At 65.2% G+C, this 57671-nt stretch carries 49 protein-coding genes and 1 tRNA gene (2 of these 50 only partly in view); 22 read left to right on the forward strand and 28 right to left on the reverse strand.

The features are described from left to right. On the forward strand, window position 1 holds a 1-nt sliver of the coding sequence (gene cheB, locus MUN73_RS00575) for a chemotaxis-specific protein-glutamate methyltransferase CheB (RefSeq protein ID WP_250138509.1). Its footprint begins 1223 nt before the window's first position; only 1 of the gene's 1224 nt is visible here; its start codon lies off the left edge, out of view; the stop codon is cut by the window's left edge — 1 of its three bases falls inside, at window position 1. Continuing rightward, window positions 1-3578: the 3' portion of an Hpt domain-containing protein gene (locus MUN73_RS00580; protein WP_250138510.1), read on the forward strand. It extends 7 nt beyond the left edge of the window; only the last 3578 of its 3585 coding nucleotides appear in the window; the start codon falls outside the window, past its left edge; the stop codon is at window positions 3576-3578. The genes cheB and MUN73_RS00580 overlap by 8 nt, the downstream gene beginning before the upstream one ends. 28 nt (window positions 3579-3606) lie before the next feature. Beyond that, on the forward strand, window positions 3607-4212 hold the full coding sequence (locus MUN73_RS00585; protein WP_250138511.1) for a chemotaxis protein CheC: 606 nt from the start codon (window positions 3607-3609) through the stop codon (window positions 4210-4212). After that, on the forward strand, window positions 4209-5444 hold the full coding sequence (locus tag MUN73_RS00590) for a chemotaxis protein CheC (protein ID WP_250138512.1): 1236 nt from the start codon (window positions 4209-4211) through the stop codon (window positions 5442-5444). The genes MUN73_RS00585 and MUN73_RS00590 overlap by 4 nt, the downstream gene beginning before the upstream one ends. Further along, window positions 5441-5959, forward strand: a complete 519-nt coding sequence (locus tag MUN73_RS00595; RefSeq protein ID WP_250138513.1) for a chemotaxis protein CheD — start codon at window positions 5441-5443, stop codon at window positions 5957-5959. Before MUN73_RS00590 ends, MUN73_RS00595 begins: the two co-directional genes overlap by 4 nt. Further along, complete coding sequence (locus MUN73_RS00600) at window positions 5956-6822, forward strand: CheR family methyltransferase (protein WP_250138514.1); 867 nt, start codon at window positions 5956-5958, stop codon at window positions 6820-6822. Before MUN73_RS00595 ends, MUN73_RS00600 begins: the two co-directional genes overlap by 4 nt. Before the next feature lie 203 nt (window positions 6823-7025). Here the strand turns inward: MUN73_RS00600 and MUN73_RS00605 are convergent, their stop codons facing one another. After that, window positions 7026-9503 carry a methyl-accepting chemotaxis protein gene (locus tag MUN73_RS00605; protein ID WP_250138515.1) on the reverse strand — a complete coding sequence of 826 codons (2478 nt, stop codon included), beginning with the start codon at window positions 9501-9503 and terminating at the stop codon, window positions 7026-7028. A gap of 227 nt (window positions 9504-9730) precedes the next feature. Here MUN73_RS00605 and MUN73_RS00610 point away from each other — a divergent pair, with 227 nt between their 5' ends. After that, window positions 9731-10975: a hypothetical protein gene (locus MUN73_RS00610; protein WP_250138516.1), complete on the forward strand. Its 1245-nt coding sequence runs from the start codon at window positions 9731-9733 to the stop codon at window positions 10973-10975. Window positions 10976-11028: 53 nt separating this feature from the next. Here MUN73_RS00610 and MUN73_RS00615 read toward each other — a convergent pair whose 3' ends face one another. From MUN73_RS00615 to MUN73_RS00645, 7 genes are read right to left on the reverse strand one after another with little or no spacing between them, the layout of a single operon-like run. Next, window positions 11029-11778, reverse strand: coding sequence for a DUF7289 family protein (locus MUN73_RS00615; protein WP_250138517.1), 750 nt, complete (start codon window positions 11776-11778; stop codon window positions 11029-11031). After that, entirely contained in the window at window positions 11775-12305 is a 531-nt protein-coding gene (locus tag MUN73_RS00620) for a DUF7266 family protein (RefSeq protein WP_250138518.1), read from the reverse strand. Before MUN73_RS00620 ends, MUN73_RS00615 begins: the two co-directional genes overlap by 4 nt. Before the next feature lie 7 nt (window positions 12306-12312). Continuing rightward, window positions 12313-12798: a DUF7261 family protein gene (locus tag MUN73_RS00625; RefSeq protein WP_250138519.1), complete on the reverse strand. Its 486-nt coding sequence runs from the start codon at window positions 12796-12798 to the stop codon at window positions 12313-12315. Beyond that, window positions 12792-13424, reverse strand: a complete 633-nt coding sequence (locus MUN73_RS00630) for a DUF7288 family protein (protein WP_250138520.1) — start codon at window positions 13422-13424, stop codon at window positions 12792-12794. Before MUN73_RS00630 ends, MUN73_RS00625 begins: the two co-directional genes overlap by 7 nt. 4 nt (window positions 13425-13428) lie before the next feature. Further along, complete coding sequence (locus tag MUN73_RS00635) at window positions 13429-13962, reverse strand: DUF7287 family protein (RefSeq protein WP_250138521.1); 534 nt, start codon at window positions 13960-13962, stop codon at window positions 13429-13431. A 1-nt stretch (window position 13963) separates the two neighbouring features. Then, the gene (locus MUN73_RS00640; RefSeq protein WP_250138522.1) at window positions 13964-16024 is read right to left on the reverse strand and encodes a type II secretion system F family protein; all 2061 of its coding nucleotides are present in this window, start codon (window positions 16022-16024) and stop codon (window positions 13964-13966) included. Then, window positions 16021-19914 carry an ATPase, T2SS/T4P/T4SS family gene (locus MUN73_RS00645; protein WP_250138523.1) on the reverse strand — a complete coding sequence of 1298 codons (3894 nt, stop codon included), beginning with the start codon at window positions 19912-19914 and terminating at the stop codon, window positions 16021-16023. The genes MUN73_RS00640 and MUN73_RS00645 overlap by 4 nt, the downstream gene beginning before the upstream one ends. 301 nt (window positions 19915-20215) lie before the next feature. On the opposite strand from MUN73_RS00645, the gene MUN73_RS00650 reads away from it, so the two are divergent. Continuing rightward, window positions 20216-20983, forward strand: coding sequence for an SDR family NAD(P)-dependent oxidoreductase (locus tag MUN73_RS00650; RefSeq protein ID WP_250138524.1), 768 nt, complete (start codon window positions 20216-20218; stop codon window positions 20981-20983). Between the two features lie 189 nt (window positions 20984-21172). Next, the gene (locus MUN73_RS00655) at window positions 21173-22414 is read left to right on the forward strand and encodes an acyl-CoA dehydrogenase family protein (RefSeq protein ID WP_250138525.1); all 1242 of its coding nucleotides are present in this window, start codon (window positions 21173-21175) and stop codon (window positions 22412-22414) included. Between the two features lie 53 nt (window positions 22415-22467). Here the strand turns inward: MUN73_RS00655 and MUN73_RS00660 are convergent, their stop codons facing one another. The 4 genes from MUN73_RS00660 to MUN73_RS00675 form a co-directional block, all read right to left on the reverse strand. Then, window positions 22468-23697 carry a polysaccharide deacetylase family protein gene (locus MUN73_RS00660; RefSeq protein WP_250138526.1) on the reverse strand — a complete coding sequence of 410 codons (1230 nt, stop codon included), beginning with the start codon at window positions 23695-23697 and terminating at the stop codon, window positions 22468-22470. Between the two features lie 253 nt (window positions 23698-23950). Beyond that, a tRNA-Arg gene (locus tag MUN73_RS00665) sits at window positions 23951-24023 on the reverse strand. Between the two features lie 9 nt (window positions 24024-24032). Continuing rightward, window positions 24033-24323 carry a twin-arginine translocase TatA/TatE family subunit gene (gene tatA, locus MUN73_RS00670; RefSeq protein ID WP_250138527.1) on the reverse strand — a complete coding sequence of 97 codons (291 nt, stop codon included), beginning with the start codon at window positions 24321-24323 and terminating at the stop codon, window positions 24033-24035. A gap of 230 nt (window positions 24324-24553) precedes the next feature. Continuing rightward, window positions 24554-24709 carry a hypothetical protein gene (locus MUN73_RS00675; RefSeq protein WP_250138528.1) on the reverse strand — a complete coding sequence of 52 codons (156 nt, stop codon included), beginning with the start codon at window positions 24707-24709 and terminating at the stop codon, window positions 24554-24556. Window positions 24710-24913: 204 nt separating this feature from the next. Here MUN73_RS00675 and MUN73_RS00680 point away from each other — a divergent pair, with 204 nt between their 5' ends. Continuing rightward, complete coding sequence (locus tag MUN73_RS00680) at window positions 24914-25390, forward strand: redoxin domain-containing protein (RefSeq protein ID WP_250138529.1); 477 nt, start codon at window positions 24914-24916, stop codon at window positions 25388-25390. Window positions 25391-25436: 46 nt separating this feature from the next. Next, a complete protein-coding gene (locus tag MUN73_RS00685) occupies window positions 25437-26252 on the forward strand; it encodes an HD domain-containing protein (protein WP_250138530.1) in 816 nt (271 codons plus the stop codon). Window positions 26253-26511: 259 nt separating this feature from the next. Here the strand turns inward: MUN73_RS00685 and MUN73_RS00690 are convergent, their stop codons facing one another. Then, window positions 26512-26736 (reverse strand): helix-turn-helix domain-containing protein, encoded by a 225-nt coding sequence (locus MUN73_RS00690; protein WP_250138531.1) that lies wholly within the window; start codon window positions 26734-26736, stop codon window positions 26512-26514. 150 nt (window positions 26737-26886) lie between these two features. Between MUN73_RS00690 and MUN73_RS00695 the strand changes: the two genes are divergently transcribed. Further along, window positions 26887-27081, forward strand: a complete 195-nt coding sequence (locus tag MUN73_RS00695; protein WP_250138532.1) for a XapX domain-containing protein — start codon at window positions 26887-26889, stop codon at window positions 27079-27081. A gap of 18 nt (window positions 27082-27099) precedes the next feature. Here the strand turns inward: MUN73_RS00695 and MUN73_RS00700 are convergent, their stop codons facing one another. The 6 genes from MUN73_RS00700 to MUN73_RS00725 all read right to left on the reverse strand — a co-directional run bounded on the left by MUN73_RS00700 (window position 27100) and on the right by MUN73_RS00725 (window position 32251). Continuing rightward, window positions 27100-27291 carry a hypothetical protein gene (locus MUN73_RS00700; protein ID WP_250138533.1) on the reverse strand — a complete coding sequence of 64 codons (192 nt, stop codon included), beginning with the start codon at window positions 27289-27291 and terminating at the stop codon, window positions 27100-27102. A 90-nt stretch (window positions 27292-27381) separates the two neighbouring features. Further along, a complete protein-coding gene (locus tag MUN73_RS00705; protein ID WP_250138534.1) occupies window positions 27382-29220 on the reverse strand; it encodes an FAD-binding protein in 1839 nt (612 codons plus the stop codon). 3 nt (window positions 29221-29223) lie between these two features. Then, window positions 29224-30096 carry a succinate dehydrogenase/fumarate reductase iron-sulfur subunit gene (locus MUN73_RS00710; protein WP_250138535.1) on the reverse strand — a complete coding sequence of 291 codons (873 nt, stop codon included), beginning with the start codon at window positions 30094-30096 and terminating at the stop codon, window positions 29224-29226. A gap of 1 nt (window position 30097) precedes the next feature. Beyond that, window positions 30098-30460 carry a succinate dehydrogenase/fumarate reductase transmembrane subunit gene (locus tag MUN73_RS00715; RefSeq protein ID WP_250138536.1) on the reverse strand — a complete coding sequence of 121 codons (363 nt, stop codon included), beginning with the start codon at window positions 30458-30460 and terminating at the stop codon, window positions 30098-30100. 2 nt (window positions 30461-30462) lie between these two features. Then, window positions 30463-30882: a succinate dehydrogenase, cytochrome b556 subunit gene (gene sdhC / locus MUN73_RS00720; RefSeq protein ID WP_250138537.1), complete on the reverse strand. Its 420-nt coding sequence runs from the start codon at window positions 30880-30882 to the stop codon at window positions 30463-30465. A gap of 286 nt (window positions 30883-31168) precedes the next feature. Beyond that, window positions 31169-32251, reverse strand: coding sequence for a succinylglutamate desuccinylase/aspartoacylase family protein (locus tag MUN73_RS00725; RefSeq protein WP_250138538.1), 1083 nt, complete (start codon window positions 32249-32251; stop codon window positions 31169-31171). A gap of 148 nt (window positions 32252-32399) precedes the next feature. On the opposite strand from MUN73_RS00725, the gene MUN73_RS00730 reads away from it, so the two are divergent. The 5 genes from MUN73_RS00730 to MUN73_RS00750 all read left to right on the forward strand — a co-directional run bounded on the left by MUN73_RS00730 (window position 32400) and on the right by MUN73_RS00750 (window position 39613). After that, window positions 32400-33155, forward strand: coding sequence for a GNAT family N-acetyltransferase (locus MUN73_RS00730; RefSeq protein ID WP_250138539.1), 756 nt, complete (start codon window positions 32400-32402; stop codon window positions 33153-33155). A gap of 433 nt (window positions 33156-33588) precedes the next feature. Continuing rightward, complete coding sequence (locus tag MUN73_RS00735; protein ID WP_250138540.1) at window positions 33589-35058, forward strand: oligosaccharide flippase family protein; 1470 nt, start codon at window positions 33589-33591, stop codon at window positions 35056-35058. A gap of 86 nt (window positions 35059-35144) precedes the next feature. Further along, window positions 35145-36485 (forward strand): RimK family alpha-L-glutamate ligase, encoded by a 1341-nt coding sequence (locus tag MUN73_RS00740; protein ID WP_250138541.1) that lies wholly within the window; start codon window positions 35145-35147, stop codon window positions 36483-36485. A gap of 332 nt (window positions 36486-36817) precedes the next feature. Next, complete coding sequence (gene katG / locus MUN73_RS00745) at window positions 36818-38959, forward strand: catalase/peroxidase HPI (protein WP_250138542.1); 2142 nt, start codon at window positions 36818-36820, stop codon at window positions 38957-38959. Window positions 38960-39025: 66 nt separating this feature from the next. Beyond that, window positions 39026-39613: a DNA-3-methyladenine glycosylase family protein gene (locus MUN73_RS00750; RefSeq protein WP_250138543.1), complete on the forward strand. Its 588-nt coding sequence runs from the start codon at window positions 39026-39028 to the stop codon at window positions 39611-39613. 131 nt (window positions 39614-39744) lie between these two features. Here the strand turns inward: MUN73_RS00750 and MUN73_RS00755 are convergent, their stop codons facing one another. Further along, complete coding sequence (locus MUN73_RS00755) at window positions 39745-41607, reverse strand: L-aspartate oxidase (protein WP_250138544.1); 1863 nt, start codon at window positions 41605-41607, stop codon at window positions 39745-39747. Between the two features lie 123 nt (window positions 41608-41730). Here MUN73_RS00755 and MUN73_RS00760 point away from each other — a divergent pair, with 123 nt between their 5' ends. After that, window positions 41731-42261 carry a metal-dependent hydrolase gene (locus MUN73_RS00760; RefSeq protein ID WP_250138545.1) on the forward strand — a complete coding sequence of 177 codons (531 nt, stop codon included), beginning with the start codon at window positions 41731-41733 and terminating at the stop codon, window positions 42259-42261. 15 nt (window positions 42262-42276) lie between these two features. On the opposite strand, the gene MUN73_RS00765 is transcribed toward MUN73_RS00760, so the two are convergent. Next, window positions 42277-44826, reverse strand: coding sequence for a heavy metal translocating P-type ATPase (locus tag MUN73_RS00765; RefSeq protein WP_250138546.1), 2550 nt, complete (start codon window positions 44824-44826; stop codon window positions 42277-42279). Window positions 44827-44983: 157 nt separating this feature from the next. After that, complete coding sequence (locus MUN73_RS00770) at window positions 44984-45730, reverse strand: helix-turn-helix domain-containing protein (RefSeq protein WP_250138547.1); 747 nt, start codon at window positions 45728-45730, stop codon at window positions 44984-44986. Between the two features lie 205 nt (window positions 45731-45935). Between MUN73_RS00770 and ggt the strand changes: the two genes are divergently transcribed. Together ggt and MUN73_RS00780 are read left to right on the forward strand one after the other, a co-directional pair. Next, entirely contained in the window at window positions 45936-47792 is a 1857-nt protein-coding gene (gene ggt / locus MUN73_RS00775; protein WP_250138548.1) for a gamma-glutamyltransferase, read from the forward strand. Between the two features lie 90 nt (window positions 47793-47882). Further along, the gene (locus MUN73_RS00780; RefSeq protein WP_250138549.1) at window positions 47883-48374 is read left to right on the forward strand and encodes a hypothetical protein; all 492 of its coding nucleotides are present in this window, start codon (window positions 47883-47885) and stop codon (window positions 48372-48374) included. 274 nt (window positions 48375-48648) lie between these two features. On the opposite strand, the gene MUN73_RS00785 is transcribed toward MUN73_RS00780, so the two are convergent. Continuing rightward, entirely contained in the window at window positions 48649-49800 is a 1152-nt protein-coding gene (locus tag MUN73_RS00785) for an acyl-CoA dehydrogenase family protein (RefSeq protein WP_250138550.1), read from the reverse strand. Between the two features lie 115 nt (window positions 49801-49915). Here MUN73_RS00785 and MUN73_RS00790 point away from each other — a divergent pair, with 115 nt between their 5' ends. Continuing rightward, window positions 49916-51895, forward strand: coding sequence for a 3-hydroxyacyl-CoA dehydrogenase/enoyl-CoA hydratase family protein (locus tag MUN73_RS00790; protein ID WP_250138551.1), 1980 nt, complete (start codon window positions 49916-49918; stop codon window positions 51893-51895). A 324-nt stretch (window positions 51896-52219) separates the two neighbouring features. Then, complete coding sequence (locus tag MUN73_RS00795) at window positions 52220-52792, forward strand: HalX domain-containing protein (RefSeq protein ID WP_250138552.1); 573 nt, start codon at window positions 52220-52222, stop codon at window positions 52790-52792. Here MUN73_RS00795 and MUN73_RS00800 read toward each other — a convergent pair. The 5 genes from MUN73_RS00800 to nikR form a co-directional block, all read right to left on the reverse strand. Continuing rightward, the gene (locus MUN73_RS00800; RefSeq protein ID WP_250138553.1) at window positions 52789-54738 is read right to left on the reverse strand and encodes a PAS domain S-box protein; all 1950 of its coding nucleotides are present in this window, start codon (window positions 54736-54738) and stop codon (window positions 52789-52791) included. The genes MUN73_RS00795 and MUN73_RS00800 overlap by 4 nt on opposite strands. Before the next feature lie 220 nt (window positions 54739-54958). Next, window positions 54959-56110, reverse strand: coding sequence for an acyl-CoA dehydrogenase family protein (locus tag MUN73_RS00805; RefSeq protein WP_250138554.1), 1152 nt, complete (start codon window positions 56108-56110; stop codon window positions 54959-54961). 93 nt (window positions 56111-56203) lie between these two features. Further along, window positions 56204-56668: a hypothetical protein gene (locus MUN73_RS00810; RefSeq protein WP_250138555.1), complete on the reverse strand. Its 465-nt coding sequence runs from the start codon at window positions 56666-56668 to the stop codon at window positions 56204-56206. A gap of 90 nt (window positions 56669-56758) precedes the next feature. Further along, window positions 56759-57136, reverse strand: coding sequence for a cupin domain-containing protein (locus tag MUN73_RS00815; protein WP_250138556.1), 378 nt, complete (start codon window positions 57134-57136; stop codon window positions 56759-56761). 78 nt (window positions 57137-57214) lie between these two features. Then, window positions 57215-57643 (reverse strand): nickel-responsive transcriptional regulator NikR, encoded by a 429-nt coding sequence (nikR, locus tag MUN73_RS00820; protein WP_250138557.1) that lies wholly within the window; start codon window positions 57641-57643, stop codon window positions 57215-57217. Window positions 57644-57671 lie beyond the last annotated feature (28 nt).

Below are 57671 nucleotides of genomic sequence, written 5' to 3' on the forward strand. Positions count from 1 at the left end.
ATTACGTGACCGATTTCGTTCAGGAGAGCGACGAACAAATCACGGAGTTGAACAACGCCTTGCTCACGCTGGAGCGAGACCCCGACGACGACGAGGCGATGGAGAACATCTTCCGTATCGCCCACACGCTCAAGGGGAACTGCGGTGCGATGGGCCTCGAGTCGGCGAGCGATCTCGCCCACGCGATCGAAGATCTCCTCGACGCAGTCCGGGCCGGCGACCTCGACGTCACGTCGGAGTTGATGGACGTCGTCTTCGACGCCGTCGACGAACTCGAGACGATGATCGACGAGGTCGAGGCGACCGGCGAGATCGAGACCGATCCATCGGCGACGATCGAGGCCCTCCGGGGCCAACTCGGGGAGCCGTCCAGGCCACCGTCGATCGACCCGCCGAGCGAGAGCGAGATCGACGATGTCCTCTCGCGGTTCGAACCGCCGGCCGACGACGAACACGACGCGTATCTCGCACGGCTCGCGATCACCCCGGACGACGAGATCAACAACGGCCCGCTGGTCGTCGAGGCGCTGATCGACGCGTTCGACCTGATCGGAACCGTGCCCGGGCGAGAGCGGATCGACGCCGACGAGTACGGCGGGTGCTTCGACGCGGTCTTCGGCAGCGCCGTCGGCGAGACCGCGATCCGGTCCGGGCTGGAACCGGTCGACGAGGTCACCGACTTCGAGATCGTCGACGTGACCGATCGGTTCGACGCGATCGGCGCAGTCGGATCCGATGGTGCGACCGACGAAACCGCGGACGGGACCGAACCCGTCGCCGACGAGGACCTCCCGGACGAACTCTCCAACGAGGAGGCCCAGGAGCTCGAGGTCGACGAACTGCTCGACGAGTTCGACGAGTTCGACGACCTGGACGAGAAAGTCGAGGAACTCGAGGACGATGACCTGGACGCGTTCGACGAGATGGGTGACGCGGGATCCTTCGACGACCTCCTCGACGAGGAGGACATCGAAGCGGAGCCCGCCACCCCGTCGGACGACGCCGGGATTCAGGACGCCGGATCGGCCGACGTCGCGGCCGGGGAAGCCGCGTCGACTGGCGACGCGCCGGCCGACGACGAGGAAGTCGACGACGCCGGTGCGGTCTTCGAGGAACTCAAAGACGAGGTCGAGATGGTCGGCTTCGACGAACTCCAGGACGAACTCGAGAAACTCGAGTTCGACGAGTTCGACGACGAAGACGAGGTCGACATGGACGAACTGCTCGGCGAGGACGTCGACCTCGACGACGACTCGTTCCTCGGAGACGAGCCCTCGGACGAGGCGATCGACGAGATGCTGGTCGACGACTCGCCAGCCGACGCGGACGACGTGCTGGTCGACGACTCGCCAGCCGACGCGGACGACGTGCTGGTCGACGACTCGCCAGCCGACGCGGACGACGTGCTGGTCGACGACTCGCCGGCCGACACCTCGGTCGATCCCGACGACGCGTTCGTCGAGGACGACTCGGCGAGCGACGCTCGCGCCGACGCGACGACCGACGAGGCGGCTTCGACCGAGTCTGGGGATAGTGCAACTGCGACGGCCGAACCGGTCGGCGCGGTCGAGGAACCCGACGCGGACGAGGCAGTGCCGATCGACGCCGGGGAAGACGGTTCCGAGCCGATCGAGGGAACCGACGCCGGGGAAGACGGTTCCGAGCCGGCCAGCGCCGACCAGGACGACGACCTCGCCGACGTCGTCACGGAGGAGACGATCGGCGCGAACTCCGTGACCGACGAGTCGGACGCCGACGCGTTCGGTGACGAGTCGGCGACGGCGGCGGACGACGCCGGCACGTCGCCGATCGAACCCGAGAGCGACGGTGCATCGGGTGACGCCGCGGACGACGCAGTCGAGGCGGAACCGGCAGACGAGGCGGAACCGGCAGACGAGGAAATCGACGACGTCCCTGCTGCCGACTCGGACGACGACGCCTTTGACGACACGGCGGCCGTCGCGGACGACGTCGCTGGTGCCGACTTCGACGACGACGCGGAACCCGACGACTCCGTCGGGACCGGGTTCGAGTCGGACGACCTCGCGGTCGACGAGGCCGAATCATTCGCGGACGGGTTCGACGATCAGTTCGAAGACGAGGACACGTTCGACGCTGACGTGATCGAGGACGATGGGTTCGAGGACGACGCGTTCGACGACGATGATGGGTTCGAGGACGACGCGTTCGACGACGATCCGTTCGACGGTGTGCTCGACGACGATGGGTTCGAGGACGATGCGATCGCGGGTGGCGAGTTCGACACCCCGGACACAGAGTTCGACGCGTCGGACGACCCCGTCGACTCCTTCGGAGACGACGCGGTCGACACGACCGACGAGGACGACGTCGTCCGGGTGGTCGACGAACCGGAGTTCGAGATTCCGGACGTTACGATCCCGGAGCAATCCGATCGGCCGGACGCCGAGCAACAGACCGACGAAATCCAGTCGGTCCGCGTCGACGTCGAACAGATCGACTCGTTGCTGACCCTGGTCGAGGGACTGGTTACGAGTCGCGTTCGTCTCCGGCACGCGATCGAGACCGGGCAGGACTTGCAGGCGATCGCGACCGAACTCGACGACCTGGAGGACCTGACGACGGACCTCCAGGAGACGGTGATGGACGTCCGTCTCGTGCCGCTCGAGACGGTCGCGAACCGCCTGCCACGCGTGGTGCGTGACATCGCGCGCGAACAGGACAAGGAGGTCGCGTTCGAGATGACCGGGGAGAGCGTCGAACTCGATCGGAGCATCCTCGATCGGATCGGCGACCCGCTCATCCACCTGGTTCGCAACGCGGTCGACCACGGGATCGAGCCGCCCGAAGAACGGGCGGCCGCCGACAAGCCCCGGGAGGGGACCGTGGCCGTGACCGCCGATCGATCGCGCGACCGGGTCCGGATCACGGTCTCCGACGACGGGAGCGGCCTCGATCCGGATCGCCTGCGATCCGAGGCCGTGGATGCCGACATCCTCACCGAGGACGAGGTGGCCGACCTGCCGGACGACGAGGCGTACGACCTCATCTTCCACCCCGGTCTCTCGACGGCCGACGAGGTGACCGACGTCAGCGGCCGCGGCGTCGGGATGGACGTCGTCAAACGGACGATCAAGGACCTGGACGGCTCCGTCGAGATCGACAGCGAGGCCGGTGCCGGAACGACGGTGACGATGACGTTGCCGGTGTCGGTCGCGATCGACGACATCCTGTTCGTCGAGTGTGGCGGCGAGGAGTTCGGCGTCCCGACCAAGGCGGTCGCCGACATCGAGGACGCGTCCGTGGTCGAGGCCCGGGACGGCGAGCCCGTTCTCTCCGACGAGGAGGGAGAGTGGTCGGTCGTCCAGCTCGACGAGGTGCTCGACACGCCACGAGCCGGCGCCAACGGTAACGGGATGATCGTTCGCATCCGCGACGAGGTCAGGCCGATCGCGCTTCGATGCGATCACGTGCACGGCCAGCAGGAGGTCGTCGTCAAGCCCTTCGAAGGCTTCATGCGTGGCATCCCCGGACTCAGTGGGGCAACGGTTCGGGGTCGGGGAGAGGTAGTCAACATCCTGGACGTGACGACACTATGAACGAACACGAACACCTACAGAGGAACCTATGACGATGAAAGTCGACATTCGGAAGCTGAGTTTCATCAACGAAATGGCAAAGGTCGGCACGAACGGCGTCGCCGACAACATGAGCAAACTGACGGGCGAGGACGCCCAGATGGAGGTCACGAAGACGAACTTCATCGACGTCGACGACATCGAGAGTCAACTCGAGCCCGGGAAACGGGTCGGCGTCCGCGTCCGGCTCCTCGATCCCCCGCACGGACACATCCTGATCCTGTTCCCGGAGGCGAGCGCGAAGAAGATCACGGCGATCATGCTTCGCGACGTCGTCGACGACATGTCCGACGTCTCCGGCAAGATGGCCAGAAGCGCCGTCGAGGAGATGGGGAACATGATGGCGAGTGGCTTCATCGACGGCTGGGCCGACGTGCTCGGGCGTGCGATCGATATCGCGGCGCCACAGCTGGTGTACGCGCCGGCAGGCGACATCGTCACCCGGACGGCAAGCCTCGGCGGCGACGACCTCGCGCTGTTCTTCGACTCCGATCTGACCGTGCCGAGCTACCAGATCGAGGCGGAGATCTACGCGTTCCCGGACCTCGCAGAGTTCGTCGAGATGGTCAACGGAATCGAAGTCCAGCCCGCATGAAACTCGACGTCAACGCGCTCGGAACGTTCTATCGCATGGCTCGCGAGGGCGCGGGCCTCGCTGCCGGCCGGCTGACACACATGACCGACGTCGAGACGCAGGTCGGGGTCACGAAACTCAACTTCATGCGTGGACGGGAGATCCGCCGTGACTTCGACGACTCGAGCGAGAAGGTCGGCATTCGCGTCAAACTCACGGGGGCCATCGAGGGCTACTCGGTGGTGATCTTCGAACGCGAGAACGCCCTCCGACTCGTCGAAACCCTCCTCTCGGAGGCCGACGGCGAGGAGTTCGACGAGATGACCCGGAGCGCCGCCACCGAGGTCGGCCACATCATGAACAGCGGGTTCATCGACGGCTGGGCCGACGTCCTGGAGGCCGTGATCGACGTCTCGACCCCCGAGTTCGTCGAGGGCCAGTCGGCGGACGCGTTCTTCGGCGACATCGCGGAAGCACCCGACGACGACGACCTCGCCCTGCTCTTCCAGAGCCGGATCGAGACGGTCGGCACCGAGGTCGGGTTCAGCCACTATCTCTTCCCGAAGCGGGAGTCGATGTCCCAGCTCCTGGACCAGCTCCGGACGAGCGACGGGATCGAGTACGACAAACTCGACGGCTTCGATCGGATGGCCGAACGCGGTGCCGAGGAGGTGGCCAAGACGGCGACGACCCTGACCGGGATCGACACCAGCGTCGAGATCCGCCGGTTGAACTTCGTCTCGCTCGAGGCGATTCCCGAGCAGGTCGCAGACGAGACACTCGTCGGCGTCGCCTTCGAGTTCGACGGGATGCCGAGCGGCTATCTCCTCTTCCTGTTCGACGAGGAGTCGGCCCACGAAATCGTCGACGCGATGGTCCCGGCGGAGATCGAGGAGGACGGCTTCGGCGAGATGGGCACCAGCGCGATCACGGAACTGGGCAACATCATGGCCAGTGGCTTTCTCGACGGCTGGGCGAACGTGCTCGACACGACGATCGACCACTCGACGCCGGAGTTCATCCACGACATCGGCGCGGCGGCGGTCGATCCCGTCATCATCCAGCTCGGGGAGAACCAGGACTTCGCGTTCGTCTTCGACACCGTCGTCGTCGCGGACGGTCGTGAGTTCGACTGCGAGGTGTACGCCATCCCCGACGAAGACGACCTCGAACGGGCACTGAACGATCTCGACGTCGATCGGATCGAGGAGGCACCGACAACTGCGGAGTTCCAGGAAGTCGATAACGCATGAAGACGTACGGCACAGAACCAGGCGAACCGACGCCGGTCCAGGTTGGCATCTCCGAACTGGCGGTCAGCGAGGGCGACGACACGCTCAAGTCCTACGGACTCGGGTCGTGTCTCGCGATCGCGCTGTACGACGAAGACTCCGCGATCGGCGGCCTCGCACACACCATGTTACCCGACGGCGACAAGGCCGAAAACAGCGACGTCAAACCCGGAAAGTACGCGGATACGGCGATCCGCGCGCTCCTGCGCCGGATGGTCGAGCAGGGGGCCAGCTACACGACCGTCGAAGCCAAGATCGCGGGCGGCAGCGACATGTTCGAGTTCGAGAGCTTCGGTGACGGCGTCGGCCAGCGAAACATCGCCGCCGCGAAGGAGGAACTCGAGAAACTCGGGGTCCCGCTCGTCGCGGAGGACGTCGGCGGTGAACACGGCCGCACCGTCGAGTTCACGCCTGGATCGGGCACGCTCGTCGTGAAGACCTCCGCCGACGACGTGAACGGAGTGACGGAACTGTGAGCGACGATCGCGACGCGAGCTTTACCGCCCTGCTCGAGTACGTGGAGGACGAACTGGCGTTCGCGACGAGCCACTACAACGATAGCTACCTGGATCGACGCATCTCCTCCCGGATGCGTCGGACACAGACCGATACGTACGACGAGTACTTCGACCTGTTGTGCGAGGACGCCGACGAGCAGGAGGCGTTGCTCGATTCGATGAGCATCAACGTCACCGGCTTCTTTCGCAACCCCGACGTCTGGGCCGGCATCCGCGAGGTGCTCCGATCGCTGTCGGCGGCCACCGACACCGTCCGCATCTGGAGTGCCGCCTGCGCGGACGGTCGGGAACCGTACTCGCTGTCGATGCTCGCCCACGCCGATCCCGGAATCGACGAGGCCGGTGTGACCATCCTCGGGACCGACATCAGTACGCCGGCACTCGAGACGGCCCGATCGGGCGTCTACGAAGAGTCCCGGACCGTCGACCTGGACGATCAACTCGACTTTCTCGACGACTACCGCGAGTACGTCGACGTCGACGGCAGACGGTACGAAATCGGAACCGAGGTGAAGCAAAACGTCAGGCTCGAACGCCACGACCTGATCAACGACGAGCCAAAGTCAGGGTTCGACCTCGTCGTCTGTCGGAACCTGTTCATATACATCGACAACGCGTACAAAGAGCCCATGCTCCGGACGATTTCGCGGTCCCTCCGTCCGGAAGGGTACCTCGTCATCGGCAAGGCGGAGACGATTCCACCGAACCTCAAGTCGGCCTTTTCCGTCCGCGACGCCCGGCTTCGCATCTACCAGCGCGAATCTGCCGACGCCGAGGGCGAAGCCAGCACGGGCCGTGTAGACACCAGTTCCGGCTTCTGATACGCGTTCTTCCGCAACCCGCAACCCGATCGTCGATAGCGCCGCGCCAGTCCGTGTGCCTGCCACTCGAGACGTCGCCCCGCCGATCGACACTCTCTTCGCCGGTCGATCGGACAGAACTGGACGCTCAGCCACGACTGACGTCGAATCGATCGAGCAAAAAATGCCGACGTGAGGCGGCTGGACGGTCCGTTGCCGGCCGACTACTGGTCGCCCTCGGTGTTCCCGAAGGAGAAGACCTCGTCCGCATCGAGCGACTCGTCGGAGCGATCGTCGTCGGCTCCGGCGTCGGTCGAGTCGGCGTCCGTGGCGTCGTGGATCTCGACCGCGTCGTCGGCCGTAGAGTCGCCGCCACTGCCGAGCGGGAGTGCGTCCCCGGATTCCGATCCGATCGGCGTCGAGTCGTCCGCAGCGATCGCGTCTCCGTCCGGAGCGGCGGCCACGTCCGGGTCGGTGTCCGTGTCGAACCGGTCCAGCGCCTCCGAGAGGTGTGCGGCCTGGCTCGCGAGAGCGCTCGCACTCTCGGACACCTCGGTGAGTGCGGTCGTCTGCTCTTCGGCTGCGGCGGCCACGTTGTCGGTTTCGGTGGTCGTCTCCGCCGAGATCGTCGCGACCTCGTCGACCATGGCCACGACTTCCTGGGTCGATGCGGCCTGTTCTTCCGTCGCGGCCGAGATCTCCTGTACGCCGTTGTTGGTCTCCTCGGCGTAGTCGGCGATCTCTTCGAGCGCGTCCGCGGCTTCCTCGACAGAGTCCGTGTGTTCGGCAACGTGTGAACTCGTCTGCTGGACTTCCTCTGCGGTCCGCTCGGTCTGTTCCTGGATGCGCTCGAGGCGAGCCTCGATGTTCTCTGCCGCCTCTTTGGTCTCCGTGGCGAGATCCTTGACCTCGTCGGCGACAACCGAGAAGCCCTCCCCGGAGTTCGACGAGCGCGAGGCTTCGATGTTGGCGTTCAGCGCCAGCATGTTCGTCTGCTCGGCCACTTCGGAGATGAACTCGATCAGTTCGTCGATCTGGGCCATCTCCGCCTCGAGCCGTTCGATCTCCTCGACGGCCTGCTCTGACTCGGCTTCGATCTCGTTCATTCCCTGGATCGCCTCCCGGGCGGCCTGCTGGCCACGGCGGCCGGTCGTCGCCGTCCGCTCGGCGATATCGGCGACCTGGTTCGAGGAGGCGGCGATCTGTTCGATCGTCGTCGAGAGCCCGTTCATCTCGTGGGTGACCGACTGGAGGGACTCGTTCTGCCGATCGGCGCCGTCGGCGATCTCCTGGACGGATTCGGTGACCTGTTCCGAGGCCGACCGGACCTCCTCGCTCGAGGCCGTCACCTGCTCGGAAGCCGTCGCGACGTCGTTGGCGAACGCCTTGAGTTCCCCCGTCGTTCGTTCGATCTCGGCGATCATCTCGTTGAACTCGCGGGCGATGTCCTCCATCGCCTCGCTCTCGCTCTCTGGATCCAGCCGGGCGGTGAGGTCGCCGTCGGCACACTCGCGCATGACGTCGCTGTACGCGTCGGCTTTCGCCTCGAGGTGCTGGTTGATCCGTTCGGTCTCGGCGCGGGCCCGTTCGGCCTCCTCGCGGGCCTCGTGGGCCGTCTGGATCTTGTCCTGCAGCGAATCCCGCATGCTGGCGAAGCCGGCATAGAGCCGACCGATACTGTCGATGCGGTGTGTCCGGAAGTCGACGTCGAGGTCTCCCTCTTCCATCCGCTCGGCCTTCGAGGTCAGCCGATCGATCGACCGGGACGTGTTCCGCCCCATCACGCCGCCGACCAGCATGACGAGGAGGATGCCGGCGATCGAGGCGTAGATGCCGTAGGTCGTCACGTCGTTGACGATCCCGTAGGCGTCGGCCTGGGAGGTGTGGATCACGACGTAAAAGTTGCTGTCCTCCGTGACCTGTGCGGTCGTCGCGAGGAACTCGTCCTCGTGGCGGTCCGACTCGATCGACTGGGTCAGCGGCTCCCCCGGCGGTCCCATCTCGTACAGCGTCGGCTCGAGCGTAACCTCGTCGAAGTCGATGGCGTCGTTCTCGTAGTTCTCGAAGAACGCCTCGCCGGAGGTGTCCATGACGACGACGTCTTCCTCTCGGGCCACCGGTTCGTCCTCGGCGGCGAGGTCCTCGTTGAGCACGTCGCTCGCGTCCCCGGTGTAGACCGTGTACGTGGCACTCCCTTCGCCAGTGATCATCTCGTCGACGTAGTCGTAGACGTCGATCACGACGACGGCAACCTCTTCTCGATCCTCGCCGACGTACCCTGCGTAGAACAACACTGCCGTCTCGCCATCGTGAGCCGTCCCGATCAGTGGCTCGCTGTCGAGTCCGCCGCGTTCCTCCTCGACCGCCTCGACGTCGAGCGCGGCCCACGTCTCGTTCGCTTCGAAGATCGTCGCGCCGTCGAGTTCCTCGTTGGTACTGTGAGCGATGAGACCGGTCGTCGTATTGACGTGGTGAATGTCGTAGATGCCGTCCTCGGCCTCCTTCTCGGACTCGAGGTACGCTCCCACGTCGTCCGCGCTCGCGATTCCGCTGGCGACGTCGCTCGCGAGGAATTCGTTGCGCTCACTCCACTGTTCGATGTTCTTTGCTTCCTGTGCCGCGAGTCGTTCCTGATCGTCGTGGACCTGTCCCTGGACCTCTCCTGCGACCAGTTCCGTTCCCCCGTACCCGATCGCCCCCACGGATAGGCCCAGAAGAAGCAACACCAGCGCAAACTTGAGTGCGTAGCTTCTCCTGATGAAATCAGGTATGATACTTCGTACCGGGCCAGACATACGATACCGTAAACCTCTCGAAAAACAATAAATCCTCTGGCACGATTATCATTGGTGAGAACTATTCACGAATTTCAACGTGTATTGATAGATAACCGGACCTTACATGAAGGTGCCTCGAGTAGCTCCGTTGAATGACGGATCTCGACCTCCGCTCGTTTGCGACCCGCTACCGGGCGCTGGTCGACAGCTCGCCGCCGACCTCCCGACGGGAGACGCGTGCCTGGCTCGTCGATCCCCTCCTCGAAACGCTCGGCTGGGACGTCCACGCCGACTCGTGTCTGGCCGGCCGAGTCGTGGACGGGACCCGCTTCGAATACGTCTGTACGATCGATGCGATTCCAGCCCTGTTCGTCGCCGTCGAACCCTTCGCCGAGTCGCTGGAACGGGACCGCGCATCGGCGATTTGCCAGACGATGGCCTGGACGGGCATCGATCGAACCATCTACACGAACGGACGGCGGCTGGTACTGCTCGCTGGATCGAGCGACGTCGACCAGTTTAGCTGTCGACTCGCCGCGATCGATGACTACGAATCCTCGCTGACCCACTTCACGATCGACCGACTCGGCCGCCGTCTGGAGCGTCACTCGCGCGACCACGTCGCCCGACGGCTGGCCCTCGACCGATCGTCACTGGTCGATTCGATCGTCGACGACCTCGTGGCCGTCAGCGGGTCCACCTACGAGAACGAGTTCGAATCCGCGACCGATCGCTTCATAGAGCGGCTCGTGGCGTCGTTCGCGTCCGAGACCACCGCGCTTCCCGCAGCCGACGGCTCGGACATCGACGCGGGCGTCTCCATCCAGTTTACCGATCCCGTGGCCGGACGGGACGACCCGCCCCAGTCCGGTGACGTCCCCGCGGACGAGTCGACAGGGACGACCCAGGCGGACGCGGCGGCCGCCGACGATCGGGCCGGGAGCGACGACGCCGACGACCGTGCCGGCACCCGGGCGGGCGAGGCCGGTGGCGACACCGACGGCAGTACCGACGATGACAGCGATGGCGACGACAACGGCGGAACCGATGGCGACGACGAGTACGTCGTCCGCTTTTTCAACGATCGTGGCTCGATCGGCGCGATCGGCCACTCGACGCCGGAACGGGCGCTCGTCTACGCCGCCGAGTACTGTTTCGATCGCGGCCTCTCCGGGGTCGACCTCCCCTGGGGCCCGGACGAGGGCGAAACCGTTCTCAACGATCGGCCGGTTCACTCCGACGGCACGCCGATGACCGCCGCTGCGCAACTCTCGAACGGGCTCTATCTCAACACGGGCGGGAGCGTCGACGACCGCGCCGCCCGCGTCTCGGCGCTGGCCTCCCGATCGGGGCTCCGGGCGATGCTGACGGGCGACTGGGAGTACGACGAGGATTGAGCGGTCGCGATTGCAGGAACACGTTCGAACGGAGGGTCGTCTCGGCGTCCAGATCAGTAGTCAATCTCGGCCGTGACGATCTGGATTTCGACGTTTTCTACGTCTTCACACTTGAATGTGCCATCCTCGGGATCAGAGCCTGGATTCCAGCCGGCGCGCTTGAGTGCATGATTCCACCCCGTCTGGTAGTGCGGACTGTCGACTGTGATCGTAACATCGTCGTCTGACGTAATGCGCTCCGGTGAACCGGTTTCTGCGATCGTCAGTCCGACACCGTCAGTACTCTGGAGCGATCGCTCGCCGTCGTGGTCGAGCGTGACGATCGAGATGACGACGACCTCGTCACCACAGCGTATCCGCGGTTGTTTTGCGACCATACTCCCGTCACCACTGGCGCGAAACACGCCACCACCTTCGTAGGCGACGCTATCGGAGTCGGACTCGTACGTGAGCGAGCCCAGGTCGAACTCTCTGGTCGTGCCGTCGGTCTCGATGTCGATCGAGGTGTTCTCACCACCCGTACTGATCGTCCCGCCGCGGAGCGTCAGTTCGCCGTACCGTCGCTCGACGCCGTCGTACCGCAGGACGTCGTTGAAGTTGTCCGCGAGGGAGATCATCCCGCGTTCCGCGTTGGTGATCTGTTCGTTCTCCTGATAGCTCTCCATCGCCTGGAAGCCGGTGGTGTACAATACGGCCACCGAACTGAGGACCATCGCGAACACCAGGATGAACGCGATCACCTCCGTGACGCCCCGCTCTCGCTTCGAGTCCGTTCGTCCGATCGGTGTGCCTGGTGCGTTCATGTGTTCCCACTCTCGATCGTGATTTTATCGTTAGATCCTCCGGACGGATCGGGTTCGTAACGAATCTCGATCAGTCCACCGGAGGCCGAACTCTCGTGATCGACGTCGACGTCGACCTTCAGTGGTACGTACACCTCTACGTCGGCGCTGGAGGCGGTCAGCCGCAGACAGTCCGTTTCGTCAGTAAGCAGGGGTGCCTCGCCACAGACGCCCGACCCCGCGGTGAGTAACTCGACCCTGTAGCTCGACCCCGCCACGGTACGCGGATGCTCCGTGGTGAGCGTGACGTTCTCGTCGCTCTCGTTCGCGATCGCGTCGACGTTCGCGATCTCGCCCGCCAGCCGTTCCCCGATCGCCTCGAGCGATCGATCGGCGCTGCGATCGGTCTCGGTGTCGAGCATCGCGGCCGAACTCGTCACCAGCAGGGCGATCAGGATCGTCGTGATCCCGATCGTCAGGACGTGCGTGACGGCGATCGACATGCCGCGATCGGTGCCGGACTGGTCGGTGATCATGGGTTGGAACATTGGCGTATTAGTCCGATTCCGGACAGTCGTCCGGTTCGATTGTCAGGGTTTTCGAGTAGCTGACGTCGTTCGAGGTGTGAGTGATGGTTGCGTTGACTGCGGTCACGTTTTCGCTAGCGGCGTCGTATTCGATCGAGACACTGTCCGGGTCGACAACCGTTACTGCAGGCTTCGAGTTAGCAGTCGAATCCCGGTACAGGTCGGCGAAGTCTTCAACGCTGTCGTTCACTGCTGTCCCCAGGTTACTTGTGTCATTGTGGTTGCTGTTTGCGTCCTCGATTAGACAGCCGAGCCCCTGTTGGACCTCCGCGTCGGTCGTCGCAGCATCGCTCGCAGTCTGACTCGTCGCACTCGAGGACAGCGTCTCGGTGAAGAGGACGCCGTTGAACACGACGACGACGCCGAGAACGATGAACGCGAGCGTGATTGCGCCGATGAGGATGAGCTGTCCGCGGTCCTGAACGGTGTCGCTATCCCGACTGTTAGTTACCATATTATCACCCGTACCTCGACGAGATTGTAGATCCCACTGTCGCTGGTGTCTACCGGTGGGATCGGATACCCGTCGTCGTGAGCGTCTTCGAGGAACGATTCGTTACCTTCCATTACGGTCTGATTCTCGTACAGCGTCACGACGTGACTCGCCGTGAACGCGTCCGACGGCGGCGAGCCCTGGTAGACCAGGTGCGTACTGTCGAATCCGTCGCCGTCTTCGTTCTCGTAGACGAGTTCGACGTTGTAACTCCAGCCGTCGTTCGTGTACCGATCCTGCAGGATCGCCCCGAGTCGCGACTGGTTCGCGAACTCGTCGGGCCCGTAGGTCTGTTCGTCCTGCTCGGGACTGCTGGCCTCGGTCGCATTGTGGAACTGGCCATTATCGCCCTGGGACGAATTCCAGTTGCGGACCGTCTCCGAGAGATTCCCGTCCTGAGTGGCGACGGCGAGTGCGTCCTGTGACTCCTGCTGGAGCTGTGCCTGCACGGTCCGATCGGCCAGCCCACCGGTGGTCGGCGTGATGACGACCGCCTGCAGGGCAAAGAGGACCGCCAGCAGGAGGATCATCGCGCCGATGAACCCCTCGAGCGTGTACGCCTGGGCGCGGTCCGTCTGTCCTCTCATGCTATCACCACACCCTCACGACGAGTCGGCAGGCCGGATCGCAGTCCAGACCGTCGTCGACCGTTACGATTCGGGCGGAACTGGCCGCACTCTGGTCGTCGTACGTGTGACCGCCACTCCACTCGTCGTCGACCGGTTCGTCACCGAGCGATTCGATCGTGATATTTACCCGATCGAAAACATCGTCGTCATCGCTCGCACGGAGTCCGAGCACCGCAGTCAGATTCTCGGGTACGTCTGCGAACCGCTCCTGGTACAGGCTTCCGTTGAGTTCGTTCGGTGTCGACGAATCGGTCGTATTCTCGACGATCCGATCGGCGATCCGATCGGCCTGGGCGGTCTCGGCCCCGCCGACCGACGAGTCGTACGGCGTCACCAGCGACGGCACGTAGGAGAAGACGAACGCGACCGCGAGGATGAAGACGCCGATCCCGACGGCGAAGTCCTGCGTCGTCTGTCCGCGGTCCGACAGCGATATCGAGACCGTCCGCGGTCGACTGCGTCGCGTCCGGGATCCGGGGCTGTTTCTGCTGGTCATGTTAGGCCACGAGCGTCCAGCCGACGAGTGCGATCGTCGAGAGGATAATCACGTACTTGAGCCCGCTCAACAGGTCCGCGTCCCGGATGTAGCCGCTGATGAACCCGGAGATGATCGCCTGGAGCGTGACGGCGTGGAAGAACAACATCGACAGCATGTCGACGTCGATGTTCTCGCTGAGGTTGGCGTCCGCGAGTCCACCGCCGGCACCCCCTGCGTCGACGTCCGCACTGCCGCCTTCGAGCCCGGCCATCGTATCGATGAACTGCGTCTTGAGGATCGTGATGACCGCGAGCACCGTCATGAACGTCATGATGATGATCACGACCTGCATCCGCGTTCGGGACTTGCGTTCCCGCTCGATGTCGTCGTGGTTCTCGCTGGCGCGGGCGGCCGTCCGGAGCACGTCCGAGATCTGGTTGGACGCCTCCTGTGCCTCCGTGATCAGCCGCGTCGTTCTGGCCAGTCGCGGGATGTGGTACTTGTTGTTGAACTCGATGAGCGACTGCTTCAGGCTCATCCCGTAGTTGACCTTCGTGTGCATCATCTCGAACTCGCGGGCCAGTTTCCCGCTCGTGGTGTCCGCGACGGACTTGAGCGACTCGAGCAACGTGAGCCCGGTGTCGTTCGCACTCGAGAGTTTCCGGAGGTCTTCGGAGAGTTTGTTCACGACGGCGTTGCGGTGGCGAACGTTCCACTCCCGAAAGATCGACAGCGGGACCGCCATGATGTACAGCGGGACGTAGACGTAGATGAACGTCCCCCAGATCGGGTTGGACACCATGTCGTTCCACGAGGTCGGCGCGGACCCGGAGACCATCGCCGTCACGACGATCACCGTCGCGGTCGGAACGGTCAACAGGAGCGTCAACAGCGGGTTGTCACGGAAGAAGATGTGCGGCCGCTTGAGGACGCTCACGGTCTCGTGAGTGCCCTCGCGGTTCTTGATGCGATCGAAGACGCTGTACTCGCCGGTGAACTGTTCGACGAGACCGAGGTTGAGCAGTCCCCGGTCGGTGGCGCTCTCGACCCGTCGATCGCCGCTCCCGAGCGTGAGGTAGCCGTCGCCGGGTTCGTCGTGTTTGACCGTCGAGACGAGGACGATGAACCCGACGCCCGTCAGCGGGATCAGCCCGTAGACGGTCATGTACAGCATCTGGTCGGTCACGTCCGCGCCCGGGATCATCTGCATGATGACCATGATGATGATCAGGAGAAGCGGGAACAGCGACAGCGTCATGTACATCTCGCCGAACAGTTCGAGCGTCTCGAGGGTTAGCTCCTGCTCCTGTTTGGCGGTCCGCATGTGCTTTTCTTTCTTGTCCTCGAGGAAGCTCTCCATGTCCCCACCGCTGTTGACGATCGAGAGCATGTCGGTCAGGAACTGCGAGAGTTCGTCGCTCGGCGTCTCGATCGCCTGTTTGCGTATCGCCGTCCGGTAATCGACGTCGAAGTACTCCGTCTCCTTGACGATGCTCTGGAACTCCTTTGCGACCTCGCCGTAGGTATCGTCGGCCTGGGCCATCGCCTCGATGATCTCCAGTTGGTTCAGACCGCCGACCGACAGCGCGTACATGAACGAGACGGAGTCGGTCAGGAGCATGTTGATCTCGCGCTTGCGGGCCGAGGCACGCGAGTAGGGAACCGCGACCAGCGATCCGAAACCGAGTGCGAACCCGATCGTTCCGAAGAACAGGCCCGTGAACAGGACGAGCGCCGGAACACGGAGCATTTCGATGAGTTCGAGGACCGTCTGGCTCCCGACCGGAATGCCGAGGATCTCGTCGACCTGGACGATCCCGGTGGCGAACAGCCCGTAGCCGAGCATCAACCCGATCAGCCACAGACCGAGCCCCGCGATGAACCCGATCCCCAGCGCACGCGAGAGGTAGAGTTCGACGGTATCGGTCATCCGCGCCTGCGCGAGTTTCTTCTCCAGGTCGGAGACGAACTCGCTCTCCTCGCCGAACAGCCGATCGTACAGCGGATAGAATCGCTCGCCGAGTGCGTCGGATCCCGTCGAGACGCCGGTCCCCCCGCTATCGTCGGTTTGCAGGCTCATGTGTCGCTCTCCTCGTCACCGCCACCGAAGATGCCGTCCTCGCTTTCCTCGTTCGCCTCCTCGCCCTTGAAGATCGAGTCGTCGTCCGCGTCGTCGAACAGTGATCCGCCGCCGTCCGAGTCGCCGTCTTCGTCCGCGTCGTCGGCGAACGGTGACCCATCGTCGGTGTCGTCGAACAGTGATCCACCGTCGTCTCCGTCGTCCGCGTCGTCGCTGAAGATCGACTCCGAGTCCTCACCGAATATCGACCCGTCTTCGGCGGCGTCTCCCTCGTCGGCGGCATCGGTACCGTCTACAGACCCGGACGCGTCCGCGGTCGACTCGGCCGACCGATCGGCCACTGGATCCGTTTCGGTGTCCGCACCGGACACTCCGTCGCCGCTCGCGTCCTCGCCGTCCGTCGACGGCGGATCGGACGATTCGGCGCCCGGCGGTGCGGCGTCGGTCCCGGCGGAGTCGTCGCTCGTCGGATCGTCCGTCTCCGTTCCGTCGCCGAGTTCGATCGTCGGGGGCGTCGCGTCGTCCCCGGTCGGGTCGTCGTCCGTCGCCGAAGTCGCGTCGGTGACGTCATCGGGTGCCGTCGCGTCCGGTTCCTCGTGATCGATCGCCGATCTCCCAGCCGTCTCGCCGCGGTCGGCCGACCCGGTGTCGGCCCCTGACGGGGCGTCCGGTTCGGTCGCGTCGGTGCCCACATCGGGGGCCTCCGACTCGAGTTGGTCGCTAAAATCCGTATTCGACGGTTCGTCCTCGGCGCTCGGATCGAAGATCGAGTCGAGATCGTCGTCCGGAAACATCGCGTCGAACCCGGACGTATCGGGCTCCGTGTCGGTGCCGGTGGTCGCCGCGGGCGCGTCGCCTCCGGAGTCGTCCTCCATCCGATCGAGCGTTTCGCCCATGTCGTCGAACAGCCCGCCGAGATCACCCTCTTCGGCGTCGTCGGAGGGTCGGACCTCCGGTTCGTCCCGATCGACCGTGTCCGGGAGCGTCACGGATTCGTCGGTGGTGCCGTCGGCCGTCCCGACGTCGCCGGTCGATCCACCGCTGGCTGCGGCAGGCGACTCACTTGCATCGGCCCCGGCCCCGGCACTCGCCGTCGCTTCCGCCCTGGCCGGGTCCGGTTCGGTGTCGTCGCTTCCGATGTCGAAGCCGGTGTCGTCGTCGAGCCACGCCGGTTCGTCGTCCCCGGCGTCGGTCGTCCCGGCACCGAAGTCGGTTGCGCCGTCGCCGAGTTCCCACTCGTTCGCGCCGACGTCGTCGTCGACGGCACCGGCGAAGTCGAACTCCTCCGTCTCCGCGCTATCGACCTCGATCGTGCTCTCTTCTTCCACGTCGCCGAGCGCGCTCGCGAGGCCGCTCGGGACTTTCCCGCGGTACTCGTCGAACAGCGACTCCTCGGCCCGTTCGAGAATGTCCATCGAGAGGTTGTACGTCTCCGAGGTCGCATCCGGTCGCGGGACGAGTTCCTCTTTCTCCTGGTCGACGTCGATCAGCACGCTCTCCATCTCCCGGAGATCCTCGAGACTGTCCTCCAGTTGCCCGTTCGCGATGAGTGTGAGGATCGTATCCGGATCGTTGATAAAGGCCTGGACAGTCGCGGCGACCTCCGCGTACGTGTTCAGTTCGTTCCTGATGAGGTACGCGAGGATCACCTCCCGCTTGAACAGTTCGTCCTCGAGTTTCTCCGAGTTCCAGCCACGATCGAACTGGATCTCTTCTAAGGTGTTGGAGTCCCCCATCTTGAGGAACTCGTCGGTCTCGGCCTGCCACTGGTAGACGTCCTGGACGTTGATCTCGTCGTGTTCGGCCTCGTAGTGGTTGATTTCGGTCAGCGACTTGTTCCGGCGGACCTTGTTCCCCTGGACGCGGGTCTGGGTCTGGATCGAGACCAGGTCCAGCGCGGTGAACATCGTCTTCGAGACGTTGATCGGGTCCGTCGTGAACCGCTTGAGCACCTCGTCGACCGAGTCGGCGTGGAACGTGGTGTAGGTGGTGTGGCCCGTCGACATGACCTGGAACAGCGTCCGGCCCTCCTCGCCACGGATCTCACCCATCACGATGTAGTCGGGTCGCTGGCGCAGTGCGGCCTCGAGCAGGTCGAACTCGTCGACGTCACCCTGCTCGTCGTCGGCGAAGGAGGGGCGCGTGACGCTCGCGATCCAGTTTCGCTGTGGGAGTTCGACCTCGCGGGTGTCCTCGATCGAGACGATCTTCGCGCTGGACGGAATAAAGAGGGAGACGGCGTTCAGGCTCGTCGTCTTCCCGGACGCGGTACCTCCGGCGAAGATCAGGCTCTTGTGGTTCTCGATACAGAGCCAGAGGAACGCCATCTCGTCCAGGCTAAAGGTGTTCCAGTTGATGAGGTCGATCGGGGTGAACGGGACGTCCTTGAACTGCCGGATCGTGTAGTTGGTCCCGTGGTCGGACACCTCCTTGCCCAGCGTCAACTGGGCGCGCGAGCCGTCCGGGAGGGTCGCGTCGACCTGCGGCAGCCGCTTACTGATCCCCTTCCCGGAGCGCTGGGCGAGTTTGACGACGAAGTCGTCGAGTTCCTCCTCGCCGTGGTAGATGTTCGAGATGATCTGCTCGTACTCCGAGTGATAGACGAAGACCGGCGAGTTGTAGCCGTCGACGGAGATGTCCTCGACGTTGATGTCATGTTTGATCCCGTCGATCCGCTCGTAGCCGATGAAGTTGCGCTTCAGGAGGTACAGCAGTTTTTCGACCTGGTATTCGTTCAGCGTATCCGGATCGTCTTCGAGGATCGCCGGCTCCGGTCGGACCTCGATCCCCTCGAGCTGACTCGGTCCGACCTCGACCTCCTCGTCGTCCCCGTCGTCGTCAAGCAGGTTCCGCATCGTCTCGAGGATGCCGGTCGTCGCCTCGCTCGAGGTTTTCTCGAAGAGGTCGTACCGCTTCAGGAGTCGACGCGTCTCCTCCTCGATGACGTCGCGTCGTCCGTCCTCGGTCGCTTTCTCCTTGATCCCCTCCTCGGAGTACTTGATCGCCGTCCTGAGTTTGCCCGAGAGGAACTCCTGGAGTTCCATCTCGATCTCGTTCTGGTACGGCTCGATCATGTAGTACTTCTTCTCGTTTTCCTTCTCCGAGTGGAAAATAACGACGCAGGCGTAGGGTTTGTTCACCCAGTAGCGCTCGACCTCCTGGAAGTGGGTCTTCTTGTCCATCGGCACCGCCTTCTCGAGATCGTAGCGGTTGGTGACGGTGGTGTTCCCCGCGGCCGTCGAGAAGAACTCGTCCTCCTCGAGGTCCTCCTCGACGTTGACCGTCCGTTCCTCGACCACGTCGTCGAGTTCCATCGCGATGTCGTCACCGATCGAGAGGCGGTCCTCGAGCGTGTCGGGGTCGAAACCGAGCGCCTCCTCCTCGTCGTGACGAACGATCTCTCCGTCACTGTCGCGGGGTCGACTGCCGTCGTCCTCGTAGTAGTACTCCCACTTGTAGTGTTCCCACGTGTAGACGTCCTTGACGACCGGCGTCGTCTCGGGATCGACGTAGTCCAGAAATTCGTCCCAGAGAATCTCGGCGTTCGGTTTCGCGGGATCCGCGATGAGAGACTCGAGCCTGTCCGGATGAAATCCCAGGTAGGATTCGGGATCGAACTCGACCCGGTTCCAGTCCTCTCCCTGCGGAACCGGATCGATCGCGCCGTCGGTGTCGAGCCCGAGCTGATCCCCGGCGGGCCGATCGTCCGGATAGAGTTCCGAGACTTCGTCACCGTGTCCGTGTTCCTCCATGAAATCCGCCCACGTGTACTCACCGACGCGAACGCCCGTGTCCGACGCGTGGGATCGTTGGTCCTCCGACACAGAGTGGGACGCCTCGCCCTCAGAAAATTGCCCGGCATCCGCCTGGTCGGCGTCGTCAATAGCCATTGAAACCACCCTATCCCTCACCCTTCAAAAAATTCATGTACACATTACCACTTCTGATAATCCCGGGGACGGCGGACCGAACCCGTGCGTTCCGCCGTCCGGTCCTCCCGTGACCTGATACGTTCATGAGGGAGGCATACGAACCCCCGGTAAATAATTTCTAGTGTCTATGGTATTAGATTCATTACAATATCGAAACCGTCTGTATCGGTTCCGTCGAGAACCGCTATCGGGTCGGCCCCGAGGCGACGATCGCCCCGGGGGGAAGGATTACGCAACTGGGCCGACGTGATGGGAGACGATGCGTGACCTCTTCGACCTCTCCGGACGAGTCGCACTGGTGACCGGTGGCGGACGCGGTATCGGCCGCGCGATCGCCGTCGAACTGGCGAACGCGGGCGCTGCCGTCGTCCCCGTGGCCAGATCGACGGCCGAGATCGACGCCGTGGCGGATCGGATCGAGGACGACGGCGGCGACGCGCTGGCGGTCACCGCCGACGTGACCGATCCGGACGCCGTCGCGGACGCCATCGATCGAACGACGGACGCGTTCGGCGGCGTCGACGTCGTCGTCAACAACGCCGGGTTCAACCCGGACGACGCGCTCGGTCGCCCGGAAGACGTCTCGACGGCGAGCCTCGATCGGGTGCTCGACGTCAACCTGAACGGTGCCTACGAAGTCACGACGGCCGCCGCCGACGCCCTGCTCGAGAGCGACGGTGGAGCGGTGATCAACGTCGCCAGCGTCGGCGGACTTGTCGGACTGCCGCGCCAGCACCCCTACGTCGCCTCGAAGCACGGCCTCGTCGGCCTCACGAAGAGCGTGGCGATCGACTGGGCCCCCGACGTGCGGGTCAACGCGATCGCACCGGGCTACGTCTCCACGGAACTCACCGACGACCTCGAGGCCGACGACGACCTCCGGCGATCGATCCTCGATCGCACCCCGCTCGATCGGTTCGCCGACCCCGAGGAGATCGCCGGCCCGGCGGTCTTCCTCGCGAGCGACGCCGCGAGTTACGTCACCGGCGAGGTGCTCGCGGCCGACGGCGGCTGGACGGCACGGTAGGTTCTCCGGCTCCGGTCAGCCCCGTCCGGGCCCGATACCGGCTTTTCCACCGATCAAAATCGTGGCCAATTGATTAACATCGCAAGCCGATACGGTAAATAATAGAACCAGATATAAATATACTGGGTGTCGAAGTTACCGAATGGGAACGGCAGATATACTTTTCGGGCGCGCGAACGAGGGTAGTGTATGCGATACGATGACTCGGATCAGGCCCAGGAACTCGCCCAACGTGCACAAGATCTGATGGAAGAGGTCGTCCTCCCGATGGAGCGGGAGCGTCCCGGCGGGATGGCCGTCTCGAGCGGGACGATTACGAAACTCCGCGAAGCCGCACGCGAGTACGACGTCTACGCGCCACAGATCCCCGAGGAACACGGCGGGATGGGAATCGACTTCCGCGACGCACTGCCGGTCTTCGAGGAAGCCGGCCGGAGTCTGCTCGGCCCGGTGGCGATGCGCGTCGACGCGCCCGACGAGGGCAACATGCACCTGCTCGAACTGGCCGGAGACGACCTCCAGAAGGAGCAGTACCTCGATCCCCTCGTCGCGGGCGACATCAAGTCCGGCTTCTCGATGACCGAACCGATGCAGGGGGCCGGCTCCGACCCGAAGATGATCCAGACCACCGCGGAGAAAGAGGGCGACGAGTGGGTTATCGACGGCCACAAGTGGTGGACCACCCAGGGCGTCGAGGCCGACGTCCTGTTCGTCCTCGCCCGGACCGACGAGGACGCCCACCCCTACCAGGGGTGTTCGATCTTCATCGTGCCCGCGGACGCCGACGGCGTCGAGGTCGTCCGGAACGTCCCTCACATGGGCGGCGGCGCACACGGAATCTCACACGCGGAAATCGTCTACGACGACGTCCGCGTTCCCGAGGAACACCTCCTCGGTGAATTGAACCAGGGGTTCGTCCACGCACAGGAGCGACTCGGCCCTGCGCGTCTGACCCACTGCATGCGCTTCTCGGGGATGGCCCAGCGATCGCTCGACATCGCGAAGGCCTACACGAGCGAGCGGCAGGGCTTCGACTCGACGCTGTCGGACAAGCAGTCGCTGCGCCACCGTATCGCCGACGCCGAGACCCGTCTGCACGTCGCCCGGACGGCGATCCGCGACGCGGCCGATCGGATCAGCGCCGGCGAGGAGGCACGGGTGCCCGTCTCCATGTGCAAGGTCTTCACCGCCAACGTCACCCAGGACGCGATCGACCTCGCCGTCCAGTGTTGCGGGGCGAACGGTATCGGCAAGGATCTCCCGCTGTCGGACTTCTACGAGTCGGTTCGGCAGTTCCGCATCGTCGACGGGGCCGACGAGGTCCACCGCCGGGTCATCGCCCGCCACGCCTTCGACGACGTCGACGAGGCGGAACTCGAGCCCGTGACCAGGTTCGGCCAGCCGAACAGACGGTCCGGCGACGGTCACTGACGTCGCGGCACGAACAGCGCGGCCCATTTTCCAACCACTCGATCGGTCGCCGATCACTGATCCGGACGATAGCGGTACTCCGCGGCCAGGTCCGCGGGTGTGACGATCGAGAGGTCGCCGGCCGATTCCCGGTCGACGACTCGGTCGACGAGGTCCGCGAGCACGGCTTCCGAGTCGGCGTCGAGTTCGTGAAAGACGAACGAGGTGATTCCACCACGGGCTACCGTCTGATCGATCGCGTCGCGGGCCGTCTCGGCGTCCGGATGGACGACACGCGGGATCCGGTGTGGATCGGTGACGTGACCGTGGGCGACACCGCCGCCCGCGAACGCGAGGTCGTGATATTCGGCGGCGAGGCCGTAGCTCGCCGCATCGTACTGGCCCGCCGGATACGAGAAGTATCGTGCACCCTCGCCGTAGCCGTTCGCCGCGAGCCACCGCACTGCGCCGTCGACGTCGGCTCGCGCGTCGGCCACGTCGGTGAGCGCGAGTCCGCGGGCCGCGTGACTCCCGATCGTCCAGCCGGCGTCCGCGAGCGTCTCGACCTGGGCGGTCGTCAACCGGTCACCCTCGTGACGCGGGTCGGTACGGAGCCGATCGGGCGTGACGAACGTCGTCGCAGGGACGTCGTGCTCCGCGAGAATCGGGAGGGCCCGCGTGTAGTCCGTTTCGTACCCGCCGTCGAAGTGGATCATCACCGCCCCCGGATCGGGTCGGGGGACGAAGTGGAGGTCGTCGATCCACAGTTCGGACGGCCCGTCTCCGGTGTGTCGCAGTATCTCGATTCGTCTCACCTCGTCTATGGACGGCTCGCCGACGAGGCGATCGATTCCGAACTGCCGACGATCGAACGGCAGCCCGCCCACGACGCGCGTCCGGTACTCGACGAAGTCACCCGCCGCGTCGTGCAGCCGCAGACGCAGGACGAGGTCCCGATCGGCCGCGACCGCCAGTCCGGGCGCGTATCCCGTCACGTCGAGCGGCTGACTCGGCGCGTAGACGGCGCTGACTCGATCGGCCGTCTCGCTCGCCGTGAGCCGACCCGACTGCGATCCCGAAACGGCCCGCTCCCCGTCCGCTTCGAGCGATCCGCCCGCGACGAGCCACTCCTCGAGTGCCTCGAAGTCGTCGTAGGTACCTGCCTCGACGGCCACGGGATCCACGTCGGCGTCGAAATCACTCGTCCCGTCGGCGGTCTCGTTCCCTCCCGCATCGCCACCCGTCCCCAGACAGCCACCGATCGAGAGCGTTGCCGCCACGGCAACGTACCTGCGCCGTTTCATTCGGTTAGGAAACTCCCCATCGAGAGATAGGTTAGTAATGCGTCTGCTACAGCGATCGACTCCTCCGGCGCCGAATCGGCCGGCGATCGCTCCGGGCGTTCGTTACTCGTCCGATCGAGACGGAGTTCGCGGCGATCGGAGACTGGGCGTGGCGGGATTCGAACTACGTGAAGACGTGCTCACTTCGTTGCGCGCGTCTTCTCTCGATCGAATCTCCGGGCCCGTTCGCTCGTCGCGTCCGCTCCTCGCAGAACGGGCGTGGCGGGATTCGAACCCACGATCAGAAGGTTAGGAACCTCCTGCCCTCTCCGCTAGGCCACACGCCCCGGAAAAACTCAGTTGGTTTCCGTTTCGGTCTCGGTCTCTTCTTCGCTGGTGACCGGTTCGGTGTCGACGAAGTCGTCTTCTTCCTCCTCTTCCTCGAATCCGGAGTCACGCATCTCTTCGAGTTCCGTTTCGACCTTTTCACGCCCCTTCTGGAATTCGCCCATGGCCTCGCCGGTCGAGCGCGCCAACTTTGGGATCTTGTTGGCCCCGAACAGCAAGATGGCGATGAAAAGGATGATCAGCAGTTCCGGACCCCCGGGTGCGCCGGGGATGAACAGCGGTGCGATTTCGGCTACCATCTCTATGCGTGGCTTACCGACTGGCAATTATAACCTTTTTGGAGCGAGCAGCCTGACACTACCCGAATCAAACACCTTCCACCCTGAGAACAAGGTCTCTCGACGGCTTTCGGGTCGACCCACCACCCCGATTATCGCCGTCCTATCGGCTCCCTTTCAGGTACGATCCCGGGCTCGGAAGCGGCCCTGAACGGTCTGCCGTCGGGCGAACCGATCGTCACAGCGGTCGGTCAGACCCAGTTCTCGTCGCTCGTGCGCCTCGTCTCGCGGCAGGCGTAACACAACCCCAGCCGCTGATCCGTGGCCGATCGCTTCTTGTGGCCACAGTGTGTTCCCTCCCGGTCGTCGGGGTCGACCGGTCGCCGGTGACGTCCATTGGTTACCATACCCTGGTCGATATGACCCGACAGACAGTCTTTAGTCTCGTCCCTGAAATCGTCGGCGTGATACCGTCCGTCGGCTACCCGGTCCCCTCCTCCGGCGCCCTGCCCCGACACAGTCGGTCCGGACGGTGAATCGATCGACGGCCCGTCGGGCGCGTTGTTCCGCGAACGAAACTGTCTTTCCGACTTATCCGTAATGATCCGACGATGGCAACCACTGGCGACGACGCACCGGACTTCACCGCACCGCTTGCGACCGGCGACATCGAATCGTTCACCCTCTCGGACCGCCTCGACGAGGCCCCGCTCGTCCTGGCGTTCTTCCCGGGCGCGTTCACCAGCGTCTGTACCACCGAGATGTGCGAGTTCCAGGACCGCCTCGCGGCGTTCGACGACCTCGACGCGACCGTCTACGGCGTCAGCCGCGACTCCCCGTTCACGCTGAACGAGTTCCGCGCGCAGAACGACCTCGAGTTCGGCCTCATCAGCGACTACAACAAGGAGATCGTCGACGACTACGACGTCGAGATGGACTTCGCCGAGCTCGGCGTCTACGGCGTCGCCAAGCGATCGGTGTTCGTCGTCGACGGCGACGGCGAGATTTCCTACGCGTGGGTCAGCGACGATCCCGGCGTCGAACCGGAGTACGACGAGGTCGAGCAGGCGGTCGCCGACGCATCGTAATCGCCGGCGTCGCAGGGCTTTTTTAGCCAGCAGGCGACGTGTCTCTATGAGCGATTCTGCCGACGCCGAGTCCGCCGGCCGCATCTACGATCCCGACGACGACCACCCCTTCCCCGACGAGAAACTCAATCGCGTCCTCGCGTTTATCGACGAGGACGAGGAGATCCAGACCTACCTCGAGGCCCAGAACGTCAACGCCGTCGATCGGATGCGATACAACGATCACGGCACGAAGCACATCGAGATCGTCCGCAACCGCGCGCTCTGCCTGTACGACCTGCTGAAAGCCGGTGACGTCGACTTCAACGGCGCGCGCCAGCAGGACCTCGCGGAGGAAGACGAGTCGGTCATCATCGCGCTGGCGGCCACCCTCCACGACGTCGGCCACGTCGTCCACCGCGACGAGCACGTCTACTACTCGATTCCACTCGCGGCCGACATCCTCGATCGCATCCTGCCCGAGTTCTACGACGTCGCCGAGCAGGTCCGCGTCAAGGGCGAAGTCCTCCACGCGATCCTCTGTCACCACACCGCCGAGAACCCCCTGACGACCGAGGCCGGCGTCATCCGCGTCGCCGACGCCCTCGACATGGAGAGCGGCCGATCGCGGATTCCCTACGAACACGGCGGCCGCGGCATCAACACCCTCTCGAGCCAGGCGATCAGCCGCGTCTCGCTCCAGGAGGGCGACACCCGTCCCGTGATGGTCGAGATCGCCATGACCAACGCCGCGGGCGTCTACCAGGTCGACAACCTGCTCAAGGCCAAACTCCGCGGCTCCGGCCTCGAGGACGAGATCCGGATCGTCGCGGTCAACACGAACGAGAACCGCGAGCAACTCGTCGAACGGATCGAACTCTAAGGAACGAACGTTTGACACCAACCTTTTGCTCTGCGGGCTGGCAGTGCCACCCCTCGGCAAGACGTCGATGAAAAGCCTCTTCGCGGTGCCACCTCTGTAACTTATCCTGCCCTCCCCCGTTGAGCGGACCCGAAGGGCCCGCGATGCTCGGAAGAGGGCGCTCTTCCGTTGATTCGCGAGGTGCACCGCTCTCTGCAGTGTGCCTCACTCCTGGCCAACAGGTTTGAGGGATTTCGAGTCAGCCGATCGATACGATCGCTCAGGCGATCTCGAAGCCGTCGTCGGTCCGCTCGAGGTGGCCCTCGTCGCGAAGCGTCCCGGTGATCGAGAGGACGACACCACGACTGAGATCGAGGTGTTCCCGAAGCTCTTCGGCTGTCGCGCCGTCGTTGAGCGCCACGTAGAGGTAGACCAGCTTGCCGCGCGCGGAATCGAGTTCCGCCGGGACCGAGACGTCTGCCCCCGGTGATGGTGACGAACCCATACCGGGAGATTCCGTCGCTGACAGGTATACCTTCTGCCTGCACCGATCGTCCGTCCCGGTGATACGATCCGCGTGCGATCGGTGCTAGCGCGTCCCTAACCGGCAGGCGAGGCGCTTTTGTACTCGACGCTGCGAGTGAGCACGAGAACGATGTCGACGCACGTTACTCTCCTCGCGCTCCTGACCGGATTGGTCACAGGGGTCCTGTTTCGCTTTCTCAACGTCCCGATCCCCGCACCGCCGGAACTTCCCGGTATCGTGGGAATTATCGGGATCTACGTCGGGTACAAGCTGATCGACCACTTGGACGTCGGGATCGATCTCCTCGACGTACTGGGCGCATAACGGCAGTGGAGGCCCCGGTCAGGACGACTCGATCGCGAGCGACCCCTTCGCCAGGGCCCAAATAACCAGCAGGATCGCCGCCGGAGCGAGAATCGCGACGCCGACGGACAGTACGACAGGTGACACGAACGTCCGGATCTGCAGGACGATGATGACGAGGAGGAGTCCGATAACGACGTTCAGTCGACGAACGATTCTGTCGTCGCTCATCGACTAGAGATGGCCTGCACCGAAGTATAATTCTGCCGACGTCGATCGAAAGCGAAGCCAAACGGCGGTCGAAATAACGGCCGAAAGGCGTCAGTAACTGCGCACTTTCGGCTCGTAGGTCTTCTCCTGGCCCTCGAGAATGACGGGGCGGTAGAAGACAGACGGCTCGCCGTCGTTCCACGAGACGAGCGTGTGCTTGAGCCACTCGTCGTCGCGACGTTCCTGGTACTCCTGGCGCCAGTGGGCACCGCGGAACTCGTTGCGCACGAGCGCGCCGATCGCGATCGTTTCGGCGACGTCGATCAGGTTCCGCGTCTCGTAGGTCATCTGCAGGTCCGTGTTGAACGTCCGCGAGGGATCGTCGACGTAGACGTCCTGGTACTCCTCGCGGCACTCGCGGATGATCTTTAGCGCCTTCCGGATGCCGTCTTCGGTACGGAACACGTTGACGTAGTCGGTCATCGCGTTCTGGAGTTTCTGGCGGATCTCCGCGTGCTGGACCCCCGTGTCCTTGTCCAGAAGCCGATCGACGCGGGCGCGTTCACGTTCGACGGCGCGCTCGAGTAGTCCTTCGGCGTCGGCAGTGACGCCGCCGTCGGCAGCGACGCCGTCACTCGTGTCGATGCCAGCGGCACCGGGCGTCACCGGGAACTCGGTCTCGGTCTCGTCTTCGACGTCGTCGCCGTAGCCCGTCCGGATCTCGGCCTCACCGAGGTCATCGCCGGCGGCGTGGCGACCGGCCCGCTTGCCGAAGACGATCAGTTCGGGCAGGGCGTTCCCGCCGAGGCGGTTCCCGCCGTGGACGGAGACGCAGGCGCACTCGCCGGCCGCGTAGAGGCCGTCGATGCAGCTCTGGCCGTTCTCGTCGACCTCGATGCCGCCCATCGCGTAGTGCTGGCCGGGCTTGACCGGCATCGGTTCGACGAGGCCGTCGACGCCCTCGAAGTCCTCTGCCAGGTGCAGGATGTTCTCCAGGCGATCGAGGATCCGTTCCTCGCCGAGGTGGCGCATGTCGAGGTGGACGTACTCGTCGTCGACGCCGCGCCCTTCGTCCACTTCGGTGAGCTCGGCGCGGGCGACGACGTCGCGGCTGGCGAGTTCGCCGGAGTTGTTCGCGTAGCCGTGCTCGAACATGAAGCGTTCGCCCTCGCTGTTGTAGAGGATGCCGCCCTCACCGCGGACGCCCTCGGAGATGAGGACTCCCGTGGAGGGGAGCGACGTGGGGTGGAACTGGATGAACTCCATGTCCTCGAGCGGGACGCCCGCACGGTAGGCCATCGCGTGTCCGTCGCCGGTACAGGAGACCGCGTTGGTGGTGTGATCGAAGGCCTGACCGGGACCGCCTGACGCGAGGACGACACCCTGGCTCGCCTTGAACCCCTCGACCTTCCCGGACTGGACGTCGTAGGCGACGACGCCGTGACACTCCCGATCGTTCGGGTCCGGTTCGTCGCTCGTCGCGAGGTTCATGACGTACCACTCGTCGTAGACCTGGATACCGCGCTTGACGACCTGCTCGTACATCACGTGAAGCAGGTGGTGGCCGGTCTCCGCGCCGGCGTAGGTGGTTCGCGGGTACGAGAGGCCGCCGAACGGCCGCTGGGAGACGCGTCCGTCCTCCTCGCGGGAGAACGGCATCCCCCAGTGCTCGAGGGTGATCGTCTCCTCGGGGGCGTCCTGCGCGAGGGTCTCGACCGCCGGGGCATCGCCCAGGTAGTCCGACCCTTTCATCGTGTCGTAGGCGTGCAGTTCCCAGTCGTCGCCCTCCTGGAGCGCCGCGTTGATTCCGCCCTCCGCTGCGCCGGTGTGGCTGCGGACGGGGTGCAGTTTCGTGACGATCGCCACGTCGGCGCCCGCTTCGTGCGCTGCGATCGCGGCCCGGAGGCCGGCGCCGCCGGCGCCGACCACGATGACGTCGTGTTCGTACATAGATTACCAGAATTTCAGGTTCTTCTTGACCGCTTCCCGCTTGAGCTCCTGAATGTGCTCGGTGAGCGGGATGTCTTTCGGACACACCTCGGTACAGGAGAACTGGGTCTGGCACCGCCAGACGCCGTGTTCCTGCTCGAGGATGCGGAGTCGGTGCTCTTTGATCTCCTCGCTCTCGCGCTCGTCCATCGCGAACCGGTAGGCCTTGTTGATCGCCGCCGGTCCGAGGTACTCGTTGTCGCCGGCCGCGATGTTACACGAGGACATGCACGCGCCACACCAGATACAGCGCGTGGACATCTTGACCTTCTCGCGGTTCTCGCGGGACTGGCGCTGTTCTTCGAGGTCGCTCGCGTCGGGCGTGTCCTCGTCCTGGAAGTACGGCTCGACGGCGTGCATCTGGTCGTAGAAGTGGTCCATGTCGACGACCAGGTCCTTGACGACCTCCTGGTGTGGGAGCGGTTCGATGCGGACCGGTTGTTCGAGGTCCGCGATCTGGGTCTTGCAGCCCAGGCGCTGCTTGCCGTTGACGAAGAAGGCGTCGGAGCCACAGACGGCCTGCCGACAGGAGTGTCGGAAGGTTAGCGACGAGTCGTACTCGTCGCGGGCGTACATGACCGCGTCGAGGACGGTCATCCCCTTCTTGAACGGGACGTGGAAGTCGTCGAAGCGCGGTTCCTGCTTCGCCTCGACTTCGGGGTCGTACCGGAACACCTTGATGTGTACCGTCTCCCCTTCGAGGTCGGCGTCGTCGACCGAGGTCTGGTCGACCATGCCGCCCTCCTTCTCTCGTTCGTCGACCGGCGACTCCGCGCCTTTCATCTCCGGGTCTTCCGGTGCTTCCTGCGTCTCGGGTTCGGGTTGTTGCGTGCTCATGTTACCATCCCGCCATAGCGATCGCGACGTAGATTCCCTGCGCGACGAGTGCGACGCCTGCGATGACCAGCACGGCCAGTACCACCTTCTTTTGGGTACCTTCCAGCCCCTGGTTGACGAGGGCGTTGTAGACGCCGTTGAGGCCGTGGAAGGCCCCGGCGATCAGGAACAGCACCATCGTCAGGAAGTATCCGACGTTCTCCATTCGGCCCTGGGTCAATGCAAAGGTTACGTCCGCCGCGTGGTTGACGAAGTGTAGTTGGAAGAAGTGGAACGCGAGGGCGACCACCAGAAACGCCGCGGTGATCCGCTGGAGGAGCCATCCCGTCCCGCCAGGGGTAAAGGAGGAGTATCGTTCTGCCATCGTTACACCCCCACCATGAAGGTCGGAACGCTGGCGACGGTGATCGCACCCGTCAGCACCAGCGACGCGTAGAAACTCTTGTCCTGTGCCTCGAGGCCGACGCCGAGGTCGACCATCAGCAGGCGAAGCCCGTTCAGGATGTGGAAGACGGCCACTGCGAGCAGGCCGACCTCCATGATCCGAACGATGAACAGTTCCTCGAGCCCCTGGATCGTCGTCGTGTAGACGTCGGTCTCCGCCTGGATCGCCGATGCATCTCCCGCTGCGCCGATGGCGGTACTCAACACGGCGATGTGGGTAAACAGGTAACCGATCAGGATCCACCCGGTGAACTTGTGGAAGATCCACGCCCACATGCCGGCCGAGAACTCCTTCCAGCGACCGAAGTCCTCGACGAGACCGCGATTGTAAGACTGACTCATGCGCTCATGTGGAGGGTTTGACCGTGGAGGTATAGAAGTTACTTTTGGCGCGCCGATTTCCCCGTTTCCGTCGACAGGTGGTACTCGAAAGTCAGTACTTCCTTGTTCCGCCGACCGAACCGGTTCGGTCGGAAGACAGACCGCTGATAGCTGTGCGATCGGCGGTGGTCTCGCGCGCGGCGATGTCGTCGAGCAACGCGTCTCGCGACACCGGTCTCGGTAGTCCGGCGGGCGACGCGACGACACCGTTCGCAACGTCGCGGGGACCCGCGGAACGACACTTCCCTCAACTCCGTAGCCGCTCGCTGGACTGTTCGACCGTCCGCTCGCGTTCGAGCGCCGTGTGCGTGTCCGGCGAGAGGCCCACGAGGTGACAGAGCGGGTTTCCGGGGTACACCACCGGATTCTCGAGGACGCCGACGATCAGCCCGGTAAAGGGCGCCTCGACCGTGACGATGTCGTCTTCCTCCTTGAACGGGTTCGTGATCGTACAGATCACCTCTCCCTCCTCGACGAGCGCGCCGCGACCGCGCTTCATGTCGACGATACCGCCCGCGTCCGCCCGGAGCCACGTCTTCTCGTCGTCGTCATAGATGACGGTTCGCCAACCGGGCCAGTGAACCGACGAGTCCGGGTGGAGGCCGAACTCGGCGAGGACGCTCGCGACCCCCGTCAGCGCCCGATCGATCAGGCTCCGCTGGAAGCGGTGGGCTTCGCCCATCTCGATCGTGATCGTCGGCACGTCGGCCGCCGTCGCCTCGCGGCGGAGCGTCCCGGAGGGCCCCTCGCCCGCGATGACGACGTTGGAACTGAACGCGTAGGCGAGCCGTTCGACCAGCGGATCGTCCATGTTCGCCCGGACGTGGAGCATGTTGGTCCGGCCGCGCGTGGACGTGTGGAAGTCCAGGCCGAGATCACAGGGTTCGATGAAGTTCGTGAAGATACGGTGGGCCATCCGTCTGGCGCTCGTCGACCCCTCGCGACCGGGGAACGATCGGTTGAGGTCCCGATCGTAGATCGGCAGGTACCGCTCCTGGGCGAGAAAGCCGGGGACGTTCATCACCGGCATACAGACGAGGGTGCCGTGAAGCTCCGAGTGGTCCCAGTCGTGGGCGACTTCGCGGACGACCTCGATCCCGTTGAGTTCGTCGCCGTGGGCGGCCGCCGAGAGAAACACCGTCGGACCGGGGTGTTCGCCGTTGATCACCGTCACCGGTATCCTGACGGGGTCACCGAGATAGGTCTCGCTGATGCCGTAGCGGATGTTGGCCGATTCGCCGGGATCGACCCGGCCCCCGTTGTACGTGAACGCGTCGTTCATGGGTTCGGAGTCGCTCCCGCCGATCGGCGGATCGTCCGCGTCGCTCATACACGTGGGTCCGGCGTCAGCACTGAGAACGTTTCCGGTCGGTGGACGAGTCGCCCCCTCGAATCGACTCACGTCGATCCGATCGCAAGTTGGGGCGAATGTGTCCCGCTGGGCATACGTTTAGTACGATGCCGTGCTATAGTCGCGCATGGAGATACGCGAGGCAACCGAGGCCGACGTCGACGCGATCCGGTCGATCGCTTCCGACTCTCTCAACTCCACGTACACGGACTTTCTGGACGAGGAGACGATCGGGGACGCCGTCGGCCAGTGGTACGGCGACGACGCCCTGACCGACGCGCTCGAGGACGAACACGCGCTCTTCCTCGTCGTCGAGCGCGACGGCGAGATCGTCGGGTTCTCCCAGAGCGAACTGGTCGGGCAGCGATACGGCACCGGCCAGATCCTCTGGCTTCACATCGATCCCGACCACCGCGGGGGTGGGACGGGCGTCCGACTCCTGGTCCGGACCCGCGAGAAACTGCTGGAGCAGGGTGCCGACCAGATCCAGGGGTTCGTCCTCGCGGACAACGAGGGCGGCAACGAGTTCTACGCGGATCACGGCTTCCAGCAGGCCGACCAGCGCGAGGTCGAGATCGGTGACGAGACGTTCACCGAGAACGTCTACGTCGAAGGCGACATCGAGAGCGGCGAGGAGTGGAGCGCGATCGACGAACTCGTGGTCGACGACGAGACGATCTACGTCAGCTACGGCGAAGCCGCCCGCGGCTCCAAGTCGCCGTTCTACGTCGCCTACGAGACGGCCGAACAGTCGGAACTCTACGGCTGGTTCTGCGGGAACTGCGACTCGCTCGACAACGCGATGGACACCATGGGTCGCATCCAGTGTAACGTCTGTGGCAATCGCCGGAAGGCGACCCGGTGGGACTCGTCGTACCTCTGACCGGACCCAGTGCAGTTCTGACCGGACCCCGTGCAGTTCTGACCGGACCCCGTGCAGTTCTGACCGGACCCCGTGCAGTTCTGACCGGACCCAGTGCAGTTCCGACCGGACCCGTGCAGTTCGTTCTTCGATCGTCCGACTGCGATCGACGCAGCGACGCCGACCGTCCCGACCTCCCGTCCGACCGTGACCGGCACAGCGACGCCGACCACTCGCCTCACCCGCTTCCGTTCGGTTCCGGTTCGTCCGGTGTAGGTGGACGTTACGGCCTCCCTTCGACGGCGGCCCCTCCGCGATCGAAGCTGTTGTGATCGCATTACGCGTGTTCGGGCTGCATTACAATTGCGCACTCGGTTGATCCATCGGATCACCGGTTGCCACCGACTCCCCAGTCGGTCGTTTGCGAGTTCAGCAGTCGTGACAGTTCATTCGAATGAGTAGACAGGACCACATCGTTCACGGATTCAAGGCAACGCTCGTCGCTCGAGCCGTCTACATGCTCTCGAGCGCGCTCCTGATGTTTCTCCTCGCGCGCTACCTGCTCGAACCGGACGGCTACGGCGCGCTCTACTGGGCGATCGGCATTCTCGCGATCGTCCAGTTGTTCGCCGATCTCGGCCTCGGTAAGTCCGCCGCGCGGTACATCTCCGAGTACCGCGAGGCGGACCCGGGACAGATACCGCACCTGTTGCGCACGACGATCGCGTTCAAACTCGTCGTGATCTCGATCGTGGCGGGGCTACTGTTCGTGTTCCACGAACGGATCGCGATCCTGTTGCGCGATCCGGAGGTCGCGCCGTTTCTCGCGGCCGGCGTGCTCTACGTCGTCGTCTTCTCGTTTAGCACCTTCACACAGATCGCGTTCCAGGGGTTCAACCACCTCGGCTACAGCGCGACGGTCCAGGCGATCAGCGGGGCCGGACGACTGCTCTTCGCGGTCGTCTTCGTCCTGTTCGGGCTGGGCGCGATCGGCGCACTGTTCGGCTACATCGTCGGATACACGATCGCGGCCGCCGTCGGTATGACGATCCTCTATCTCGAGTTCTATCGCGACTACGAGCCCGCGACCGAGTACGAGGACGGCCTCTCGCGGCGGCTGGTCGAGTACAGCGTCCCGCTGACGGCGACGCGGAGCGCCAACGTCATCGACAAACGGATCGACGTCGTCCTCGTCGGCTTTTTCCTCTCACCCGTCGCGGTCGCGTTCTACACCCTCGGGAAACAGATCACCGACTTCGTGCTCGCCCCCGCGGAGTCGCTCGGCTTTACGATCTCGCCGAACTTCGGCGAGCAGAAAGCGGCGGGCCAACTCGACGAGGCCCGGGAGATCTACGAGACCTCGCTCGAGCAGACGATGCTGTTCTACATTCCCGCGGCAGTGGGGCTCGCGATCGTCGCCGACCCCTTCGTGACGATGGTCTTCGGCCCGGACTACAGCGGTGCGGTGCCGGTCCTGCAGATCCTCTGTGGCTTCGTCGTCCTCATGGCGATCACGAACCTGACGAGCGACGGGCTGGACTACCTCGGCCGCGCTCGCTCGCGGGCGATCGCGAAGGGAGCGGCATCGACCGCGAACTTCGGGCTGAACCTCGTGCTCATCCCGACGATCGGCGTGGTCGGGGCCGCGGCCGCGACGGTCGCGACGCACTCGTTCTACGTGGCAGTGAACCTCTACATCGTCCACAGCGAACTCTCGCTGCGCATCACCCGGCTCGCGCGACGGATCGGGCTGATCTGTGCCATCACCGGCGTGATGGCCGTCGCCGTCCTGCTCGTGACCCCACTGATCTCGAATCTGGCCATGCTCCTCGCCGCGATCGGGGTCGGGACCCTCACCTGGGCGGTCCTCGCCGTCGTGAGCGGCCTGGTCGATCCCCAGCAGGTTCGATCGGTCGTCACCTGATGGAATACTGACCGTTTCTCGGAGAATACGGTGCCTGCCCACGATCGAGTGTTAATACTTATCCGCACAGTCGTCGTCCAGTAAGTATGGGCGCCGATTCGGTTACTGTCGGGGTATTGAGCCTTCACACCAGCAAGGAAACGAAAGCGATACTCAACGCAGTCGAGGCTCTCGGCCACGACACCGAGTGGCTCCGGGCCGAGAACACGTCGATCAGCGTCACCGATGGGAGCGTCGTGCTCGAACCGAGCGTCGACGTGATCGCGAACCGGATGCTGCTATCGAACACCGAACAGCCGTGCGAGGAACTCGGCCTCGCGAACACGTTCTCCGGACTGGTCCCGATGCTCAACGAGCCCGCGGCAGTGCTGACGGCGGTCCACAAGCTCTCGACGGCGACGGCCCTGGCGGCGAACGACGTCCAGACGCCGAACGTCACCCTCTCGCTCAGTACCGAGGGGCTCAACAGGGCCCGAGAGAACTACGGGGAAGAAGCCGTCTACAAGACCGCGATCGGGACGCACGGCGGCGGAACCTGGAAGATCGGTCCCGACGACCCGGTCAACGCGAAAGTCGGGAACAGGTACGCGTTCCTGCAAGAACTCATCGATCGCGACGACGAGCGTCACCGCGACATCCGGGTCTACGTCGTCGACGGCGACATCGTCGGCGCGATGTACCGGTACGCACCGGACAACGACTGGCGGACGAACGTCGCCCTGGGCGGATCCGTCGAAAACGCGACGGACGATCTTCCGGAAGAGGCACGCGAGATGGCGCGTCGCGCCGCCGATGCCGTCGGACTCGACTACGCGGGCGTCGATCTCGTCGAGAGCGACGACGGCTGGTTCGTCCTCGAGGTGAACCCGACGGCGGGGTTCAAGGGACTCTACCAGGCGACCGGGATCAGTCCCGCACCCGCCATCGCCAGACTCGCGATCGAGCGCGCCGGCGGCGAGGTCGACCCGGAGCGCGTCGAGGAGTTGTCGGCCGTCCTGGACGATTCCCAGCCGTCGGCGCGACCGCCGGAGTCGTCGATCACGGACGAGGAACCGTCGGTGATCGGGTACACGGAGGAAGTCGTTCTCGCGGGGACCAGCGGCTCGAAGTCCGTCCTCGCGAAGTCCGACACCGGCGCGACGCGGACGAGTATCGACACCAGCCTCGCGGCCGACATCGGTGCGGGCCCGATCAAGTCGATCACCCGGATCAGGTCCGGGAGTAGCAAGACGGCAAAGAGCAGGCCGGTCGTCGACGTCGTCGTCGGCGTCGGCGGCAACCAGCACACGGTCACGGCAAGCGTCGAGGATCGAAGCCACATGGACTACCCCGTCCTGCTCGGCCGCGACATCCTCGGGAACTACCAGGTCGACGTCAGTCGACGGAGCGACACGGACGCCCCGGACACGCCCGAAGAGGAGGAGTGACCTCCTCCTCGGCGTGAACGGCGGGGAGTCTCTCCTCGAAGAAAGAGAGCGCGTCGCGCCGCCGTGCCGTCACCGGACGAGTACCGGCAGCCAGGGCGATCGGCGTCTCACTGGTGGACTATTCCCACTATCGAAAACCGTCATCGCTGGGCTGAAAACAAGGATGGCATTCAACGGCTCTATAGCGATGAGTCCCCCGGCGGTTGTGCTACGTACGCGGCCCCAACTACGCCAACGGAATTTTCCAAATCCATAAGAACAGTTGGGCTATGAAGAATACTTCCTTTCCGAATTAGACAATCTTAATAGGCGAAGGTAGCAATTGCCTGATGATGATAGGCTCTGACCAAGACTGGTGGCCGAATCAGCTGGATCTGGAGATTCTCGATCAGAACGGCGAGCAGGTCGATCCGCGGGGTGAGGACTTCGACTACGCCGAGGAGTTCGAGTCGCTCGACCTCGACGAAGTGAAGGCGGACATCGAAAACGTGTTGACGACATCCCAGGAGTGGTGGCCGGCGGACTACGGTCACTACGGGCCGTTGATGATCCGGATGGCCTGGCACAGCGCCGGCACGTACCGGACCAGCGACGGCCGCGGTGGCGCTGACGGCGGTCGACAGCGCCTCCCGCCGCTCAACAGCTGGCCCGACAACGCGAACCTCGACAAGGCGCGACGTCTGCTCTGGCCGGTCAAGCAGAAGTACGGCCAGAAACTCTCGTGGGCCGACCTGATGATCCTGGCCGGGAACGTCTCGCTGGAGTCGATGGGCTTCGAGACGTTCGGCTTCGGTGGCGGACGCGAGGACGACTTCAAACCCGACAAGTCCGTCTACTGGGGGCCCGAGAACAAGATGGAAGAGTCCGATCGGTTCAGCGACGAGGGCGAACTCGAGGAGCCCCTGGGCGCCACCGTGATGGGCCTCATCTACGTGAATCCGGAAGGACCGGACGGCGAACCGGACCCGGAGGCGGCGGCGGAACGAATTCGAGAGTCGTTCGGCCGGATGGCGATGAACGACGAGGAAACGGCCGCGCTCATCGCCGGCGGACACACGTTCGGGAAAGTCCACGGTGCCGACGACCCCGACGAGCACGTCGGCGCCGAGCCCGAAGCGGCCCCCATCGAGCAGCAGGGCCTCGGCTGGGAGAACGAGTACGGCGACGGAAAGGGGCCCGACACGATCACCAGCGGGATCGAAGGGCCATGGACCGCCGCGCCGACCCGGTGGGACACCGGCTTCATCGACAACCTGCTGAACTACAAGTGGTGGCCCGAGAAGGGGCCCGGCGGCGCGTGGCAGTGGACCACGCAGGACGGCGAACTCGACGAGGCCGCACCGGGCGTCGCGGATCCCGCGGAGAACGAAGACGTGATGATGCTGACGACGGACGTCGCCCTGAAGCGGGATCCGGACTACCGGGAGATCCTGGAGCGCTTCCAGGAGAACCCCGACGAGTTCCAGGACGCCTTCGCGAAGGCGTGGTACAAGCTGGTCCACCGTGACATGGGCCCGCCGGAACGGCTCCTCGGCCCGGAGGTTCCCGACGAGGAGATGATCTGGCAGGACCCGCTCCCCGACGCCGACTACGACCTGATCGGGGACGAAGCGGTCGCCGAACTCAAGGAGGAGATCCTCGCGTCTGACGTCTCGGTCTCGCAGCTGGTCAAGACCGCCTGGGCGGCGTCGTCGACCTATCGTGACAGCGACAAGCGCGGCGGCGCAAACGGGGCTCGCATCCGCCTCGAGCCCCAGCGGAGCTGGGAGATCAACGAACCCGCTGAACTCGAGACGGTGCTCTCGACCTACGAAGCGATCCAGGAGGAGTTCATCGGCTCGCGATCGGACGACGTGCGGGTCTCGCTCGCCGACCTGATCGTCCTGGGTGGTAACGCGGCGGTCGAGCAGGCCGCGGCGGACGCCGGTTACGACGTAACTGTTCCGTTCGAACCGGGCCGGACCGACGCCACGCAGGAACAGACCGACGTCGAGTCCTTCGAGGCGCTCAAACCCGACGCGGACGGGTTCCGGAACTACCTCCCGGGCGACCACGACCGTCCGGCCGAGGAGTCGCTGGTGAACAAGGCCGACCTGCTCGACCTGACGGCCGACGAGATGACGGTACTGGTCGGCGGCCTGCGCACCCTGGGCGCGACCTACCAGGACACGGAGCTCGGCGTCTTCACCGACGAGCCGGAGACGCTGAACAACGACTTCTTCGTGAACGTCCTCGACATGGGCCACGAGTGGGAACAGGTCTCGGAGGACGAAGAGGTCTACGAGCTACGCGACCGCGAGACGGATGAGATCGAGTGGAGAGGCAGCCGCGTGGACCTCATCTTCGGATCGCACTCCCGGCTGCGAGCCATCTCGGAAGTCTACGCGGCCGAGGACGGCGAAGAGCAGTTCGTCGAGGACTTCGTCGACACGTGGAGCAACGTGATGCAGGCCGATCGATTCGACCTCGAGTAATCCGACCCGCCTGCCCCCGCACGGGGCAACGCGCTTTTGTTTGCACGGTCCCTGCTTTCGCCGACGATGGCCGACCCCGAATCCGTGCTCCGGGAGGATCCCGTCCTGGCGGGCGTGATCGATCGCCGCGATCCGCACCCGCTCGAACCGATCGAAAACGAGTACGAGCGCCTCTGCGTCTCGATCATCAACCAGCAGCTGTCGACCGCGAGCGCCGCCGCGGTCCGAGAGCGGGTCTTCGACGTGCTCGACGGCGTGGTGACGCCCGAAACCGTTCTCGCGGCTCCACGGGAGGAACTGCTCGACGCGGGGCTCTCACGGACGAAAGTCGACTACGTCCGCAACGCCGCCCGCGCGTTCCAGGAGCGCGATCTCACCCGGGAGGGCCTCGCCGACCACACGAACGACGAAGTGATGGCCGAACTCACCGAGATCACGGGCATCGGTGCGTGGACCGCCCGGATGTACCTCATGTTCGTCCTCCAGCGGCCCGACGTCCTCCCGCTCGGCGACCTCGCGATCCGCCGCGGGATCGAACGGCTGTACAACGACGGCGTCGAGTTGACGCGACCGGAGATGCGCGAGATCGCCGAACCGTGGCGGCCGTACCGGAGTCTCGCGTCGCGCTACATCTGGGCCGAGTACGAGGCCTGATACGGATTGCTGTGACTATTTACCGCCGATCACCAGGACGGAGTCGGCGATCGGAGGTAATTGACTACAGCAGTCCGTACGAGTCGACGGCACCGATCGATCGGTTCGACGACCGCTCCCGTCATGCGCGATCACTCGAGGTGGTGGTAATCGAGTTCGTACCCTTCCTCGAGCGCCTCGCGGACCGATCGGGAGGGGTCGCCGACGCCCCGGCGGGCGAGCGAGAGTTCGCCGTCGTCGATCGAGACCAGGAGGGTCACCCGCCAGTCCGGATCCGTCTCCGGGGCGTCCGTGCGGTAGTGCGCCCCGCGGGACTCGCGTCGCTCGAGTGCGGCCCGGAGCATCGCCTCGGCGACGGTGAGGCTGACGGAGAGGTCGACGGCGTACTCGAACGATCGGCTCGTCCGATCGCCGTCGACGCGGAGATCGACCGTTCTGGCCCGAATATCCGCCAGTTCGTCCAGTCCATCACGGAGCCCGTCGGCGTCGCGAAGGATACCGGCGGTCCGCCACAGGACGTCGCCGAGTTCGTCGAGGAGTTCGCGCGGCGTGACGTCCCCGTTCGACGCCGCGAGGTCGTCGAGTGCGCGGAACTCGCGCTCGGCGAACGCGCGCTGGCCGTCGGCGAGTTCCGGGTCGGCGTCCCCGGTCGAAACCTCGCTCGCGACGTGATCGCCGACGTGTTTGCCGATCGCGACAGTCTCGGCCAGCGAGTTGCCACCGAGTCGGTTCGCGCCGTGGACGCCGGCGACCGTCTCACCGACGGCGTACAGCCCCTCGACGCCGGTTTCGCCCGTCCGGAAGTCGATGTCGACGCCCCCCATCGTGTAGTGGGCCGTCGGCGCGACCTCCATCGGTTCCGCCGTGATGTCGACGCCGAGGGATTCGAACCGCTCGACCATCGTCGGCAGTCGATCGCGGACGTACGCCGGATCGCGGTGCGAGATATCGAGGTAGACGCCGCCGTTTTCGGTCCCGCGTCCCTCGCGGACCTCCCGTGCGATCGCTCGCGCGACCACGTCCCTGGCGTCGAGTTCCATCTGGTCCGGGGAGTACCGTTCCATGAACCGTTCGCCCTCCGTGTTGTACAGCCGACCGCCCTCGCCGCGGACCGCCTCGGTCACGAGTCGGCCGTCCCACTTCTCACCGTACCGATCGCCGACCATTCCCGTGGGGTGGAACTGGACGAATTCGAGGTCCATCAGCCGCGCACCCGCCTCGAGCGCGAGCGCCTGACCGTCGCCGTTGTTCTCGTCGTCGCGCGAGGAGTGGCGGTGATAGAGCGCCGAGAACCCGCCCGCCGCCAGCACGACGTGGTTCGTGCGAAACAGCAGCCCGCGGCCGGTTTCCATGTCGAACCCGATCGCGCCGTCGACCCGGCGGCCGTCCGAGAGCAGGCGGGTGATCATCACGTTCTCGCGGTACGGGACGTCGAGTTCCCGCGCGCGATCGATCAGCGTCCCGAGCATGGCCTCGCCGGTCCGATCGCCGACGAAGCAGGTCCGGCGGTACGACTGGGCGCCGAAGTAGCGCTGGTTGATCGCCCCGTCCTCGGTGCGATCGAACGGCATCCCCCACTCCTCGAGTTCGCGAATCCGATCGGGCATCCCCTTCGCGGTGAGTTCGACCGCCTCGGGATCGTTCAGGTGGTGACCCTCGTTCAGCGTATCCGCCGCGTGGATCGTCCAGTCGTCCTCGGGGTCGAGCGACCCGAGCGCGGCGTTGATTCCCCCGGCTGCCCACGTCGTGTGTGCATCGCCGTGGTCGCGCTTGCCGATCACGAGCGGGTCGATCCCCGATTCCGCGAGTTCGATCGCCACCCGCGCCCCCGCCGCGCCGGCCCCGATCACGAGTACGGGGGTCGTGACGACCTCATAGTCCGGGTCGCGATCGTCGCCCGCGTCGGTCTCGCCCGTGGCATCGAGTCGACCCTCGACGCCGCTGGCGTAGTCTCGCGTCGATGCTCGCTGGTCGATGGGCGAGTTTCTTGTCATCAGTATGAGGTTAGGGCCGGAACGGTATAGGCGGCGTCCCAAACGACGTAGTTCTACCTCGTCGGGGCCGTTACCCCCGTCGAGCGAGGGATTTAGCACTCCGGGACCGGTACTCCCAGACGAATGCAGCCGATCGTCCACCCCGTGGTCGGCTACGTCTGCTACGCCGCGTACGCGCGGTGGAACCGCGGCGAGCCACCGGCCACAGCACCCGCGCTGGCTGCCGTCCTCGGGGCGACGGTCCCGGACCTGATCGATCAACCCCTGTACCTGGGCGGCGTCACGCCCGTCGGTCGAACGATCGGTCACTCGCTACTGTTCGCCGTTCCGATCGTCACTGTCTGCTGGCTGCTCGCCCGGCGGGCCGACCGGGAGCGACTGGGCGTCGCCGTCGCGATCGGCTACGGCGCACACCTCGCGACGGACGTCCCGTGGCACGTGCTCGCGGGCGACTACGACGAACTCGGCTTTCTCCTGTGGCCCGCCACGCCGATGCCGCCCTACAGCGGCGTGAAGACACTGGGGACGGTCCCCGGACTCGGCCTCGAGGCGACGACCCTGTGGCTCGAGGCCGTCGTCTTCGTCTGCGGCGTCGGGCTCTGGTGGATCGACGGCCGCCCGGGGCTCGATCGGCTCCGATCGGCGATCCGTTAAAAACGAGACCTCGCGTTACGCGTCCGTTTCGCCGCTCACGTCGGTCGATTCCGGTTCCACGTTCGCGAGTCGCATCGCGTTGCCAGTCACGCCGAGACTCATCCCCATGTCGCCGATGACGACCGCGTGGATCACCGTGACGAGCCCGAACGGGACGCCGGCCGCGAGCACGGCCTTGACGGCCAGACTCGCCCAGATGTTCTGCCGGATGACCGCGTTCGCGTCCCCCGAGAGTTCGTAGAGGTAGGGGAGCCGGGAGAGGTCGTCGGCCATCAGGGCGACGTCGGCCGTCTCGAGTGCCGTGTCGGTCCCGGCCGCTCCCATCGCGATCCCGACGCTCGCGGTCGCGAGCGCCGGTGCGTCGTTGATCCCGTCGCCGACCATCGCGACGCGGCCGTGATCGCTGTCGGCGTTCGCATCCTCGTCCTCGAGTCGATCGATCCACTCCAGTTTCTCGTCGGGGAGCAGTTCGGCGTGGTACTCGTCGATGCCGACCTCGTTCGCGATCGCGCGGGCGGTCCCCTCGTTGTCGCCGGTGAGCATCACCACGCGGACGCCCTGCTCCTGCAGGCGCGAGACGGCCCACGTCGCGTCGGGACGGACGCGGTCGGCGACGCCGACGACGCCGATCGGACCGTCCTCCGTGCCGACGACCACGACGGTCTTGCCGTCGGACTCGAGGTCGGGGACGACCTCCGCGAGGACGTCCAGACAGCCGTCGCGCTCGCACTGGGACGACGAGTCGTAGCCCATCTCGGCGAGCGACGTCCCGCCGTCGGTGGTCGCGTGCACGTGCTCGAGGTCCGCTAGCCCGTCGAACAGGTCCGGCTTGCCGACGTAGTGGGTCGTCCCGTCGACGTCCGCGCGGACCCCTTTTCCGGTCAGCGCCTCGAAGTTCGAGACGTCCGGATCGTCCACGCCGATCCCGCGTTCCTCGGCGTAGCCGACGATCGACTGGCCGATCGGGTGCTCGCTCCGACGCTCGACGGCGCTCGCCCGGCGGAGAACCTCGCCCTCGTCCGCTCCCTCGAGCGGAACGACGTCCGTGACCGAGAGGTCACCCTCGGTCAGCGTCCCCGTCTTGTCCACGGCGAGCACGTCGCTCTCGGCGACCGCCTCGAGGTGCCGTCCACCCTTGATCAGGACGCCGTTGCGGGCGGCGCTCGTGATCCCCGACACCACGCTGACGGGCGTCGAAATGACGAACGCGCAGGGACACGCGATGACCAGCAACGTGAGTCCCCGGAGGAACCACGTGTTCCACGACCAGCCGGCAAGCAGCGGCGGTAGCAGGGCCACGGCGACGGCGAGCGTGACGACGATCGGGGTGTAAATGCTCGCGAACCGATCGACGAACTGCTCGCGCTCGGTCTTCTCCCGCTCGGCATCCTCGACCATGCGGACGATCCGGGCGAGCGTCGAGTCGTCGGCCTCGCTGGTCACCTCGACCTCGAGATACCCCGACTCGGGGATCGTCCCGGCGTAGACCTCGTCGCCGACCGTCTTGTCGGCCGGGACGCTCTCGCCCGTAATCGGCGACTCGTCGATCGCGCTCTCGCCCTCGCGGACGACGCCGTCCGCTGGAATCTTCTCACCCGGGCGGATCACGACGCAGTCACCGGGTTCGATCGCGTCGGCGGGGACGGTCTCCTCGCTCCCGTCCTCGCGCTTGACGGTCGCCGTATCGGGCGAGAGATCCATCAACTCCCGAAGGGAGTCGCGCGCGCGATCCATCGAGAACCGCTCGAGCAACTCGGCGATGCTGAACAGGACTGCGAGCGTGGCCCCCTCGAAGGGGTGGTGGGCCGCCACCGACGCGAGGATGCCGACCGCCATCAGGAGGTCGATGTCGAGGCTCCGGTTTCGCGCCGAGTAGTAGCCGTTGCGCAGGATCGGCACCCCTGCGATGGCCGCGGCCGCGATGTACAGCAGTGCGGAGAGGTGGTAAGTTCGGCCGATCACCGAGAACAGCGCCGGATCGGCGGCCGGCACCAGGAACTCGAGGACCAGTCCGGCGCTCAGGACGACGGCACCGACGCCCGTCGCGACGGCCCGTCGACTCCGCCAGATCGACTCCTCGCTCCCGATCCCGTCCCGGTCGCCGTCGATCGCCTCCGCCTCGTAGCCGGCACCTTCGATCGCGTCGACGACGGTTTCGGCGTCCGTCTCGCCGGTCACCGAGACGGTGACCTGTCCCGAGGCGGGTCTGGTCTCGATCTCGTCGACGCCCTCGGTCGCGTCGAGCGCGTTCTCGACCTTGGTCGCACAGGACGGACAGTCCATCCCGGGGACCGAGACCGACAGTTCCCCGGCGTCGTCGACGATCTCGTAGCCGGCCGCACGGACCCGCTCGCGGACCTCGTGCTCGCTCACTTGCGAGGGGGCGTACTCGACGACGAGGCGGCCGCTCGTCACCCGCGGCTCGAGCGACTCGATCCCGTCGAGTCGCTCGACGCTGTTCGTCACCTTGCCCGCACACGACGGGCAGTCCATCTCCGGCACGCGCAACTCGAGCGTCCGACTCGAGTCCGTCGACCTAGAGGGCCCTGGGGTGGACTCGTTCATCACCCGGGACTAGCGGTCGGATCCCTATACGGATTATTTGGCGCACGCCAACTTTGGCCGATCGCCGCCCCGGTTCATGCGGTTTACTGTACGTCAGTTCCGGCGCAACCGCCGCCCGGATTGCGGTTACGCCGGTAAATCGTTACAGCAATCCGTATCAGAGATTCGCGGCCAGCGCCTCGATCGGTTCGTTCGCGTCGACGAACGCCGTCGCGAGGGTGGCTTCGGCGCGTCGGAGCCGGTAGGAGAGCGTCGATCGGGGCACCTCCAGCCGGTCGGCGAGGTCCGAGAGTTCGATCCGCCGGGGCGTCTCGTAGTAGCCGTGGTCGACGGCCGCCTCGAGTGCCGCTCGCTGTTCGGCGGGCAGCGCCTCGCCGGGATCGACGGTCGTCCGATCGGGATCGAGTTCGGTCAACCGAAGCACCTCGATGCCCGTACACTCGCCGACCTCATCGCCGAGCGCGTCGAAGAAGTCGTGGACCGGCGCGTCGCTCGCGAGGACGATCCGCCAGCGGTAGCGCCGGCCCTCGCGGTAGGTCTCGAACAGCAGGCCCTCGCCGAGGTGCTCCAGCGCGACGTGGGGAACCGAGGTGCAGACCTCCGTCCGGTCCCAGTAGGTGTAGACGACCAGCGTCCCGTTCGATCGATCGAGCACCTGCGTCTCGCAGTCCGCGCCGCAGTCGTCTTTGACGAGACAGTCCGCGCAGTAGTCGGCGTTCTCGTAAGCGCGCTCGAGCGCCTCGAGCGCCTCCGGGGATCCGGTCGCGTGGTCGACCCGCCAGAGGCTGTCGCTCGTGACGTGACACGACAGCGATCGGACCGACGTGTCGGGGTACTCCGCGAGCACGTCGGCGACCGGATTCGTCCCCGGTTCGTACTCGAGGGCGAAGACGAACTCTCTCATACTAGTGTACACGCGGTCACCCGGAATAGGGTTCTCGGTCACCGCCCGACCCGACGGACCAGTTCGCTCGACCGATCGCTCTGCGAACGCTCCGCTGCGATCCGAGCCACATCCCGCCGTTCTGTTGGGTCGAAATCACTTCGTTATCAGTACGTGATGTCTGACGCGACGTTCATTACCCCGTCTCAGTACTTTGTTCGTGCCTATGGCGGGAAGATACAACACGTCTGACGGACGACGACAAGACGGCCTCGACGGGCGGAGAATCGATCGCCGTCGGTTCCTCGCTCTCACCGGGACGACGGCCGGCGCACTCGCAGTCGGATCGAACCCGGCAACCGCTGACGCGGAGTACCAGGAGGTCACCGACGTCTCCGGCTTCAGTTGCGACCATCCGCAGTTCACCTGCGGCCAGGAGGTGACCGCCGCGGACGGGATGGTCTCGACGGTCGATCCGATCGCGGGCGGCGTCGCCGCGCGCGTCCTCCGGGAGGGCGGGAACGCGGTCGATGCCGCGATCGCGCTCCAGTACGTCCTGACCGTCACACAACCTCACGGGTCGGGCATCGGCGGCGGCGGGTTCATGGTCGTCTACGACGCCGCGTCCGATTCGGTCGAGATCGTCAACTGCCGCGAACGCGCTTCTCAGGGCGCTGTTCCGGAGATGTTCCTCGACCAGGACGGCGAGGGGCTCCCCTTCGACGACGCGATCCAGACCGGCGAGGCGATGGGCGTCCCCGGCACGGTGATGGGCCTCGAGACGGCCCGCGAACGCTACGGTAGCCGACCGCGCGGGCGGTTGATCACCCCCGCGATCGAACTCGCCCGCGACGGGTTCACCGTCGACTGGTTCCTCGCCGAGCAGATCGCGAACAACACCTGGAAGTTCAACGATGCGGCCCTCGAGACCTTCAGCGACGAGAACGGGAGCCTCTACCGGGAGGGCGACACCATGACGAACCCGGACCTCGCCGAGACCCTGGCACACATCAAGCGCGGCGGGGCCGAGGCGTTCTACGAGGGGCCGATCGCCGAGGACCTCGCGGCGGAGATCCAGCGCCACGCCCGGGAGTCCGAATACGCCGTCGACGAGGACGACCTCTCGGCCTACGACGTGACGCACGAAGAGCCGGTTCGCAAGGAGTGGTACGACGTCGAACTCGTCGGCCAGCCGCTCCCGAGTTCCGGACCGACGGTCGTGGCGATGGTTCTCCGGATGCTCGAGCACCTCGGTATCGACGAGTACGACCTCCGATCGACCGAGCTGTACCACCTCATCGCCGAGGCGACGGTCGTCGCGTGGGGCGACCGCATGGAGTACATGGGTGACCCCGAGTTCGCCGACGTGCCTATCGACGGCCTGCTCTCGGACGAGTACCTGCGAGAGCGCGCGGGGATGATCGAACTGGGATCGTCGGTCATGGAGGACACCGAGGGCTGCTTCGGCGGTGGCGACCCCTGGAAGTACGACACGGGCGGTCACACGACCCACTTCTCGGTCGTCGATCGATGGGGCAACGCCGTCGCCTACACCTCGACCATCGAGCAGTTCATGGGCTCGGGCAAGATGGTGCCCGGCCGCGGCTTCATGATCAACAACGAACTCACGGACTTCGACTTCCAGCCGGGCGGCCCGAACGAGCCGGAGGGGTGGAAGCGCCCGCTGAGCAGCATGAGCCCCACGATGATCCTGAACGACGGACGGCCGGAGTTCACCGCCGGCTCCCCCGGCGGCTGGTCGATCATCTCGACGACCCTGCAGACGATCCTCTACCGCTACGTCTACGGGCTGGACCCGCTCGAAGCAGTGACGGAGCCGAACGTCTACACCCACTGTTACGGCAGCGTCGGCTGGGACGAGGGGGTCCCGACGGAGGCCCGCGAAACCTCCGACGAGTGGGGCCTGAACTGGGACGACCAACCGAGCGTCCTCGGGAACGTCCAGGTCATCGACATCGACGAGGACGAACTCACCGGCGCGGCCGATCCGAACCGCAGCGGTCAGGCCGTCGGCTTCGATCGGCCCGGACGCGGCAGGGGAGCGGGCCGCGGTCGCGACTGAAAGGCCGTCGTCCCGGCCTCACCGGTCTCTCCAGTGACCACGGCCGGCGCGCACGAACGGATTTCCCTCCGGAGAACGTACGTCGATCCGATGGCGTCGTCAACGAACGGGAGCCGGCTTCGGGACTTCTGGTCTTTCTACCGTCGGTACACGGCTACGGCGATCCACACCGCCGCGGCCGCCGCGCTGGCGATCTTCGGTATCCTCGTCTTCGTCGATCCGTGGTTCGCGGCGCTCGCGATCGGGTCGTACGTTCTCCCGCCCGTCGTCCTGTACGTATTCGAGCCCAGTTTCGTGCCCGCGACCGAATCCACGTCGCCGAACGAGTCGGGTCCCGGCGAACCGGAGCGATCTGCCGCCGAACCGGAGCGATCTGCTACCACTCGCACCCACGCGCGCGGCGACGATCGACGGTCGACGAGTGGCGGGACGGGAGACACCGACACCGATTCCGATCGAATCGGTGGGGATACTGACACCGATTCCGATCGGGATGATGGAGATACCGATTCGGACACCGACGGCGGGGACACCGACTCCGACAGCGACGACGGAGATACCGATTCCGACAGTGACGGATGACGGAGACCGATCGAGAACGAGAGCGTTGCTGATGGCCGAGAGCGTGCTCGGCGAGATTCGCCGAGCACGCGATCCGGGGGAGGGTAGGATGCTCCATCAGTTTCACCGCGAGTGAGCCCGCAGGGCGAACGAGCGGGCCGACGACCGATGTGAGCGAACGACTGCAAGGAGTGAGAGAACGGAGGGAGGAGTGCTTTTGATCGAAATTTTACCGAGGGACGTTGCGATCGCGGCTTCGCCGTGATCGCGACAGACCGCAGAGTAAAATTTCGGTTTAGAATCCTTTGCCGAGCAGTTCGCGGGCGATGACGTTCTTCTGGATCTCCGTGGTGCCCTCGTAGATCTGGGTGATCTTGGCGTCGCGGTAGAACCGTTCGACCGGGAAGTCGTTGACGTAGCCGGAGCCGCCGTGGATCTGGACGGCCTCGTCGGCGACGTCGACGGCGACGCGGGAGGCGTACTCCTTGGCCATCGAGGCGAGTTTGGTGATGTCGTTGCCCTGGTCGACGTTCCAGGCGGACTTGTAGGTCAGGTTGCGCGCGGCCTCGGTGTTCGTCGCCATCTCGGCGAGTTTGTGCTGGATCGCCTGGAACTCGCTGATCGACTGGCCGAACTGTTCGCGGTCCTGGGCGTACTCCAGGGCGGCGCGGGTCGCGCCCTTCGCGATCCCGACGCCCTGCGCGGCGACGGCGGTCCGCGTTTCGTCGAAGAACTGCATCTGCTGCATGAACGCGGCGTCGCGGGTGCCGACGAGGTTCTCCTCGGGCACGCGCACGTCGTCGAAGATGAGTTCGGCCGTGTCGGAGGCGCGGATGCCGAGTTTGCCGGTGATCTTGTCGGCCGAGAAGCCGTCGCGATCGGACTCGACGATGATCTGGCTGAAGCCGTTGTAGCGGCCCTCGGCGTCGGGGTTGGTCTTACAGAGGACGACGAAGAAGTCACCGACGGTCCCGTTGGTGATCCACATCTTGGTTCCGTTGATCACCCACTCGTCGCCGTCTTTCTCGGCGCGGGTCGAGACGGACGAGACGTCGGAGCCGGTGTCCGGTTCGGAAATGGCGGCCCCGGAGATCTTCTCGCCCATGGCGACCGGCTCGAGGTACCGTTCCTTCTGGTCTTCGGTGCCGAAGTTCATGATTGCCTCGCAACCGAACGAGGTCGAGACGATCGAGAGCGCGATACCGGGATCGTAGGAGAACAGCTCCTCCGTGATGATCGCGGTGTCGAGGATGGAGTAGCCGGCACCGCCGTACTCCATCGGGATGTACGCGCCCGTCAGGCCCATCTCGGCGGCCTCGTCGACGACGTCGTGGGGGTACTTCTCCTCCTCGTCGTACTCCTCGGCGACGGGTTCGATCTCGTTTTCGGCGAAGCGCTGCACTTCTTCCCGGATTTGCTCCTGTTCTTCGGAGAGCCCGAATTCCATAGACGATCGTTATCATGCCACCGATAAAGTCCTTTGTAACCAGGAGTAAACAGAACTGTAGTTTCCTTTACCGAATAGGGAAACGTTGAAACCGGTGCCGATAGCATACGTGACCATGGAACTGGAAGATATCAACACCATCGCAGTTCTCGGTGCGGGGAACATGGGCCACGGCATCGCGGAAGTCGCCGCCATGGCCGGGTACGACGTGAACCTGCGCGACATCAAAGACGAGTTCGTCCAGAACGGCTACGAGCAGATCGAGTGGTCGCTCAACAAGCTGGCCGAAAACGACCAGCTGAGTCAGGACGAGGCCGACGCCGCGCTCGATCGCGTCACGCCGCTGGTCGACATGGAGGAGGCCTGCGGGAACGCCGACGTCGTCATCGAGGCGGTCCCGGAGAAGATGGAGATCAAGAAGGACGTCTATGGGGAACTCGAGGAGGTCGCGCCCGACGACGCGATCTTCGCGACCAACACGTCCAGTCTCTCGATCACGGAACTGGCCGACGTGACGGAACGTCCGAAGCAGTTCTGTGGCATGCACTTTTTCAACCCGCCGGTGCGGATGCCGCTCGTCGAAGTGATCTCGGGCGCCGAGACCGCCGAGGAGACGCTCGACACGATCGAGGCCCTCGCCGAGGACTTCGGCAAGTCGCCGGTGCGCGTCCACAAGGACTCGCCCGGCTTCATCGTCAACCGCATCCTCGTCCCGCTGATGAACGAGGCCTGCTGGCTCGTGCACAACGACGAGGCCACCATCGCCGAAGTCGACTCCACGACGAAGTACGGTATGGGCCTCCCGATGGGGAGCTTCGAACTCGGCGACCAGGTCGGTAACGACGTCAGCTTCCACGTGCTCGAGTACATGAACGAGGTGCTCGGCGAGGCCTACGAGCCGTGTCCGCTGCTCGAAGAGAAGGTCGAAAACGAGGAACTGGGCAAGAAGACCGGCAAGGGCTTCTACGACTACGAGGACGGGGACGGCGTCGACATCCCCACCGACGAGCAGTCCGACCTCGTCGAGAAGCGCCTGATCGCGTCGATGGCCAACGAGGCCGCCAAGCTGATCGGCAACGACGTCGCCCCGCCGGAGTCGATCGACGAGGCGACGAAGCTCGGTGCCGGCTTCCCCGACGGCCCCGTCAAGGTCGTCGACGAGTTCGGGCTGGAGAACGCGCTCGAAGCCCTCGAGGAGGCCTACGAGGAGACCGGCCACGAGCGCTACGAACCCGCCGACTACCTGCAGGAACGGGCCGACGAGGTCGGCACGTTCTACGACGCCGAGGAGGACGACGACGCTGGCGTCGAGTTCGAGGCGATCCGCGTCGAGTACCCCGGCGAGATGGTCGGCCACGTCGTCATCGATCGGCCACACCGGATGAACACCATCAGCGGCGAACTCCTGGACGAACTGTCCGAGGCGATCGACCTGCTCGAGGACGACGACGACGTCCGCGCGATCCTCATCACCGGCGAGGGTGAGAAGGCCTTCTCCGCCGGTGCCGACGTCCAGAGCATGGCCGCCGGCGGTGCCGACCCGCTCGGGGCCGTCGAACTCTCGAAGAAGGGCCAGGAGACCTTCGGCAAACTCGAAGCGTCGGATCTCCCGGTCGTCGCCGGTATCGATGGCTTCTGTCTCGGCGGCGGGATGGAACTGGCGACGTGTACGGACATCCGCGTCGCGAGCGAGCGCTCCGAGTTCGGACAGCCCGAACTCGACCTCGGCCTGCTCCCCGGCTGGGGCGGCACCCAGCGACTCGCCAACGTCATCGGCGAGGGCCCCGCGAAGGAGATCATCCTCACGGCCGATCGCTACGAGGCCGAGGCGATGGAGCAGTTCGGCTTCGTCAAAGAGGTCGTCGACAACGACGACCTCGAGGACGTGGCGTTCGACCTCGCCGCCGACCTCGCCGGCGGCCCGCCGATCGCGACCAAGTACACGAAGCGCGCGATGCTCGCCGGCCGCCACGACACCGAGGCCGGCCTCGAGTACGAGGCGTCCGCGTTCGGGCAGTTGATGGCGACCGACGACCTGATGGAGGGGATCACCGCCTTCATGGGCGACGGGGATCCGGACTTCCAGGGGAAGTGAGGCGACCGTCGAGAGACGAGCGGTGCGCGGTTCGAAGCGGATCGAGAACCGCGAAAAGCGAACGGCGAAGCCGTAAGCGCAGCGAGTCGTTCGAACGCGAGCGCGATTCGAAGGAAAGTAGGACCGCCCGGCGATCGGTCCGTGCCGATTTTTCGTCCCGGCCGTCGAACCCGACCGGGAGCCGATCGACTCCCGGGCCGCTTGCACGTGTCGCCGATCGGCGGAGGTGTAATATAGTAGAGAGGTGGTCGCGAGATTTATCACAGAGAGGATCCATGTGTGAGCCGTGGCTGTAATCGATGACGAGAATGGAGGGGTCAGCCAATGAGTGACCGGCCGGACATCCTCGTCGTGGACGACGAGGCTCGTCTCGCGGACCTGTTTGCCGCGTGGCTCGGCACTGACTGGACTGTCGAAACGGCCTACGACGGATCGGAAGCCCTCGAGAAGATGGCCGATTCCGTCGACGTCGTCCTGCTCGACCGGCGTATGCCGGGGCTCTCCGGTGACGAGGTTCTGGAGGAGATCCGAGCCAAGGGATACGACTGCCGCGTCGTCATGGTGACGGCGGTCGACCCCGACTTCGACATCATCGAGATGGGGTTCGACGACTACCTCGTCAAGCCCGTCTCGAAGGACGAACTCGTCGCCATGGTGGAGGACGTCGCCGATCGATCGGACTACGAGTCCGACATCCAGGAGTACTACGCGCTCGTCTCGAAGAAGGCGCTGCTCGAGTCCGAGAAAGCGGACCGTGAACTGGCCGAGAACGACGAGTATCTGGAACTGCGCGATCGCGTCGGAGAACTCGAGAAACGGGTCGACGAGACCGTCTCGGGGATGTCCTCCCACGACGACTTCGTCGGCGCGTTCCAGGACCTCCAGACCGAGAATTAGGCCGCGAGTTCGAACTCGAACCGGGCCCCTCCATCCTCGCTTTCGGTCGCCGTGATCGACCAGTCGTGTCCGGTAGCGACCTCCCTGACGATCCAGAGCCCGATTCCGAGCCCTTCCGACGACGAGGAGACCGACGGATCGAACAGTTGACCCTGGAGGTCGTCGGGGAGTCCGCCGCCGTCGTCTTCGACGAAGAAGCCCCGGGCGTCGGCCGGCGCGTCGTCGTCGCCGGCCGACCCCAGCGGGCCGAGGCGGATGGTGACGTCGCTCCCGCCGTGTTCGATGGCGTTGCGGAAACAGTTCTCGAGCAGTCGCAGGAACCGCGATCGATCGGCCTCGAGGACCATCGTCTCCGTAATCGAGAGGGTCGCCTCTTCCGTGGTGACGTGCTCCCACGCCTCGGCGGCCACCGTTTCGAGGTCGACGCGTTCGACGTCCGTCGCCCACTCGCCGTCCCGGGCGATCGCGAGCACGTCCTCGATAATCGACTCCATCCGGTCGAGGCCGTCGCGAACGTTGTCGACGTGCTCGAGCGAACCGGTCTCTTCCAGCAGGTCGAGATAGCCCTGTGAGACGCCCAGCGGGTTCCGCAGGTCGTGGCTCACGATCCGCGCGAACGCATCGAGGCGTTCGTTCTGTTCGCGGAGTTTTCGTTCGCTGCGCTTTCGCTCCGTGACGTCGCGGACGACACCGACGGAGCCGAGGAACGAACCGTCCCGTTCGAGAACGGCGACCTTGACCTCACAGGGGATCGTCGATCCGGCCTTGGTCTCGAGTGCGACCTCGATGGCCGCCGTACTCTCCCGGCCGTCGAGAAGCCGCCGAACGATCGCTTTACCGGCCTCGACGTCGTCCCGATCGAAGACGATCGAGACGTGTTCGCCCAGCAGTCCCTCGCGGCTGTAGCCGGTCATCTCGACGAGCGCGTCGTTGACGGTCATGAAGTGCCCCGTATCGTCGACGACGTACATCCCGTCGCCCGCCGTCTCGACGAGGCGCTCGTACCGGTGGAGCGTCCGTTCCTGCTGGTCGAGTCGCCCGCGAATCGCGATCGACTCGAGCACGTGCGAGGCCGTGTCGGCGACCGACGCGATCGCGTCCCGTTCGTGCCCGGAGAGCCGGTCGGGTGCGTAGACGACGAACACCCCGTAGAACTCGTCCGCCGAGGAAAGCGGTGCGACGGCGACGCTCTCGACGTCGCGGTCGACCGCGTGATCGCCGAACGGGACGGCATCTGCCCTGCTGGCGACGGGCGAGAGGACCTGCAACTCCTGGGAGTGCATCGTCCGTTCGAGGAGCGGGTTGTCGCCGTCGCCGATGCCGAACGTCCGTTGCATCGGCCACTCCATCGCCCGCGGGTCGGTCAGCCACGGGACGACCTCCCGTTCGCCGCGATCGTACTCGCCGACCCACGCGAACGTGAACCGATCGCCGTCGGTGAACTCCTCGCGGAGGACCCGTTCGACGGCCACCGGCGAGGTGACGTCCACGAGTCGCCGTCGCACGGCCCCGACGATCGCGTCGAGGTCCGGGGCACCGGTCCCGTCGACCTCGTCCGCGCCGGTCCGGGCGGGCGGCGCGTCGTCCGCCTCGGTCCCGATCCGCTCGGTCACCGCGGCCGCCAGCCGTTCCGTCGAATCGGTTTCGTCGGCCCGCGCGACCACCTCGGCCAGCACGTCGACGGACTCGTCGGCGTCCTCGCCCCAGTGGACGAACGTCGGCGTCTCCGGCGCGGTGGACTCGACTGCGTCGACGAGTGCCGAGAGGTCGTCGATCGATCGCGCGTCGACGACGATCGCGTCGATCGACTCCGCCTGGAGCCGGTCGACGGCCGCGGACGCATTCTGGGCGATGACGACGTTGACCGGCGTGTCGGTCAGGGCGAGCGTGATGGACGCACGCGTCGAGCGATCGCTGCTCACACAGAGGACGCGTGGCCGGTTCACGTGGGTTGGATTCGCGATAGCGTGACACCTCCGCCGCGACAGGTCTGGTCTACCTGCACGAATGGCTGGTGAACTGATAAAGTCTGCGAGCGTATACCTCCGTCTTCAGGCGGGGGTCAAGCGGACTGTTCTTTCGACCGAACCGTTCGGCCGATCGCGAAAGCCGGGGCCGTCGCTACCAGTACTGTCGGATCGACCGCCGGTTGGGGACCGAGGCCGCTCACATCGCCTGGCCGTAGACGAGGTTGCGCTGGACCTCGTTCGCCCCCTCGTAGATGACCGGGATCCGTGCGTCCCGGTAAACCCGGGCGATGCGGCGTTCGTCGAGGATCGATCGGCCGCCGTGGAACTGCATCCCCTGTTCGGAGACCTCGACTGCCGTCTCGGTCGCCTTGGTCTTGGCCATCGCCGCCCAGTAGCCCGCGTTCTGTCCTTCGCGAACCTTCTCGCAGGCACGCCACGTGAGCGCCCGGGCGCTCTCGAACTCGATGAGCATGTCCGCGAGGCCGTGCTGGACCGCCTGGAACTCGTTGATCGTCCGGCCGAACTCCTCGCGGTCGTGCGTGAACTCCCAGGCCGCCTCGATCGCAGCCGCGGCGAGACCGAGGCCGTGGCCGGCGACGACGACGCGGCCGTGGTTGAAGAAGTCCGCGAGCATCATGAACCCGGCTCCCTCGTGGCCGATCAGGTTCTCCTCGGGAATCCGGCAGTCGTCCAGGGTGATGTGGGCCTGCTTCGATGCGCGCATCGCCATCTTCTCGGGGATGTGTTCGGCCTCGTAGCCGTCGGTGTCGGTCGGGACGATGAACATCGAGTGGTTCCCGTACCGGTTGTCCTCGTCGTCGCCCGTCCGCGCGTAGAGGGTCACCCAGTCCGCCTCGACGCCGTTGCCGATCCAGTACTTCTCGCCGTCGAGCACGTACTCGTCGCCGTCTTTCTCCGCGCGGGTCTGCATCCCCGCGAGGTCGCTGCCCGTCTCCGGCTCCGAGACGGCCAGCCCCGAGAGTTGTTCGCCCTCGGCGACCGGCCGGATGTACTCCTCGCACTGCTCGTCGGAGCCGTACTCGTAGGTGATCTCGCAGCCGAAACTCGCGAGCTGGAGCGTCAGCGCGATGCCGGCGTCGGCCCGGTAGAACTCCTCGGTGAGCGCGAGCAACTGCGGCAGGTCCAGCCCCCGGCCACCCCACTCCTCGGGGATGTCCTGTGCGACCAGGTTGGCCTCCTGGCCCGCTTCGAGAATCTCGTGGGGGTACTCGCCCGCCTGGAAGTACTCCTGGGCGTTGGGTTCGATGTGTTCCTGGGCAAAGTCGCGGGCCTCTTCCTTGACGTCGCGGGCGTGCTCCGGGACGATGCTGTCGTCGAGCAGGTCCATGTCCCGTCATCCATGGCAACACGCAAAAGGGCGAGGGGCAACGATGCAAGGTCGTCACGTCGCGGCTATCCGATCGCCGACCCGATCGGGCGCTCACCGCATGGCCCGGACGAGTTCGTCGGCCGACACGTCCGCGTACCGATCGAGCCGCCAGATATCCCACGCCAGGTCGCTGACGAAGTGAACGTAGAGGACGGCCGCGGTCAGGACGGCGAGCGGGACGCTCACTACGGAGAGTAGCGGGACGAAGACTCCGGCGATCACGAGGTGGCTCAGGAGCCGCGAGAGGACGCCGACGTCACCCCGATCGAAGATCCGGCGCTGGTCGGCGACGGCGGCGGCAGGGTTCGAGCAACAGAATCGGACGGCGTCCCAGGTCCCGGTCTTGAGTCGCGCGATGAGAAAGTGGTCGAGATCGACGAGGACGCCGACGGCGGTCCCGTAGGCGACGACGAGTGCAATCGGCAGGGAGACGCCGGCGATGGAGACCGGCGGGAGCGCGTACGCGACGAGCAGGGCGACGACGAACGAGACGGCCGCGTGGTGTTTCGAGTACATCGCAGTCCCTGTCGGCGACGACGACGCCGAGTCACTAAATCGTCCCGACGGCCTCGTACGGTCTGTTGTGATTCGTTACAACGATCCGTATCAACCGGCGAATCCCGAGAGGAGCCACTCGTCGCCGTCGCCGTCCTCGTCCGCGATGCTGGGGGCACTGACGAGCACGAACGCGCTCTCCCGATCGCCGTTACGGATCTGGCGGGTGGACTCGGGTGGGAGCCACAGCGCGTCTCCGGTCTCCATCGCCACGGGATCGTCGTCGACGACCACCTCCGCCTCGCCCTCGATCAGCACGTAGACCTCCTCGTGGTCGTTGTCCGTGTGGTCGTGTGGTTTGCTCTTCCAGCCGGGGTCGCAGCGGGCTACCGTTACCCCGACCTGTTCGGTCTCCAGCGGATCGCTGAGAAAGTGCATCGCGCTCGAGACCTGATCGACCTCCTCGTAGTTGACCTTCCGGTAGGACATGTGCAGTACTTCGACGGGACACCAGTAAAACGATACTGGTGTCTGTAACCCGACGGACGGGTTTCGGGGGGCCCCCGTCTAGGTCTCCTGGGCGATCGGGTCGAACTCGTCGACGGGGATCACGGAGTAATCGACGGTCAGTGCGTCCCTCGTCGCCCGGATCTTCCCGACGAACGTCGAGATGTCCTCGAGTTCGCCCTCGAGCACGAACAGTTCCATACAGTAGTGGTCGCCGACGTGGCTGTGGAAGTTCGACGCGACCAGGTCCTCGTGTTCGTGACGGAGGTGCATCATTCGCTCTTCGACGCTCGTGGTCTCGTAGTCGAAGAGGACGGTAACGATTCCCATCAGGTCCCGGTCCTCGAGTCTCGTCTCCTCGAACTCGCCGAGCAGGTTCCGCGAGGCTTCCCTGACGACCTCGCTTCGGCCGGTGTAGCCGTGTTCGTCGGCGAACTGGTCGAGTCGTTCGAGGAGTTCGTCGGGCATCGAGACGCTGACGACTGCCATGTAATAATCCAGCCGTCGTAATCTATTA

This window comes from Halosolutus amylolyticus (assembly GCF_023566055.1).
Taxonomy (GTDB): Archaea; Halobacteriota; Halobacteria; order Halobacteriales; family Natrialbaceae; genus Halosolutus; species Halosolutus amylolyticus.

Excerpts from the sequence above, each read along its gene's own strand:
- MUN73_RS00585 (WP_250138511.1), top strand. The coding sequence starts at position 3,607 with ATGACGATGAAAGTCGACATTCGGAAGCTGAGTTTCATCAACGAAATG.
- MUN73_RS00590 (WP_250138512.1), top strand. The coding sequence starts at position 4,209 with ATGAAACTCGACGTCAACGCGCTCGGAACGTTCTATCGCATGGCTCGC.
- MUN73_RS00595 (WP_250138513.1), top strand. The coding sequence starts at position 5,441 with ATGAAGACGTACGGCACAGAACCAGGCGAACCGACGCCGGTCCAGGTT.
- MUN73_RS00610 (WP_250138516.1), top strand. The coding sequence starts at position 9,731 with ATGACGGATCTCGACCTCCGCTCGTTTGCGACCCGCTACCGGGCGCTG.
- MUN73_RS00615 (WP_250138517.1), bottom strand. The coding sequence starts at position 11,778 with ATGAACGCACCAGGCACACCGATCGGACGAACGGACTCGAAGCGAGAG.
- MUN73_RS00620 (WP_250138518.1), bottom strand. The coding sequence starts at position 12,305 with ATGTTCCAACCCATGATCACCGACCAGTCCGGCACCGATCGCGGCATG.
- MUN73_RS00625 (WP_250138519.1), bottom strand. The coding sequence starts at position 12,798 with ATGGTAACTAACAGTCGGGATAGCGACACCGTTCAGGACCGCGGACAG.
- MUN73_RS00630 (WP_250138520.1), bottom strand. The coding sequence starts at position 13,424 with ATGAGAGGACAGACGGACCGCGCCCAGGCGTACACGCTCGAGGGGTTC.
- MUN73_RS00635 (WP_250138521.1), bottom strand. The coding sequence starts at position 13,962 with ATGACCAGCAGAAACAGCCCCGGATCCCGGACGCGACGCAGTCGACCG.
- MUN73_RS00640 (WP_250138522.1), bottom strand. The coding sequence starts at position 16,024 with ATGAGCCTGCAAACCGACGATAGCGGGGGGACCGGCGTCTCGACGGGA.
- MUN73_RS00645 (WP_250138523.1), bottom strand. The coding sequence starts at position 19,914 with ATGGCTATTGACGACGCCGACCAGGCGGATGCCGGGCAATTTTCTGAG.
- MUN73_RS00650 (WP_250138524.1), top strand. The coding sequence starts at position 20,216 with ATGCGTGACCTCTTCGACCTCTCCGGACGAGTCGCACTGGTGACCGGT.
- MUN73_RS00655 (WP_250138525.1), top strand. The coding sequence starts at position 21,173 with ATGCGATACGATGACTCGGATCAGGCCCAGGAACTCGCCCAACGTGCA.
- MUN73_RS00660 (WP_250138526.1), bottom strand. The coding sequence starts at position 23,697 with ATGAAACGGCGCAGGTACGTTGCCGTGGCGGCAACGCTCTCGATCGGT.
- tatA (WP_250138527.1), bottom strand. The coding sequence starts at position 24,323 with ATGGTAGCCGAAATCGCACCGCTGTTCATCCCCGGCGCACCCGGGGGT.
- MUN73_RS00675 (WP_250138528.1), bottom strand. The coding sequence starts at position 24,709 with ATGGTAACCAATGGACGTCACCGGCGACCGGTCGACCCCGACGACCGG.
- MUN73_RS00680 (WP_250138529.1), top strand. The coding sequence starts at position 24,914 with ATGGCAACCACTGGCGACGACGCACCGGACTTCACCGCACCGCTTGCG.
- MUN73_RS00685 (WP_250138530.1), top strand. The coding sequence starts at position 25,437 with ATGAGCGATTCTGCCGACGCCGAGTCCGCCGGCCGCATCTACGATCCC.
- MUN73_RS00690 (WP_250138531.1), bottom strand. The coding sequence starts at position 26,736 with ATGGGTTCGTCACCATCACCGGGGGCAGACGTCTCGGTCCCGGCGGAA.
- MUN73_RS00695 (WP_250138532.1), top strand. The coding sequence starts at position 26,887 with ATGTCGACGCACGTTACTCTCCTCGCGCTCCTGACCGGATTGGTCACA.
- MUN73_RS00700 (WP_250138533.1), bottom strand. The coding sequence starts at position 27,291 with ATGAGCGACGACAGAATCGTTCGTCGACTGAACGTCGTTATCGGACTC.
- MUN73_RS00705 (WP_250138534.1), bottom strand. The coding sequence starts at position 29,220 with ATGTACGAACACGACGTCATCGTGGTCGGCGCCGGCGGCGCCGGCCTC.
- MUN73_RS00710 (WP_250138535.1), bottom strand. The coding sequence starts at position 30,096 with ATGAGCACGCAACAACCCGAACCCGAGACGCAGGAAGCACCGGAAGAC.
- MUN73_RS00715 (WP_250138536.1), bottom strand. The coding sequence starts at position 30,460 with ATGGCAGAACGATACTCCTCCTTTACCCCTGGCGGGACGGGATGGCTC.
- sdhC (WP_250138537.1), bottom strand. The coding sequence starts at position 30,882 with ATGAGTCAGTCTTACAATCGCGGTCTCGTCGAGGACTTCGGTCGCTGG.
- MUN73_RS00725 (WP_250138538.1), bottom strand. The coding sequence starts at position 32,251 with ATGAGCGACGCGGACGATCCGCCGATCGGCGGGAGCGACTCCGAACCC.
- MUN73_RS00730 (WP_250138539.1), top strand. The coding sequence starts at position 32,400 with ATGGAGATACGCGAGGCAACCGAGGCCGACGTCGACGCGATCCGGTCG.
- MUN73_RS00735 (WP_250138540.1), top strand. The coding sequence starts at position 33,589 with ATGAGTAGACAGGACCACATCGTTCACGGATTCAAGGCAACGCTCGTC.
- MUN73_RS00740 (WP_250138541.1), top strand. The coding sequence starts at position 35,145 with ATGGGCGCCGATTCGGTTACTGTCGGGGTATTGAGCCTTCACACCAGC.
- katG (WP_250138542.1), top strand. The coding sequence starts at position 36,818 with ATGATAGGCTCTGACCAAGACTGGTGGCCGAATCAGCTGGATCTGGAG.
- MUN73_RS00750 (WP_250138543.1), top strand. The coding sequence starts at position 39,026 with ATGGCCGACCCCGAATCCGTGCTCCGGGAGGATCCCGTCCTGGCGGGC.
- MUN73_RS00755 (WP_250138544.1), bottom strand. The coding sequence starts at position 41,607 with ATGACAAGAAACTCGCCCATCGACCAGCGAGCATCGACGCGAGACTAC.
- MUN73_RS00760 (WP_250138545.1), top strand. The coding sequence starts at position 41,731 with ATGCAGCCGATCGTCCACCCCGTGGTCGGCTACGTCTGCTACGCCGCG.
- MUN73_RS00765 (WP_250138546.1), bottom strand. The coding sequence starts at position 44,826 with ATGAACGAGTCCACCCCAGGGCCCTCTAGGTCGACGGACTCGAGTCGG.
- MUN73_RS00770 (WP_250138547.1), bottom strand. The coding sequence starts at position 45,730 with ATGAGAGAGTTCGTCTTCGCCCTCGAGTACGAACCGGGGACGAATCCG.
- ggt (WP_250138548.1), top strand. The coding sequence starts at position 45,936 with ATGGCGGGAAGATACAACACGTCTGACGGACGACGACAAGACGGCCTC.
- MUN73_RS00780 (WP_250138549.1), top strand. The coding sequence starts at position 47,883 with ATGGCGTCGTCAACGAACGGGAGCCGGCTTCGGGACTTCTGGTCTTTC.
- MUN73_RS00785 (WP_250138550.1), bottom strand. The coding sequence starts at position 49,800 with ATGGAATTCGGGCTCTCCGAAGAACAGGAGCAAATCCGGGAAGAAGTG.
- MUN73_RS00790 (WP_250138551.1), top strand. The coding sequence starts at position 49,916 with ATGGAACTGGAAGATATCAACACCATCGCAGTTCTCGGTGCGGGGAAC.
- MUN73_RS00795 (WP_250138552.1), top strand. The coding sequence starts at position 52,220 with ATGAGTGACCGGCCGGACATCCTCGTCGTGGACGACGAGGCTCGTCTC.
- MUN73_RS00805 (WP_250138554.1), bottom strand. The coding sequence starts at position 56,110 with ATGGACCTGCTCGACGACAGCATCGTCCCGGAGCACGCCCGCGACGTC.
- MUN73_RS00810 (WP_250138555.1), bottom strand. The coding sequence starts at position 56,668 with ATGTACTCGAAACACCACGCGGCCGTCTCGTTCGTCGTCGCCCTGCTC.
- MUN73_RS00815 (WP_250138556.1), bottom strand. The coding sequence starts at position 57,136 with ATGTCCTACCGGAAGGTCAACTACGAGGAGGTCGATCAGGTCTCGAGC.
- nikR (WP_250138557.1), bottom strand. The coding sequence starts at position 57,643 with ATGGCAGTCGTCAGCGTCTCGATGCCCGACGAACTCCTCGAACGACTC.